Annotated in this window: 38 protein-coding genes, 2 tRNA genes and 3 rRNA genes (2 of these 43 running past the window's edge); 13 read left to right on the top strand and 30 right to left on the bottom strand. The window is 64.3% G+C overall.

Annotated elements, in window-relative coordinates; all coding sequences use genetic code 11:
- The 8 genes from recB to ACZ9C1_RS21925 all read right to left on the bottom strand — a co-directional run.
- On the bottom strand, window positions 1-3,353 hold the 5' portion of the coding sequence (recB, locus tag ACZ9C1_RS21960) for an exodeoxyribonuclease V subunit beta (protein ID WP_476254377.1). It extends 319 nt beyond the left edge of the window; the window shows 3,353 of its 3,672 coding nt (coding positions 1-3,353); its start codon is at window positions 3,351-3,353; the stop codon falls past the left edge of the window.
- Window positions 3,350-6,832 (bottom strand): exodeoxyribonuclease V subunit gamma, encoded by a 3,483-nt coding sequence (gene recC / locus ACZ9C1_RS21955; protein WP_476254376.1) that lies wholly within the window; start codon window positions 6,830-6,832, stop codon window positions 3,350-3,352. The genes recB and recC overlap by 4 nt, the downstream gene beginning before the upstream one ends.
- A 153-nt stretch (window positions 6,833-6,985) precedes the next feature.
- Window positions 6,986-7,101: ribosomal RNA gene (gene rrf / locus ACZ9C1_RS21950) — 5S ribosomal RNA — on the bottom strand.
- Window positions 7,102-7,238: 137 nt separating this feature from the next.
- A 23S ribosomal RNA gene (locus ACZ9C1_RS21945) occupies window positions 7,239-10,131 on the bottom strand.
- Between the two features lie 244 nt (window positions 10,132-10,375).
- A tRNA-Ala gene (locus tag ACZ9C1_RS21940) sits at window positions 10,376-10,451 on the bottom strand.
- Between the two features lie 33 nt (window positions 10,452-10,484).
- Window positions 10,485-10,561: transfer RNA gene (locus tag ACZ9C1_RS21935), tRNA-Ile, on the bottom strand.
- Window positions 10,562-10,640: 79 nt separating this feature from the next.
- Window positions 10,641-12,177: ribosomal RNA gene (locus ACZ9C1_RS21930) — 16S ribosomal RNA — on the bottom strand.
- Together the 16S, 23S and 5S rRNA genes with 2 tRNA genes alongside form the textbook arrangement of a ribosomal RNA operon.
- A 488-nt stretch (window positions 12,178-12,665) precedes the next feature.
- Entirely contained in the window at window positions 12,666-14,246 is a 1,581-nt protein-coding gene (locus ACZ9C1_RS21925) for an MFS transporter (protein ID WP_457378573.1), read from the bottom strand.
- A gap of 151 nt (window positions 14,247-14,397) precedes the next feature.
- Here ACZ9C1_RS21925 and ACZ9C1_RS21920 point away from each other — a divergent pair, with 151 nt between their 5' ends.
- Together ACZ9C1_RS21920 and cysC are read left to right on the top strand one after the other, a co-directional pair.
- Window positions 14,398-15,270, top strand: a complete 873-nt coding sequence (locus tag ACZ9C1_RS21920; protein WP_139668375.1) for a LysR family transcriptional regulator — start codon at window positions 14,398-14,400, stop codon at window positions 15,268-15,270.
- A gap of 87 nt (window positions 15,271-15,357) precedes the next feature.
- Window positions 15,358-15,933, top strand: coding sequence for an adenylyl-sulfate kinase (cysC, locus tag ACZ9C1_RS21915; protein WP_476254375.1), 576 nt, complete (start codon window positions 15,358-15,360; stop codon window positions 15,931-15,933).
- A 32-nt stretch (window positions 15,934-15,965) separates the two neighbouring features.
- Here cysC and ACZ9C1_RS21910 read toward each other — a convergent pair whose 3' ends face one another.
- From ACZ9C1_RS21910 to ACZ9C1_RS21855, 12 genes are all read right to left on the bottom strand, one after another.
- Complete coding sequence (locus ACZ9C1_RS21910) at window positions 15,966-17,462, bottom strand: TolC family protein (protein WP_046857233.1); 1,497 nt, start codon at window positions 17,460-17,462, stop codon at window positions 15,966-15,968.
- A 63-nt stretch (window positions 17,463-17,525) separates the two neighbouring features.
- Window positions 17,526-24,920 (bottom strand): Ig-like domain-containing protein, encoded by a 7,395-nt coding sequence (locus ACZ9C1_RS21905; protein ID WP_476254374.1) that lies wholly within the window; start codon window positions 24,918-24,920, stop codon window positions 17,526-17,528.
- A gap of 138 nt (window positions 24,921-25,058) precedes the next feature.
- Window positions 25,059-25,655 carry a phage tail protein gene (locus ACZ9C1_RS21900; protein WP_198754794.1) on the bottom strand — a complete coding sequence of 199 codons (597 nt, stop codon included), beginning with the start codon at window positions 25,653-25,655 and terminating at the stop codon, window positions 25,059-25,061.
- A gap of 75 nt (window positions 25,656-25,730) precedes the next feature.
- The gene (locus ACZ9C1_RS21895; RefSeq protein WP_102684141.1) at window positions 25,731-26,291 is read right to left on the bottom strand and encodes a GNAT family N-acetyltransferase; all 561 of its coding nucleotides are present in this window, start codon (window positions 26,289-26,291) and stop codon (window positions 25,731-25,733) included.
- A 175-nt stretch (window positions 26,292-26,466) separates the two neighbouring features.
- Entirely contained in the window at window positions 26,467-27,450 is a 984-nt protein-coding gene (locus ACZ9C1_RS21890) for a sulfotransferase family protein (RefSeq protein ID WP_476254373.1), read from the bottom strand.
- Entirely contained in the window at window positions 27,438-28,238 is an 801-nt protein-coding gene (locus ACZ9C1_RS21885; protein WP_476254372.1) for an aspartyl/asparaginyl beta-hydroxylase domain-containing protein, read from the bottom strand. Before ACZ9C1_RS21885 ends, ACZ9C1_RS21890 begins: the two co-directional genes overlap by 13 nt.
- A gap of 73 nt (window positions 28,239-28,311) precedes the next feature.
- On the bottom strand, window positions 28,312-30,408 hold the full coding sequence (locus ACZ9C1_RS21880) for a peptidase M50 (protein WP_476254371.1): 2,097 nt from the start codon (window positions 30,406-30,408) through the stop codon (window positions 28,312-28,314).
- On the bottom strand, window positions 30,405-31,724 hold the full coding sequence (locus tag ACZ9C1_RS21875) for an efflux RND transporter periplasmic adaptor subunit (protein WP_476254370.1): 1,320 nt from the start codon (window positions 31,722-31,724) through the stop codon (window positions 30,405-30,407). Before ACZ9C1_RS21875 ends, ACZ9C1_RS21880 begins: the two co-directional genes overlap by 4 nt.
- Window positions 31,721-32,497: an efflux RND transporter periplasmic adaptor subunit gene (locus ACZ9C1_RS21870; RefSeq protein WP_476254369.1), complete on the bottom strand. Its 777-nt coding sequence runs from the start codon at window positions 32,495-32,497 to the stop codon at window positions 31,721-31,723. Before ACZ9C1_RS21870 ends, ACZ9C1_RS21875 begins: the two co-directional genes overlap by 4 nt.
- A 173-nt stretch (window positions 32,498-32,670) precedes the next feature.
- Window positions 32,671-34,065: a GABA permease gene (gabP, locus tag ACZ9C1_RS21865; RefSeq protein WP_476254368.1), complete on the bottom strand. Its 1,395-nt coding sequence runs from the start codon at window positions 34,063-34,065 to the stop codon at window positions 32,671-32,673.
- Window positions 34,066-34,418: 353 nt separating this feature from the next.
- The gene (locus tag ACZ9C1_RS21860; protein WP_476254367.1) at window positions 34,419-35,435 is read right to left on the bottom strand and encodes a magnesium transporter CorA family protein; all 1,017 of its coding nucleotides are present in this window, start codon (window positions 35,433-35,435) and stop codon (window positions 34,419-34,421) included.
- A 12-nt stretch (window positions 35,436-35,447) separates the two neighbouring features.
- Entirely contained in the window at window positions 35,448-36,950 is a 1,503-nt protein-coding gene (locus ACZ9C1_RS21855; RefSeq protein WP_476254366.1) for a RimK family protein, read from the bottom strand.
- Window positions 36,951-37,126: 176 nt separating this feature from the next.
- On the opposite strand from ACZ9C1_RS21855, the gene ACZ9C1_RS21850 reads away from it, so the two are divergent.
- The 3 genes from ACZ9C1_RS21850 to ACZ9C1_RS21840 all read left to right on the top strand — a co-directional run bounded on the left by ACZ9C1_RS21850 (window position 37,127) and on the right by ACZ9C1_RS21840 (window position 40,348).
- Window positions 37,127-38,233 carry a peptidase C39 family protein gene (locus ACZ9C1_RS21850; RefSeq protein WP_476254365.1) on the top strand — a complete coding sequence of 369 codons (1,107 nt, stop codon included), beginning with the start codon at window positions 37,127-37,129 and terminating at the stop codon, window positions 38,231-38,233.
- 174 nt (window positions 38,234-38,407) lie between these two features.
- The gene (locus tag ACZ9C1_RS21845; RefSeq protein WP_277502695.1) at window positions 38,408-39,322 is read left to right on the top strand and encodes an RHS repeat-associated core domain-containing protein; all 915 of its coding nucleotides are present in this window, start codon (window positions 38,408-38,410) and stop codon (window positions 39,320-39,322) included.
- Window positions 39,323-39,454: 132 nt separating this feature from the next.
- Complete coding sequence (locus tag ACZ9C1_RS21840; RefSeq protein ID WP_277502693.1) at window positions 39,455-40,348, top strand: GNAT family N-acetyltransferase; 894 nt, start codon at window positions 39,455-39,457, stop codon at window positions 40,346-40,348.
- A 52-nt stretch (window positions 40,349-40,400) separates the two neighbouring features.
- Here ACZ9C1_RS21840 and ACZ9C1_RS21835 read toward each other — a convergent pair whose 3' ends face one another.
- The 4 genes from ACZ9C1_RS21835 to ACZ9C1_RS21820 all read right to left on the bottom strand — a co-directional run bounded on the left by ACZ9C1_RS21835 (window position 40,401) and on the right by ACZ9C1_RS21820 (window position 43,631).
- Window positions 40,401-41,411 (bottom strand): zinc-dependent alcohol dehydrogenase family protein, encoded by a 1,011-nt coding sequence (locus tag ACZ9C1_RS21835; RefSeq protein WP_476254364.1) that lies wholly within the window; start codon window positions 41,409-41,411, stop codon window positions 40,401-40,403.
- Window positions 41,412-41,513: 102 nt separating this feature from the next.
- A complete protein-coding gene (locus tag ACZ9C1_RS21830) occupies window positions 41,514-42,104 on the bottom strand; it encodes an HAD family hydrolase (RefSeq protein WP_476254363.1) in 591 nt (196 codons plus the stop codon).
- Entirely contained in the window at window positions 42,101-42,970 is an 870-nt protein-coding gene (gene tesB / locus ACZ9C1_RS21825) for an acyl-CoA thioesterase II (protein ID WP_046857248.1), read from the bottom strand. The genes ACZ9C1_RS21830 and tesB overlap by 4 nt, the downstream gene beginning before the upstream one ends.
- A 91-nt stretch (window positions 42,971-43,061) precedes the next feature.
- Window positions 43,062-43,631 carry a GNAT family N-acetyltransferase gene (locus tag ACZ9C1_RS21820; protein WP_139668342.1) on the bottom strand — a complete coding sequence of 190 codons (570 nt, stop codon included), beginning with the start codon at window positions 43,629-43,631 and terminating at the stop codon, window positions 43,062-43,064.
- Window positions 43,632-43,791: 160 nt separating this feature from the next.
- On the opposite strand from ACZ9C1_RS21820, the gene pmrG reads away from it, so the two are divergent.
- The 3 genes from pmrG (at window position 43,792) to ACZ9C1_RS21805 (ending at window position 46,901) form a co-directional block, all read left to right on the top strand.
- Complete coding sequence (gene pmrG / locus ACZ9C1_RS21815) at window positions 43,792-44,484, top strand: lipopolysaccharide core heptose(II)-phosphate phosphatase PmrG (RefSeq protein ID WP_476254362.1); 693 nt, start codon at window positions 43,792-43,794, stop codon at window positions 44,482-44,484.
- A 111-nt stretch (window positions 44,485-44,595) separates the two neighbouring features.
- The gene (locus ACZ9C1_RS21810) at window positions 44,596-45,510 is read left to right on the top strand and encodes a histone deacetylase family protein (RefSeq protein ID WP_277505537.1); all 915 of its coding nucleotides are present in this window, start codon (window positions 44,596-44,598) and stop codon (window positions 45,508-45,510) included.
- Between the two features lie 149 nt (window positions 45,511-45,659).
- Window positions 45,660-46,901, top strand: a complete 1,242-nt coding sequence (locus ACZ9C1_RS21805) for a TIGR03862 family flavoprotein (RefSeq protein ID WP_277502684.1) — start codon at window positions 45,660-45,662, stop codon at window positions 46,899-46,901.
- A 34-nt stretch (window positions 46,902-46,935) separates the two neighbouring features.
- Here the strand turns inward: ACZ9C1_RS21805 and ACZ9C1_RS21800 are convergent, their stop codons facing one another.
- Together ACZ9C1_RS21800 and yedA are read right to left on the bottom strand one after the other, a co-directional pair.
- Window positions 46,936-48,267 carry an RNA helicase RhlE1 gene (locus ACZ9C1_RS21800; protein WP_102684159.1) on the bottom strand — a complete coding sequence of 444 codons (1,332 nt, stop codon included), beginning with the start codon at window positions 48,265-48,267 and terminating at the stop codon, window positions 46,936-46,938.
- 55 nt (window positions 48,268-48,322) lie between these two features.
- Window positions 48,323-49,243, bottom strand: a complete 921-nt coding sequence (yedA, locus tag ACZ9C1_RS21795; RefSeq protein ID WP_102684160.1) for a drug/metabolite exporter YedA — start codon at window positions 49,241-49,243, stop codon at window positions 48,323-48,325.
- A 152-nt stretch (window positions 49,244-49,395) separates the two neighbouring features.
- Between yedA and ACZ9C1_RS21790 the strand changes: the two genes are divergently transcribed.
- Window positions 49,396-49,854, top strand: a complete 459-nt coding sequence (locus ACZ9C1_RS21790; RefSeq protein ID WP_023631363.1) for an Lrp/AsnC family transcriptional regulator — start codon at window positions 49,396-49,398, stop codon at window positions 49,852-49,854.
- 8 nt (window positions 49,855-49,862) lie between these two features.
- Here the strand turns inward: ACZ9C1_RS21790 and ACZ9C1_RS21785 are convergent, their stop codons facing one another.
- Together ACZ9C1_RS21785 and ACZ9C1_RS21780 are read right to left on the bottom strand one after the other, a co-directional pair.
- Window positions 49,863-50,342: an NYN domain-containing protein gene (locus ACZ9C1_RS21785; RefSeq protein ID WP_023631362.1), complete on the bottom strand. Its 480-nt coding sequence runs from the start codon at window positions 50,340-50,342 to the stop codon at window positions 49,863-49,865.
- Window positions 50,343-50,450: 108 nt separating this feature from the next.
- Window positions 50,451-51,185 (bottom strand): DUF2076 domain-containing protein, encoded by a 735-nt coding sequence (locus tag ACZ9C1_RS21780; protein ID WP_110703162.1) that lies wholly within the window; start codon window positions 51,183-51,185, stop codon window positions 50,451-50,453.
- Window positions 51,186-51,342: 157 nt separating this feature from the next.
- Here ACZ9C1_RS21780 and ACZ9C1_RS21775 point away from each other — a divergent pair, with 157 nt between their 5' ends.
- Window positions 51,343-52,005, top strand: a complete 663-nt coding sequence (locus ACZ9C1_RS21775; protein WP_476254361.1) for a YciC family protein — start codon at window positions 51,343-51,345, stop codon at window positions 52,003-52,005.
- 10 nt (window positions 52,006-52,015) lie between these two features.
- On the opposite strand, the gene hrpB is transcribed toward ACZ9C1_RS21775, so the two are convergent.
- A complete protein-coding gene (gene hrpB / locus ACZ9C1_RS21770) occupies window positions 52,016-54,544 on the bottom strand; it encodes an ATP-dependent helicase HrpB (RefSeq protein ID WP_476254360.1) in 2,529 nt (842 codons plus the stop codon).
- A gap of 119 nt (window positions 54,545-54,663) precedes the next feature.
- Here hrpB and ACZ9C1_RS21765 point away from each other — a divergent pair, with 119 nt between their 5' ends.
- Window positions 54,664-55,083 (top strand): polyribonucleotide nucleotidyltransferase, encoded by a 420-nt coding sequence (locus ACZ9C1_RS21765; protein WP_102684164.1) that lies wholly within the window; start codon window positions 54,664-54,666, stop codon window positions 55,081-55,083.
- A gap of 25 nt (window positions 55,084-55,108) precedes the next feature.
- Window positions 55,109-55,978 (top strand): cation diffusion facilitator family transporter, encoded by an 870-nt coding sequence (locus ACZ9C1_RS21760; RefSeq protein ID WP_102684165.1) that lies wholly within the window; start codon window positions 55,109-55,111, stop codon window positions 55,976-55,978.
- 21 nt (window positions 55,979-55,999) lie between these two features.
- On the opposite strand, the gene ACZ9C1_RS21755 is transcribed toward ACZ9C1_RS21760, so the two are convergent.
- On the bottom strand, window positions 56,000-56,833 hold the full coding sequence (locus ACZ9C1_RS21755; RefSeq protein WP_277502671.1) for a DUF6515 family protein: 834 nt from the start codon (window positions 56,831-56,833) through the stop codon (window positions 56,000-56,002).
- Between the two features lie 444 nt (window positions 56,834-57,277).
- Here ACZ9C1_RS21755 and ACZ9C1_RS21750 point away from each other — a divergent pair, with 444 nt between their 5' ends.
- Window positions 57,278-57,671, top strand: partial view of an Lrp/AsnC family transcriptional regulator gene (locus ACZ9C1_RS21750; RefSeq protein ID WP_011535815.1) — the 5' portion only. Its footprint extends 83 nt past the window's final position; 394 of the gene's 477 nt are visible here — the first part of the coding sequence; its start codon is at window positions 57,278-57,280; its stop codon lies beyond the right edge, outside the window.

Genomic DNA, 57,671 nt, shown 5'->3' with positions numbered 1-57,671 from the left:
TTGTAGTCGGCCACGTAGTAGCGCCCATCGAGCTCGAACGCCAGGTCGATGAAGCCCTTGAACATGCCATTGAGCAAGGTCGGCTGCGCGGCCGGGCGCGCCGCGCCGCCATGGGTATGGCGCGCCACCTGGTAGTCGAGGCGCAGGGCGTCGACCTGGTGGCTGGCGAACCAGAACTCCATTTCGATCTGGTAATGGTTCAGTTGCGCCAGGGTAAGGGTGGCCCCCTGCAGCGGCATGGGTTGCAGCAGCAATTGCTGCAGCCACTGCGTCAGCGTGGGGATCCAGCCGGTCCAGTCGCGTCGATTGCAGCGCCGCCCCACGGTGCGTTCGATCACCTCGGCCTGGCTGCTGATCTCGGCGAAGCCTTCGCGGCCCGCCCATTCGAGCAGGCCATGGAGGAAGGTCCCCGGGCTCGGCCCACGGGGGAAGCGGTGGATATCGCCCGCCTCGGCCGGGACCTCGCGCAGCAGCTGGCTGTCCAGCACCTCGTCGTCCAGCAGTTGCTGGGCCTGGGAGCTGTCGGCGATCAGCGTCGGGTCGCCCACCCGCAGGGCACTGTAGGAGGCAATCCACCAGTGTTCCGCGGCGGCACGCCGTGGCTTGCGCGGCGGCAGGAGTTCGCGCTGGCTGTCCGGCGTGCGATAGCTCTGTGTCTGTACTTCGGGCAGCGCCTCCCGGCTGATGGCCGGGTTGCTCGCTGCCAGTGCCTGGAGCCACTCGCCCAGCTGGCTGGAGGCGGGCAACGGCAGCCCGCCGCCGAGCAGGTAACCCAGGGCCGAACGGTGCAGTTGCGAGCTGCGCTGGGTGCCGCGCTTGAGGTCGGCGACGCCCAGCCAGCAGGCGTATTGGGCACGGGTCAGGGCGACGTAGAGCAGGCGCAGGTCCTCGGCCAGGCGCTCGTCGTCGGCGCGCTCGATCTGCTCGGCATTCGGCGTCAGGGTCAGGTGCGCCACGCCCTGGTCATCGTGCCAGCCCAGGGGCAGGCGCTGGCCATCCACCGGTTTGCTGGTGCAGATGAACGGCAGGTACACCAGCGGGTATTCCAGGCCCTTGGATTTGTGGATGGTCACCACCTTGACCAGTTGTTCGTCGCTTTCCAGGCGCAGGATCTGCTCCTCGCCCGCCTGCCCTGCGTTGGCCAGGTGCTCGGTGAGGTGGCGAATCAGCGCTTGCTCGCCATCCAGTTCGCCCGCCGCCTGCTGCAACAGCTCGGCCAGGTGCAGCAGGTTGGTCAGCACGCGTTCGCCGTCACTGCGGCCCATCAACGCGCGGGGCAGCTGGAAGTCATGCAGCAGGCGGCGCAGCATCGGCAGCACGCCCTGGCGTTGCCAGGTGTCGCGGTAGCGGCGAAAACGCATCACCCAGCCCTCCCAGACCCGTTCGTCCTGGTTCAGGCGCTCCAGTTCGACCAGCGGCAGGTCGAGGGTCAGGCTGGCCAGGGCGGCCTTGAGCAGGCGCTCCGAGTCCGGCTCGGCGCAGGCCTTGAGCCAGGCCAGCAGGTCGTGGGCCTCCTGGGCGGCGAACACCGAGTCCTTGTCCGACAGGTACACACTGCGCACATCGCGGGCGGCCAGCTCGGCGCGGATCAGCTGGGCCTCGCGGCCGTCGCGCACCAGGATGGCGATATCGGAAGGCAAACAGGGCCGCAGCTTGCCAGCAGCATCAGCGAAACCACTGACGCCTTGCTGCCCGCCATTGAGCAGTTCGACGATATGGCTCGCGCAACTGGCCGCCAGCTGCTGGCGATACAAAGTACTGGATACCGGCTCATCACTTTCAAGTTGCCAGCAACAAAGGGCTGCGCTCGGCTGACCGGCCACCAGCAATTGCTCGCCACGGCCCTTGGCGCGTACTTCGACGAAAGGCAGCGGGTTATCGCCATGGGCCCGGAACAGGAATGCCCCACGGCCCTCGGCACGCTCCTCGGCCTGGAGGAATACCCGGTTCACCGCCGCGACCATGGCCTGGCTGGAGCGGTAGTTGGTGTCCAGGCTGTGCAGGCGCCCGGCGGTGGCGCGGCGCGCGGCCAGGTAGGTGAAGATGTCGGCGCCGCGGAAGGCATAGATCGCCTGCTTGGGGTCGCCGATCATGAACAGGCCGGTGTCCGGGTTGTTCTCGCTGATACGGTAGATGCGCTCGAAGATGCCGTACTGGATGGGGTCGGTGTCCTGGAACTCGTCGATCAACGCGACCGGGAACTGCTCGCGGATCAACGCGGCCAGGCGCTCGCCCGCATCGCTGCCCAGGGCCTGCTCAAGGCGCAAAAGCATGTCGTCGAAGCCCATTTCGGCGCGTCGACGCTTCTCCACCTCGAAGCGCGCCGAAACCCAGGCAGCGGCATGCTCCAGCAGGCGCGCATCGGGGCTGGCCAGCCCCTGCAAATGTTCACGCAGGGCCGCCATGGCGTGCAACGCCGGGTGCTGCGGTGGCTCGCCGGCCTTCCACGCCTCGGCCATGCCCGCCGGGGTCAGCCGGGTGAAGCCGGTGCCAAGGTCCAGCTCCATGGCCTGCTCATCACCGGCCCAGGCGCGCAGTTTGTCGAACCAGGGCTCGAAGTAGCGTGCTTGCAACTTGCGCCCGTCCGCCTGCTTGGCCGCCACGGCATCGCGGCAGATCTGCTGCAGCTCATCGGCCCAGGCGGCCCAAGGTGCCTTGAGCTGGGCCAACTGCTCGGTGCGCTGGCGCAGGGTCGCCTCGATCAAGGCTTGCGGCTCCTGCTCGTCCACCTGGCCACGGACGCGGCCGAACAATGGCCTGATCCTTGGCAACAAGGCATCGGGGCTGCCCCAGTTGCCGCGCACCCAGGCCAGCGACTCGCCACGCATGCCGTAGCAGAAGCGCCGCCAGTAGTCACGCATGACCTGGCCCAGCAACTCGCTGTGATCGGTTTCCAGGCTCTGGGTGAACAGGCTGCCACTGTCAAACGCATGCTCGCGCAACATGCGCTGGCACCAGCCGTGGATGGTCGACACCGCCGCTTCGTCCATCCATTGCACGGCGATTTCCAGACGGTTGGCACAGCGTGGCCAGTGCGCCGGTGGATAATCCTCGCGCAGCAGGTGCAGCAAAGGGTCGGCGTCCTCGAGCTCGCCGCGGAAAAAGCGCGCCGCTTCAGCCAGGCGCGCACGGATACGCTCACGCAGTTCCTTGGTTGCCGCATCGGTGAAGGTCACCACCAGGATCTGCGGCGGCAGCAGCTCGCGGGCAAAGCCCTGCTCGCCGCCATGCCCGAGGATCAGGCGCAGGTACAAGGCCGAGATGGTGAAGGTCTTGCCGGTGCCGGCGCTGGCCTCGATCAGTTGGCTGCCGTGCAAAGGAAAGCTCAGCGCCAGGGGGCGGGCTTGGGTCATTGGGCGCTCTCCGGGTTGCCCAGGGTTTGCCAGGGCGCCGCGAACAAGGGGCGATACAGGGTTTCGCACCAACCCTCGAAGGTTTCCTCGAGGGCCAGTGCGGCGAAGTCACGGTATTGACGGGCCAGGGCCAGGCTCTCGCTACGCTCGCCGAAGCTGTTCTGGCCGTCACCTTCGTAGGCCCGGGCTGCGGCAGCCAGGGCCTTGTCCGGGTCCTCCTGGGCCAGCCAGGCGAAGGCGGTCTTGGCCGCGACGGGCAAGGGCGCGTTCATTCCCGCCTGGCGTGCCACCAGCAACTCGCCCAGGCGCTGCATCGCATCGGCCTGCGGCAGTGGTGCCAACAGCAAGGTCAGGTCGCTGGCCACCAACGCGCTGTGCAGCGGATAGCCCGAGGCGCAGGCGGCAAGGTGCATGACCCAGGCCGGGATCAGGCGATGCCATTTCAGGCTGTTGCGCCCGGCACTGAGGGTATTGGGCACGGTGGCGATGCTCAGCAGGCTTTGGTCTTCGCCTTGGTACACACGGCCGAGCCAGCCTTCCAGGCGCTGCGCGCCCTGTTCGAAGTGAATCGGCAGAGCACCCTCGACCAGCGTCGGCCAGCGCTGCAGCAACTGTCGATGGCGTTGCAGCAAGTCCGGCAGCGGCTGGATCAGTTCCGCCTGCAAGGCCTCACCGAACCCGGCCAACGGTAGCAGCCCGCAGGCCTGCAGCCTCCGGGCCTGGGCTTGCAGGGCTCGCTCGGCGTTGTCGGGGTCGGCCAGCGCGGCGCCGAGCAGCCTTTCACTCAAGCCATAGCGTTGCAGGGCATCCAGGATGAAGGGTTCTTCGTCCGGAGTCGGCGCCTCCAACGTTTCGAAGAACACTTTCAGGCGCTGGCTGAAAAAATGCCGTACCGGGTGGCGCAGGAAGTCCTGAAGCTGCACCAGGTTCAGCGGTTCATCGCTGACGTAGGGCGACAGCCCGATAGCGGCGGTCGCTGCGCCGTCCTCGGCCTGATGCAAGGCCAGCCACTCATGGGCAAAACTGAACAGCGGGCTGCCTTTCTGGAAATAGCGCTGGCTGAACGGCTGCAGCGGATGCTCCTGGGTCAACGCATGCAGCAACTGCTGTCCAGCGTCATCGCGCAACCCGGCCTTGGCACCGGCGAGCTGCCAGCCGGCGGCCAGGTGATCGCGCAGTTGCCCGATCAGCACCGAGGCCGGACGCTCGCTGTTGTCGCGGATACTGCGCCCGACCCAGCTGACATAGAGCTGGTCACGTGCCGACAGCAAGGCTTCGAGCAACAGGTAACGGTCATCCTCTCGCCGGGAGCGATCGCCCGGACGATAGTCGCTGGCCATCAGGTCGAAGTCCAGGGGCGGCTGGGCGCGTGGATAGTCACCATCGTTCATGCCCAGCAGGCAGACCACACGGAACGGGATGGCGCGCATGGGCATCAGGGTGCAGAAGTTCACGGAACCGGCAAGGAAGCGTTGCGACAACTTGCCCTGGTCCAACCCCGACAGCCAGGCCTCGCGCACCACCGTGAGCGGCAGCAGGTCTTGCAGGCCCACCGCCTCGCAAGTCTCCAGCCAGGTGTCGCGCAGATCCTGCAGTTGCACCAGGAGCAGCTCGTCGTGTTCGTTCTCGGCCAGGAAGAAGATCTGCAGCAGGGCGTGCAGCCGTGCGCCCCAGTCTGGCGCCGAGGCCGGCTGGGTCAGGGCCTGGCAAGCGACCTCCAGGGCATCGAGCAAGGCCACCAGCGGCCCGATCAATGCGGCATCGAGGCCGCCAATCTCGTCATAAGGCTCGATGCCGTCACAGCCTTCGCCCACCCCGACCGCGTACCCCAGCAACATCCGGCGCAGGCCGAACCGCCAGCTGTTCTGCTCCAGCCCTTCCGGCAGCCCCAGGCTGGCGCGCTGTTCGGCACTCAGCCCCCAGCGGATACCCGCCCCTTCGATCCAGCGATGCAGCGTCGGCAGGTCGCCTTCCTGGATGGCGAAACGGGCGCGCACGGCCGGTACGTCCAGCAGGTCGAGCACTTCACTGACGGCAAAGCGGCTGTCGGGCAGCTTGAGCAGGTGCTCTAGCGCAATCAGCAATGGGTCGCGACCACGCTGGCCCTGGTCGGTCAGGGTGAAGGGGATGTAGCGCGGGTCGCTGCGATCGAGCTGGCCGAACACGGCACGGATATGCGGTGCGTAGGTGTCGATGGCCGGCAGCATGACGATGACGTCGCGCGGGCGCAGGGTCGGGTCGGCGCTGAAGCGGGCGAGTAACTGGTCGTGGAGGATCTCGACTTCGCGCTGCGGGCTATGGGCCAGGTGGAAGCGCACGGAGCGGTCCTTGGCCGGATCGACTGCTGGCCATTGCATACGCGTCTCGGCCAAAGGCCGCAGCTCGAGGATATCGTCCTGCAGCTGGTTGAGCAGGGTCTCGGGTTGTGCATCACTGAACAGGTCGATACGGCCTTCGCTGAAGACATTCTGGTAGCTGCCTGGGTCGTCGTAGCTGTCGAGCAGGTTGATGTAGTCGCGCCCCTGCTTGCCCCAGGCCGCCAACAGCGGATGGGCATGCTGATGCAGCAGTTCGTCGTCCAGCTGCAAAGGCATGCCCTGCTTGCGTTGCTGGCGTTTGTACTGGTGCCGCAGCAGGTCCTTGTCGGCGACGATATCGCCCCAGTGGTGACGACAGGGGTTGTGCACGCACAGCAGCACCTGGCTGAAACGGGCAAGACCTGCCAGGGCTTCCAGGATCTGTGCCGGCAGCGACGAAATGCCGAACACGATCAATCGCGCCGGCAGCCCTGGGGGCGCCTGCTCCAGGCTGTTGATACGTTCGATGAAGCGCTGGTGCACACCGGCTCGGCTCTGGGCCATGCCCTCCTCGCCCACGTCCTCGAGCAGGAGCCGCCACAACTCGGCCTGCCAGCGATTGCCAGCAGCCAAGGGCTTGCGCTCGCCACGGGCGGTATTGAGTACATGGGCACCATCTGCCCAGTCCTTCAACCAGTCGGCGCGGTAGACCTGGTACTGGTCGAACAGGTCGGCAAGGCGCTCAGCTAGCTGGTAACGCTTGCGCAGGTCGCTATCGTCGGTGAGGAAGCGGCGCAGAGGTTCGAAGTGCGGACGCTCGATCACTTCCGGGAGCAGACGCATCAGGCGCCAGGTCAGGGGGGCCTTGTCGAGCAGCGAAACCTCGGGGATTTCATCACGGCCCAACACACGGCGATACAGCTGCCACATGAAGCTGCCCGGGAGCTGCACATCGATGGCAGCGGCGATCCCGCAACCGCCCTGATCGTCGTCTTGCGGGTCCTCGGCCAGAGCCAGTTTCAGCCATTGGGCGATACCGTTGCTCTGTACCAGCGCAATCTCGTTCTCCAGTGGCGCCAGGGGGTAGCGGCGCATCACGCTCACCACCAGATTACGCAGTTCGTCCAAGCGATTGCCCTGGACGATCATGAAACCTGGGTGGAGTGAGGTGGTCTGCGGCATAGGAGCTCTCGGAATGCGGTTGATGCTGACGGGAAACCTTATCACGGAGACAGCAGACAAGGTCTCGCGATGCTGCCCGGCAGGCCATGGGTTTTTCAGGCACAAAGACAAAACCCCTACCTGCTCGCGCAGATAGGGGTTTTGCGAAATGAATCTTGACGATGACCTACTCTCACATGGGGAAACCCCACACTACCATCGGCGATGCATCGTTTCACTGCTGAGTTCGGGATGGGATCAGGTGGTTCCAATGCTCTATGGTCGTCAAGAAATTCGGTTGCCAGTACGTCCTTGCAGACATGCCAGCCAATTCGGATATGCGATATTTGTGGTTCGTCGCGAACTTTCGGTTCGTTTCGTCTTCACCACCACAATTTGGCCTCAGCGCAAATTGCTTGGGTGTTATATGGTCAAGCCTCACGGGCAATTAGTATTGGTTAGCTCAACGCCTCACAGCGCTTACACACCCAACCTATCAACGTCGTAGTCTTCGACGGCCCTTCAGGGAGCTCAAGGCTCCAGTGAGATCTCATCTTGAGGCAAGTTTCCCGCTTAGATGCTTTCAGCGGTTATCTCTTCCGAACATAGCTACCCGGCAATGCCACTGGCGTGACAACCGGAACACCAGAGGTTCGTCCACTCCGGTCCTCTCGTACTAGGAGCAGCCCCTCTCAAATCTCAAACGTCCACGGCAGATAGGGACCGAACTGTCTCACGACGTTCTAAACCCAGCTCGCGTACCACTTTAAATGGCGAACAGCCATACCCTTGGGACCGGCTTCAGCCCCAGGATGTGATGAGCCGACATCGAGGTGCCAAACACCGCCGTCGATATGAACTCTTGGGCGGTATCAGCCTGTTATCCCCGGAGTACCTTTTATCCGTTGAGCGATGGCCCTTCCATACAGAACCACCGGATCACTAAGACCTACTTTCGTACCTGCTCGACGTGTGTGTCTCGCAGTCAAGCGCGCTTTTGCCTTTATACTCTACGACCGATTTCCGACCGGTCTGAGCGCACCTTCGTACTCCTCCGTTACTCTTTGGGAGGAGACCGCCCCAGTCAAACTACCCACCATACACTGTCCTCGATCCGGATAACGGACCTGAGTTAGAACCTCAAGGTTGCCAGGGTGGTATTTCAAGGATGGCTCCATGAGAACTGGCGTCCCCACTTCAAAGCCTCCCACCTATCCTACACAAGCAAGCTCAAAGTCCAGTGCAAAGCTATAGTAAAGGTTCACGGGGTCTTTCCGTCTAGCCGCGGATACACTGCATCTTCACAGCGATTTCAATTTCACTGAGTCTCGGGTGGAGACAGCGCCGCCATCGTTACGCCATTCGTGCAGGTCGGAACTTACCCGACAAGGAATTTCGCTACCTTAGGACCGTTATAGTTACGGCCGCCGTTTACCGGGGCTTCGATCAAGAGCTTCGCTTGCGCTAACCCCATCAATTAACCTTCCGGCACCGGGCAGGCGTCACACCCTATACGTCCACTTTCGTGTTTGCAGAGTGCTGTGTTTTTAATAAACAGTCGCAGCGGCCTGGTATCTTCGACCGGCGTGGGCTTACGCAGCAAGTGCTTCACCCTCACCGGCGCACCTTCTCCCGAAGTTACGGTGCCATTTTGCCTAGTTCCTTCACCCGAGTTCTCTCAAGCGCCTTGGTATTCTCTACCTAACCACCTGTGTCGGTTTGGGGTACGGTTCCCAGTTATCTGAAGCTTAGGAGCTTTTCTTGGAAGCATGGCATCAACCACTTCGCGCTCTAATGAGCACTCGTCATCAGCTCTCGGCCTTGAGATCCCGGATTTGCCTAAGATCTCAGCCTACCACCTTAAACTTGGACAACCAACGCCAAGCTGGCCTAGCCTTCTCCGTCCCTCCATCGCAATAACTGGAAGTACAGGAATATTAACCTGTTTTCCATCGACTACGCTTTTCAGCCTCGCCTTAGGGACCGACTAACCCTGCGTCGATTAACGTTGCGCAGGAAACCTTGGTCTTTCGGCGTGCGAGTTTTTCACTCGCATTGTCGTTACTCATGTCAGCATTCGCACTTCTGATACCTCCAGCAAGCTTCTCAACTCACCTTCACAGGCTTACAGAACGCTCCTCTACCGCATCACCAAAAGGTGATACCCGTAGCTTCGGTGCATGGTTTGAGCCCCGTTACATCTTCCGCGCAGGCCGACTCGACTAGTGAGCTATTACGCTTTCTTTAAAGGGTGGCTGCTTCTAAGCCAACCTCCTAGCTGTCTAAGCCTTCCCACATCGTTTCCCACTTAACCATGACTTTGGGACCTTAGCTGACGGTCTGGGTTGTTTCCCTTTTCACGACGGACGTTAGCACCCGCCGTGTGTCTCCCATGCTCGGCACTTGTAGGTATTCGGAGTTTGCATCGGTTTGGTAAGTCGGGATGACCCCCTAGCCGAAACAGTGCTCTACCCCCTACAGTGATACATGAGGCGCTACCTAAATAGCTTTCGAGGAGAACCAGCTATCTCCGAGCTTGATTAGCCTTTCACTCCGATCCACAGGTCATCCGCTAACTTTTCAACGGTAGTCGGTTCGGTCCTCCAGTCAGTGTTACCTAACCTTCAACCTGCCCATGGATAGATCGCCCGGTTTCGGGTCTATACCCAGCGACTAAAGCGCCCTATTAAGACTCGCTTTCGCTACGCCTCCCCTATTCGGTTAAGCTCGCCACTGAATATAAGTCGCTGACCCATTATACAAAAGGTACGCAGTCACCTAACAAGTAGGCTCCCACTGCTTGTACGCATACGGTTTCAGGTTCTATTTCACTCCCCTCTCCGGGGTTCTTTTCGCCTTTCCCTCACGGTACTGGTTCACTATCGGTCAGTCAGTAGTATTTAGCCTTGGAGGATGGTCCCCCCATGTTCAGACAAAGTTTCTCGTGCTCCGTCCTACTCGATTTCACTGGCAAGAGATTTTCGTGTACGGGGCTATCACCCACTATGGCCGCACTTTCCAGAGCGTTCCACTAATCTCAAACCAGCTTAAGGGCTGGTCCCCGTTCGCTCGCCACTACTAAGGGAATCTCGGTTGATTTCTTTTCCTCAGGGTACTTAGATGTTTCAGTTCCCCTGGTTCGCCTCTTGCACCTATGTATTCAGTACAAGATAACCAGCTTGTGCTGGCTGGGTTCCCCCATTCAGAGATCTCTGGATCACAGTCTGTTTGCCGACTCCCCAAAGCTTATCGCAGGCTACCACGTCTTTCATCGCCTCTGACTGCCAAGGCATCCACCGTATGCGCTTCTTCACTTGACCATATAACCCCAAGCAATCTGGTTATACTGTGAAGACGACATTCGCCGAAAATTCGCACGTCGCTCTTTCGAGCAGAACTCACAAATTTTACCTTAGCCTGAATAACCAGCAGTGAAACTGGCATTCAGTCTATTTCTATCACATATCCGAATTTTTAAAGAACGATCTGACAAAAGTCAGAAATCAACATTCATTCACGAATGTTCATTTCTAAGTTCTGAACAGTGCTGCGAAACCTGAAGAGTGGTGGAGCCAAGCGGGATCGAACCGCTGACCTCCTGCGTGCAAGGCAGGCGCTCTCCCAGCTGAGCTATGGCCCCATTTGACCAGCTGAACCAGGTAGTACCAATAAATGGTAGGTCTGGGCAGATTTGAACTGCCGACCTCACCCTTATCAGGGGTGCGCTCTAACCAACTGAGCTACAGACCTATATAACAGGTCGCATCGTCTTTACATCATGAATCAAGCAATTCGTGTGGGAGCTCATCAGCAGGCTGATGTCTTCGATTAAGGAGGTGATCCAGCCGCAGGTTCCCCTACGGCTACCTTGTTACGACTTCACCCCAGTCATGAATCACACCGTGGTAACCGTCCTCCCGAAGGTTAGACTAGCTACTTCTGGTGCAACCCACTCCCATGGTGTGACGGGCGGTGTGTACAAGGCCCGGGAACGTATTCACCGCAACATTCTGATTTGCGATTACTAGCGATTCCGACTTCACGCAGTCGAGTTGCAGACTGCGATCCGGACTACGATCGGTTTTGTGAGATTAGCTCCACCTCGCGGCTTGGCAACCCTCTGTACCGACCATTGTAGCACGTGTGTAGCCCAGGCCGTAAGGGCCATGATGACTTGACGTCATCCCCACCTTCCTCCGGTTTGTCACCGGCAGTCTCCTTAGAGTGCCCACCATAACGTGCTGGTAACTAAGGACAAGGGTTGCGCTCGTTACGGGACTTAACCCAACATCTCACGACACGAGCTGACGACAGCCATGCAGCACCTGTGTCAGAGTTCCCGAAGGCACCAATCCATCTCTGGAAAGTTCTCTGCATGTCAAGGCCTGGTAAGGTTCTTCGCGTTGCTTCGAATTAAACCACATGCTCCACCGCTTGTGCGGGCCCCCGTCAATTCATTTGAGTTTTAACCTTGCGGCCGTACTCCCCAGGCGGTCAACTTAATGCGTTAGCTGCGCCACTAAAATCTCAAGGATTCCAACGGCTAGTTGACATCGTTTACGGCGTGGACTACCAGGGTATCTAATCCTGTTTGCTCCCCACGCTTTCGCACCTCAGTGTCAGTATCAGTCCAGGTGGTCGCCTTCGCCACTGGTGTTCCTTCCTATATCTACGCATTTCACCGCTACACAGGAAATTCCACCACCCTCTACCATACTCTAGCTCGCCAGTTTTGGATGCAGTTCCCAGGTTGAGCCCGGGGCTTTCACATCCAACTTAACGAACCACCTACGCGCGCTTTACGCCCAGTAATTCCGATTAACGCTTGCACCCTCTGTATTACCGCGGCTGCTGGCACAGAGTTAGCCGGTGCTTATTCTGTCGGTAACGTCAAAACAGCAAGGTATTAGCTTACTGCCCTTCCTCCCAACTTAAAGTGCTTTACAATCCGAAGACCTTCTTCACACACGCGGCATGGCTGGATCAGGCTTTCGCCCATTGTCCAATATTCCCCACTGCTGCCTCCCGTAGGAGTCTGGACCGTGTCTCAGTTCCAGTGTGACTGATCATCCTCTCAGACCAGTTACGGATCGTCGCCTAGGTGAGCCATTACCTCACCTACTAGCTAATCCGACCTAGGCTCATCTGATAGCGCAAGGCCCGAAGGTCCCCTGCTTTCTCCCGTAGGACGTATGCGGTATTAGCGTTCCTTTCGAAACGTTGTCCCCCACTACCAGGCAGATTCCTAGGCATTACTCACCCGTCCGCCGCTGAATCAAGGAGCAAGCTCCCGTCATCCGCTCGACTTGCATGTGTTAGGCCTGCCGCCAGCGTTCAATCTGAGCCATGATCAAACTCTTCAGTTCAATACTGCTTGGGTTTTTAAGAAACCCTAAACTTGGCTCAGCAATCTCAAATGACTATGTGATTTCTCGCATGGCCACTTGTGATGCTGATAATCTTGGCGACTATCAGTCCATACTCACAAGCACCCACACGAATTGCTTGATTCAATTTGTTAAAGAGCGTTTGGCTAAGCGCTTTTCATCTCAACCGAGGCGCGCATTCTACGCCTTCCTCATTTCGTGTCAAGCGTTTATTTTGAAGTATTTTGCGAGAAACCCGTTCAACTTCAAACACTTGACTCGCTGCGATCTCTCGTAGCGGGAGGCGAATCATACAGCGTTACAACCTGCTGTCAACTGCCTTTTTACCGCTGCCGATCTGACGACCGAAGCACTTCCGGAACCTTTCCAAACAATCAACTCTTTGATATTCAAGGAGTTTTTCGTTCCGATGTCGCTGGAAGTGGGGCGCATTATAAGGGGATCTGAAACCCCGTCAACCGTTAATTTCATGTATTTGCAATATCTGGTGCTTGGCCTGACGCACGGGTCTGCATTGCCTGATGATGAGCGTCCCCGACCGGCAAGGGTTTATTCAGCAATACCCCCACCACCACCGCAAAGACCAGCGCCGCAGTACCGGCACTGCACAGCACCGCCTCGAAGCCACCGATAAACGCCTGGCGCGCCAGGGGTGCCGCCACCTCTCGGAATCTTGGGTCAAGCAACGCCAGCGCGGCATGCAGATCCCCCGCCGCCACCCGTGTGGCCATCTCCCCCGCCGCACCCAACGCCTCAGGCGCCCGTATCGCCAGGGCATCGCGCAGCAGTTGCCCACTGCGCGCCGCAAGGATGCCGCCAAGAATGCCTATGGCAAGGACGATGGCTCCAAAGCGCGTGGTCGTGCTCAGCCCCGAAGCCATACCTGTGCGCTCACGCGGCACGCAAGCCATGATGTTTTTCTGCGTATCGCCGTTGAGCAATCCAGCTCCCGAGCCCAGCACGACACTGGCCAGGGCGAACGCGGTATAGCCACCCTGCCCGACGGCCCAGGCACAGGCCAGGTTGCCCAGTCCGACCAGCACCAACCCCACAGCGAACACCTGGGCCGGCGACAGGCGCACCGCCAGACGCATGCCCAGCCGAGGCGTCAGCAGCATGGCCACGGCAAATGGCAACATGCCCGCCCCCGCAGCCAAGGCCGACAGTTGCAAACCGTTCTGCAGGTAAAGCGGCAGCAAGGTCATCATCACCTGCGCACAGGCGGCATAGGCGAACATCCCCAGCAAGGCGCCGATGAAGCGCCCGCTGCGCATCAAACCCAGGTCGACCATCGGACGCACCTGGCTACGCTCGACCATCACGAACAGGCCAAGCAGGAACACTGCGATCAGCAGACGTCCCAACGTGGGAGCACTGTCCCAACCGACCCGATTGGCATCGATCAAGGCCCAGATCAGGTAGCCCAGGCCACCGGCGAAAGTCAGACTACCCAGTGGATCGAACCGCGCCGCCGAACCGTCGCGGGACTCCTCGATACTGCGCACGACCATCAGCGCCAGCACCATCACCAGCGGCAGATTGATATAGAAGATCCAGCGCCAGCCCAAGGTACTGGCGATCAGCCCACCGAGCAGCGGCGCGAAGGTGATGGTCGCGCCCATGCACGCGCCCCAGAAAGCCCAGGCCCGCATGCGCTCCTGCGGCGCATGGAAACGGTGGCCGATGGCGGCCAGCGCGGCAGTCAGCAACAACGCGGCACCGATGCCCTTGGCTGCTCGGGCCAGATCGAGGAACAACAGACTCGGCGCGGCGCCGCACGCCAGCGAGGCCGCGCCGAACAGCGCCAGGCCGAGCAGCAGCATGCGCCGCCTGCCGAAGCGGTCGGCCAGGCTGCCAGCGGGTAGCAGACAGGCGGCGAACGCCAGCAAGTACGCACTGACCACCCATTCGATGTCGCTGAACGAGCCGGACAGGTCGCGGGCAATGCTGGGCAGGCTGACCGCGACGATGTTGGTGTCGAGGATGATCACGGCGCACACCGCCGAGGCGGTGAACAGGGTGAAGCGTGGTGAGGCGGCTGCAGGCATGGCAAGGCTCCGTTATAGAGAGCAGGCAGGTCGTCGCCGCTTTACCGCCACGACGCCAGCCTTGTAGTGTTGCCTCAACCATAACGCCGCAGGGCGCCCGGCTTGTTAGCCAGCACGTCCCGCGTCATTAGCGCCTGGCTAACGAGGCCCCATGGAGATACGTCACTTCCGCTACTTCCTTGCCGTCGCTCGGCACGGCCACTTCACCCGCGCCGCCGAGCAACTGGGCATCGCCCCGCCGACCCTGAGCCGGCAGATCCAGGACATGGAGCGTGAGCTGGGCGTGCGGCTGTTCGAACGCAGCCAGCGCGAGGTGAGCCTCACCGCCGCAGGCCAGGCGTTGCTCACCGAGGCTGAACAGGCCGTACAGCAGTTCGACGCAGCGCAATTGGGTGCACAGCGCGCAGGCCGCGGCGACAGTGGTTGGATAGAGCTGGGCTACGTCGCATCGGCAGCCTACTCGGGCACCCTGCAGCAACAAGTGAGCCGATTTGTCGAAGACTACCCCGGGGTGCGCCTGAACATTCGCGAGGTGCCCATGCTCGAGCTCCCCGCCTTGGTCCACGATGGCCAGCTCGACCTCGCCTACCTGCGCTCGCCCATGGAGCTGCCGCAGACCCTGACGGCTATCGCCCTGCATCAGGAGGGCTTCGTCCTGGCGCTGCCGGCCAGCTCGCGCCTCAATGAGCTGAAGACAATCCCCGCCGCGCGGCTAGCCGACGAAACGTTCATCTTGCCTGAGCAGATCTCCGGCACCCTGGCAATCGCCGGCCAGGGCGGCTTCACACCGCGCCTGGGGCCGCAGCCGGGCAGCCTGGTGGCAGTGCTCACCCTGGTTTCACTAGGCCAGGGCGTGGCCGTGGTACCCGCGTCGGTGGTCCAGCGCATCAGCCTCCCGCAGGTCAACTACCGGCCCATCGCCGACAGCCAGGCGAGCTCATGGCTGAGCCTGGTGCACCGCCGCTTCGAGAAGTCACCTGCGGTGCTGCGCTATATAGAAGGCGTACGCAGAGGAATCGACTGAACACCCACCGTGGCCGTTTCCAGGCCACTGACATCCCGCCACGCGGCGCAGTACACTCGGGCACTCCCCCTTTCGGAGACGTCCAAGGTGCATCACGCAGGAAGCGATGAACATCCACCGGCACGTGCCCGAGCAGGCGCGGTCATCTGGCTTACCGGACTCTCCGGCGCGGGAAAGTCGACACTGGCCCTGGCCCTGGCCCGAGAGCTCCATGAGCTTGGGCATGGCTGCTACGTGCTCGACGGTGATGTACTGCGCACAGGGCTGAATGCCGACCTGGGTTTCTCACCCCAGGATCGCCACGAAAACATCCGCCGCACGGGTGAGGTGGCGGCGCTGTTCGCCGATGCCGGGCTGATCTGCATTGCCGCGTTGATCTCGCCCTATCACGCGGGGCGCGCCGCCGCGCGCCAGGCCTGCAAGGCGGGCTTCCACGAAGTGTACGTCAAGGCCGACCTGGCCACCTGCGAGGCCCGCGACCCCAAGGGCCTGTATCGCCGCGCCCGGGCGGGGGAGCTGCCTGCCTTCACCGGGATCAATGCGCCGTACGAGGTGCCGGAGCGCCCGGAGCTGGTGGTGGAGACGGCACAAGTGCCGCTACCGATGGCAACGGCGCAACTGCTAGCGTACGTACAGCAGCGCGTACTGCACCAAACGCAGTAGGCGCGGGCTGACCCCGCGCCTGCTGGTTGCACTCAACTGCCCGGGGCGATATCGCCACGCTGCCAGCGTGCCTCGTTATTACCCAGGGCCTGGGCAATGTCGGCGAGTTCGCCGGACGGCAGGGTCTGTGGCAACGGGTCGAGCCCGGCGCTGGCGAACACCTGGCCATAGCTATTGCGCAGCTCGGCATAGGCCAGGTCGCGGCGCAGGTCGGCCTGCAGCGCATTCAGTTCCCCCTGGATCAGCTCCAGCTCGCCAATACCCTGCGCCTGGTGGCGATTGCGCAGTTGCTCGACGATCTGCTGGTCAAGGGCGACCAGTTGCTGACTGGTGGCGAACTGGCGGCGAGCTTCGTTGTAGTTGGCATTGGCCACGTAGAGCTGGGCCAGGATGGCCATCGACATCGCCTGGCGACGCGCCTCGACCACCTGTTCGCCAGCCTTGGCGACGTCGATGGACGCCGGCCCCGACAGCACGTTGAACAGGTTCCAGGTGACCTTGACGCCATAATCGGCCCAGTGCTGGTTGGTCAGGAAGCTGTTGCTGTCGTAGTGCCCACCCGCCGAGAACTCCAGCCCCGGCAGCATGCGCAGCATCGACTTGCGCACCTCGGCGGCGCTGATGCGGGCCTGGTAGTCCTGCTCGCGCAATTCGGGGCGCGTGGCCAGGGCCTGCTGCTCCAGCGCTTCGAGGCCTACCTTGAGCTCCGGCACGCTGTAGTCGTCGGTAGCGGCGAGGGTCAGCTCGCTCCCCGGCGGCAGGTTGATCAGCGCGCCCAGTTCAGTCTTGGCCAGCGACAGCGCGCGACGCTGTTCCTCCAGCTGGCGGGTGGCCTCGATCAACGAGCGCTGGTAGTTGAGCGCCTGGATCGGGTCGCCGATGCGCTGGTCACCCATGCGCTGGCTGTTGTCCCGGGCCTGCTCGACCCGCACCATCAGCGCGTCGATCTGCTTGAGCAGGCGCTCGGCGGCGACCGCCCGCCAGTAGGCCGAGCGCACGTCCTGGATGATGGTCTGCACCACCTTGCGCCGGCGTTCCTGGACGATCAGGCGCTGATCGCCCTGTTGCTTGGCGCTGACATAGCTGACACCGAAGTCGAGCACGTTCCACACCATGGTCAGGTCGGCCACGTCGCGGTCGCGGTCCTGGGAGGTCGATGGCTCCAGGGATTGGGTATTGGTCAGCACGCTTTGGCTGCTTGATGCGCTGACGTTGCTGCGCCCGGCGTAACCGGCCGACAGGGCCATGCGCGGCAGCATGTCGAAGGTGGCCAGGTCGACCTGGCGTTGGGCCAGGGCTTCTTCCATGATCTTGAGGCGTGCCTCCAGGTTGTACTTGACCGCACGGGCCATGGCCTGGTGCAAGGTCAGCGGCCCTTGCAAGGCCTCCTGGCCCTTGAACATGCTGGCAAGGTCCGCCCGCGCCCGCTGCTCGCTGACGCTGCGGTCGATGGGTTGGGTCTTGACCGCGCACCCTGTTACCGCCAGTGCCAGTACGCTTACCGCAAAAATCCTCGATGCTCTGCTCATCCCTGTCCGCCCCCTTGGTACGGCACTGCTTTTCTTCTAATTGAATTGCTCGCGTGCGCCGGCTCAGGCCTGCGGCACGGGTACCTCGACCGGCCCCAACGCCTGCGCCAGTTGCCTGGCCTGGTGTTGCTCCCCCTCCCGGAAGGCCTGCAACTGCTGCCCAAGGGTCGGCGCCCCGGTCAGGCCCTTGCCCGCCCCCGCCTCTGCCCCCTGGCGGAATGGCTTGCCACCGCTCAGTTCATACTGGCCACCGTCATCCGGCAGCGTCTTGTCGAAGATGTTGGCCAGGCTGCTGGCCCCGAAGACATTGGCGTCACCACCACCAAAGCCGAGGAAACCGGCCCCCGAACCATTGCCGATACCGCTGTCGGCGTGCTGGCCGGCGAATACCTGGGCCAGGTAGCTGGGCGCCAGCGCACCGTTCTGGATGAACAGATTGCCCAAGGTCGGCAGCCCGCCGCCCGTTGTCGGCACCTCGAACAGCGGCTGTGGCAGCAGCGGCGACTGGAACGGCGCCGTTACCGGCAACGGTGCGATCACCACCGGCGTGCCTGGGCTGGCCTGGCCCGGGCGCGCCGGTGGGTAGGCGCGGAATTCCGGATCACCGTCGGTCGACTGCAATGTCACGCTTTGGCCGGCGAAGCCACCGGCCAGGTCGTTGCCTGCGCCATCGCGAATGCCCGTGCCACTGGCCTTGAGCCCAAGGGCCAGGCCACCACTGCCTGCCACCCCTGCGACATTGACCTGCCAGGTATGGCCGTCGAGGCGTACCAGCGACTGCAGCGTGCCACTGGCGTTGCCACTGGCCAGCAGTTCGAAGTCGCCCAGGTCGACACCGCTGACGTCCTCGCTGAAGGTCACGGTGAAGGACTGGCTGCCCGGCGTCGGCGACGAATTCGCCACGATCGAGACCACGCTGGGTGGTATGCCGTCGACAATGACCCCGTGGCTGTCGCCAACATTGTTCAGCCCCGGTGTCAGTTGATTGCCGGCCGCATCGTGCAGGCTCGCGCCATTGGCCGACAGGCCAAGCACCTGGATGCCATCGGCATCGTTGTCGCCGGCCTGGATCTGGTACTGGAACACCAGCGTCGGCGTGCCTGAGCCGGCCACGAAATCGGCGTAAACCGTGCGCCCGTCGACATCCAGGGCAAGCCGCGGCACGCCGTCGACCATCACCGCCTCGCTGGTGTTGACCACGAAGGTGAGCACATCGCCCGTGTTATAGGGGACGCCGACCGGCACGCCGACACTGCCCACCGTGGGGGCGTCGCGGTCGATGTTGTACGTGGCGCCGGTCAGGCCACCGACCAAGGCGTTGCCGGCCACATCGGTGATACCCGTGGCGCTGCCATTGAGGTTCAGGCCCAGGGTGCCGGTGCCGTGCACACCACTGACGGTGATGACATAGACTCCACCGCCCAGCGCTTGCAGGCCGCTGAGCGTACCGCTGGCCGAGCCGGTGCCAACCAGGCTGAAATCGCTGAGATCGACGCCATTGACCTGCTCGTTGAAGGTCACAGTGAAGCGCACGCTCTGGGCGTTGCTCGGCGACGGGTCGAGGGTGACGATGCCGACCGCGCTCGGCGCCTGGGTGTCGACCAGCACCTGGTGGGTGTCAGCCACGCCATTGAGGGTCAGGTCCATGGCATTGCCCGCGGCGTCGACAAGGGTCGCACCATTGGCGGCAAGGCCGGTCACGGTGATGCCGTCAGCGTCGTTGTCACCGGCCTGGACGATGTACTGGAACACCAGGGTCGAGGTGCCGGCGCCCGCCACCAGTTCGGCAAACACCGTGTGCCCGCCGATGTCCAGCGCCAGGCGCGGCGCCCCCGTGACCTGGACCGCTTCACTGGCGTTGACCACGAACACCAGCGAGTCGCCGGCGTTGTAGGACACCCCCGCCGGGCCACCGACGCTGGTCACGCTGGGAACGCGGGTGTCGATGGCGTAGTTGTTGGAATCGGTACTGCCCACGCCGGCGTTGCCCGAAGATGCCGCGACCACGCCGCTGTTGTCCAGGGTGATCAGGTTGCTGGTGTCCTCGACCCCGTTGCCAGGTGTCAGGGTCGCGGTCCAGGTGATGCCGCCATCGCTGCTGCTCAACCCGCTCAAGGTGCCATTGGCCACTGTCAGGTCGGCCAGGGTGAAGCCGCTCACCGCCTCGCTGAAAGTGATGGTCACCAGGCTCGACTCGCCCGCGCGCAGGGCCGTATCGGCAACCACGACGGTGGCGGTGGGGACGACGGTGTTGACCGTGTAGTTGGCCGATGAAGTGGTGCCGGTTCCGCTGTTGCCGGCCAGGTCGGTGTAGCCCGTGTTGTTCAGTACGATCAGGTTAGTGGCGTCCTGCACGCCGTTGCTCGGCGTGAAGATGGCGGTCCAGGTGATACCGCCGTCGACGCTGGACAGCGTGCCCAGGGTGCCATTGGGCAAGTTCAGGTCAGCGTTGGTGAAGCCCGCTACCGCCTCGCTAAACGTGATGGTCACCAACGAGGTTTCACCGACGCGCAGATCGCTGTCGGCCATGACGATGGTGGCGGTTGGCCGCTGGCTGTCGACGGCGTAGTTGTTCGAGTCGGTGGTGCCGGAACCGGCGTTGCCGGCGGTGTCCGTCACCCCGCTGTTATCCAGGGTGATCACGTTGGAGGTGTCGGTGATGCCGGCGCTCGGCGTCAGGGTCGCGGTCCAGGTGATACCGCCATCGCTGCTACTCAGCCCGCTCAGGGTGCCGTTGGCCACGGTCAGGTCCGCATTGGTGAATCCGCTCACCGCCTCGCTGAAGGTGATGGTCACCAGCGACGTCTCGCCGATGGCCAGGTTGCTGTCGGCCACCACGATGGTCGCCGTCGGGCGCTGGGTGTCGATGGCATAGTTGTTCGAGTCGGTGCTGCCGGTACCGGCATTGCCGCTGCTCTGGCCGACCACGCCGCTGTTGTCGAGGGTGATCAGGTTGGTGCTGTCGGTGATGTTGCCGGTCGGGGTGAAGGTGGCCGTCCAGGTAATGCCGCCGTCGGCGCTGGAGACCGCGCTCAGGGTGCCGTTGGCCACGGTCAGGTCCGCGTTGGTGAATCCGCTCACCGCCTCGCTGAACGTGATGGTTACCAGTGAGGTTTCACCGATGCGCAGCGCCGCATCGCTTACCACCACGGTGGCCGTGGGTTGCATGGTGCTGACGCCGTAGTTGTTGGAGTTGGTGGTACCGCTGCCGGCGTTGCCAGCCAGGTCGGCCACCCCGCTGTTGCTCAGGGCAATCACGTTGGTGGCGTCCTGCACGTTTACCGAAGGGGTGAACGTCGCCGTCCAGGTGATGCCGCCATCACTGCTGGAAAGCCCACTCAAGTTGCCGTTCGCCACCGTCAGATCGGCGAGGGTGAAGCCGGTTACAGCCTCGCTGAAGGTAATGGTCACCGTGGTGGTCTCGCCGACGGTGAGATTGTTGTCGGCGACCACTATGGTGGCCGTCGGGCGCTGGGTGTCGACGGCGTAGTTGTTCGAGTCGGTCGTGCCGCTACCGGCGTTGCCGGCCAGATCGGCCACCCCGCTGTTGTCCAGGGTGATGAGGTTGGTGGTGTCGGTGATGTTGCTTGACGGGGTGAAGGTGGCCGTCCAGGTGATCCCGCCGTCGCTGCTGGACACCGCGCTCAAGTTGCCGTTGGCCACCGTCACGTCGGCATTGCTGAAACCGCTCACGGCCTCGCTGAAGGTGAACGTCACCAGCGACGTCTGGCCGATGACCAGGGTGGGGTTGGCCACCACGATGGTCGCGGTCGGGCGCACGCTGTCGATGGCGTAGTTGTTCGAGTTGGTGGTGCCGCTGCCGGCGTTGCCAGCGCCATCGCTCACCCCGGTGTTGTCCAGGGTGATGACATTGGTCGCGTCGGTGATGGTGCTGTTCGGGGTGAACGTCGCGGTCCAGGTGATCCCGCCGTCGCTGCTGGAGACGGCGCTCAGGGTGCCGTTGGCCACCGTCAGGTCGGCATTGGTGAAGCCGGTCACGGCCTCGCTGAAGGTGAACGTCACCAGCGACGTCTGGCCGATGGCCAGGGTGGGGCTGGCCACCACGATGGTCGCCGTCGGGCGCTGGGTGTCGATGGCGTAGTTGTTCGAGTTGGTGGTGCCGCTGCCGGCGTTGCCAGCGGCATCGCTCACCCCGGTGTTGTCCAGATTGATGAGGTTGGTCGCGTCGGTGATGGCGTTGGTCGGGGTGAACGTCGCGGTCCAGGTGATCCCGCCATCGCTGCTGGACACCGTGCTCAAGGTGCCGTTGGCCACCGTCAGGTCGGCATTGGTGAAGCCGGTCACGGCCTCGCTGAACGTGATGGTCACCTGGGACGTCTCACCGATGCTCAGGTTGCTGTCGGCCACCACGATGGTCGCCGTCGGGCGCTGAGTGTCGATGCTGTAGTTGGCCGAATTGGTGGTGCCTACGCCAGCGTTGCCGGCCAGGTCGGTGACACCGGCGTTGTTCAGGGTGATGACGTTGCTGGCGTTGGTGATGCTGTTGGTCGGGGTGAAGGTGGCGGTCCAGGTCTTGCCGCCATCGCTGCTGGACACCGCGCTCAGGGTGCCGTTGGCCACCGTCAGGTCGGCATTGGAGAAACCGCTCACCACCTCGCTGAAGGTGATGGTCACCGTCGCGGTCTCGCCCACTTTCAGGGCCGTGTCGCTGAGGGTGATGGTGGCGGTGGGCGGAACCGTCTCGTGAATGGCCACCGTGACCGAAGCCGCGCTGGAGGTGGCGCCATCGCCATCGTTGACGGTGACCGACAGGGTGCGGGTGGCCTGGCCGATGCTGTTGGCGGCATTGCTGTTGTCGTAGGTGAGGTTGCGCACCACCGCCTGGACTGCTGCGGCCGTGGCATTGCCGTTGAACGTCAGCACCAGGTTGGCGCCGCCCGTGCCGCCGGTATAGGTGCCGATGGCCACTCCGCCGTAGCTCACCGTGCTGCCGCTGACGCCGATCTGCCCGGCGCCATTGCCCTGGTGGCGGATGCCCAGCACATCTTCGCTGGCGACGCCGTTGGCGCTGACCGCCACGGTCAGGTTACCCCCGGCAAAGTCGGCCGAGTCGCTGTCGGTGACCGTGGCGTTGCTGCCGCTGTCGAGCAGCACGGCGCCACTGCCTTGGGTGAAGGTCTGGCTGTCACCGTTGAGGTTGCCGATCACCGGCGCGGCATTGAGTGGCTGGACCACCACCGAAGCGGTGCGGGTAGTACTGCCCATGTCGTCATTGATACTGACGGTCACGCTACGGGTGCCGCTGGTGTAGGCCCCTGCGGCGTTGCCATAGGTCACTGTGGCAAGTACCGCACGATACTGGGCCAGGGTGGCCACACCGCTGAGCGACAGCACCGCGCTGCCCGAGCCGCTGATGGTGATGCCGTAACTGGCCGCCGTGGCGATCTGCCCGGCGCTGAGCGATAGGGTCTCGCTGCCGCCATCGAGCACGCCGCCCAAGGTCAGCGTGGCGCCACTGACCTGGGTATCGCCGTCGGATTGGCTGATGTTGATGTTCGGCACGATCACCACCGGGGAGCCGGCGAAATTGACGGTGCTGTCGTTACCACCGGTGCTGGTGTCCAGGTCGACCAGCGGCGGCGCCGAGTACAGCACCTCGTAGGCACCGATGTCGACACCGCCGCCACGGGGCCGGTCGAAGCCGCGCAGGTCGGTGGCCGGCGCGCCCGCCTGGGTGCCCTGGTCGATGGCGTTGCTGGCAGTGCTGGCCAGGCGGTAATCGCCGCCGGCGGCATTGACGAAGTTGACCGGGGTGCCGATCAGGTTGGTGGTGCTGGTGTAGCCACCGCCACTGCCGCTGTTGGTGGCGGCATCAAGAGCAGCGCCGTTGACCGTGTTGCCACTGATGATGCTGTTGAGCACCGTCACCGTGCCGGCGCCGCCAGTGGCCCACCCCAGGCCGGCGGAGTTGATGGTGCCACTGCTGGTGTTGAGGTAGGTGTTGTTGGCGATGGTGCTGTTGACGATGCTGACCGAGCCACCGGTATTGCTCAGCACGATGACCGAGGCGCCAGCGACCGTGGCAGTGGCGGCGTAGGTCCCACTGTTGTTGTAGATCGCCACGTTTTCCAGGACGTGGTTGTTGGCGCCACCCAGGCGTACCAGCGACGACATGCCGGTGGCGCCGATGATGCTCGCATTGTTGTCATGGATCGTGGTGTTGCGTACCACCACCGTGGAGCCTAGGGTGGTCGCCGAGTTGATCACGGTGCCGGCGTTGTCCTGGAAGTTGGAATCCTCGACGGTGATCGAACCGCCATTGGCGCGGATGGCCCCACCGGTGATGTTGCCGGAGAAATGCCGCATGTCCAGGTTGCGCACCGTCAGCACACCGCCACCGTTGCTTTGCAGGCCCGAGGCCTCGCCAGCATCGCGGATGTTGTTGCTGTTGACGTCGCCACTGAGGATGATGTCGCCCTTGCCGTCGCCGTCGACATCACCGTTGATGGTAATGTTGCTGGTCACCGCCAGCGCCGTGGCCGACGACCAGCGAATGGTCCCGCCTTTCAGGTTCTGGTGGAACACGATGATGTCGTTGCCGCTGCCCGCGGCGGAGCCATCTACCGAAGTGTCGGTGTTCGCGGCCTGGATGGCTTCGGCCAGGGATACCTGGCCATCGTTGGCGATGAGCGACGCATTGCTGCTGGTGACGGTGATGGTCGCCAGCGAGGTATTGAATGCCGACAGGTCGCCGCGCTGCACGCCCACGCCAGTGGCCACCGCGCCGGAAACGGTCTCCAGTTCCCAGTCCTCGCCAGCGCGGTTGCCAGTCGAGTCGGCCGAGGCGCCCACGTCGGCACCGCTGAGCCGCGCCACCTCGTTGACGAACATCTGGCCATCGCTGCCGGCGCCGGTGTTGCAAGCAAAGAAGCGGATATCGCCGCCTGGGGCCAGGCTGGCGCCGATGCGCGCCAGGTCGGTTCCATGGCTGGCCAGTTGGTTGGCCCAGATGGCATTGCCGGCCAGGTACACATAGCCGCTGTCGCCGTGGCTGATGATATCGACCGAAGTCACGTCGCTACGGCCATTGAGATAGTCGGCGATCTGCTTGAAGCCATCCTTGCCGTTGTCCAGCACCACCACCTCGACCCCGGCAGGCAGGCCGGCGATGAGTTTCTGGTAATCACTTACCGCAGAGTCGACGAATACCACTTCATGATTGCCCGGAGCCTGGGAGATCGGCGCGGTGGCTGGTGCCGCCTGATGGGCCGGTTCGTGGGCGGTGTTATCGCGGGTACTGGCCGCATCACTGGCGGCGCTGGTGTCCTTGCCTCCGGTGGCGGCTGCGGCGGCTTCGACCGCCTGAGCCCCCTGATCGGCGACCACGCCCACCGAGGCGTCGAACATCATGCGCGGTTCCAGGGCCTGGATGAGACTGGGCCGGCTCGCGGAAACGTTGGGTGTGTGGGTGTCTTTACCGCGTTTCCAGAATGCCATGATGCCCTCGCTCAGCCCTGCGGCTGCTTATGCTTGCCGTCCCTGCAGATGAGGGCGGCCTGTCCTTGTCTGGTAATCCTGAACGGACGACGGGGCGCCGATGCGCGCCCCGCTGCCCTGCCTGCCGAAATCCTGGCCTCAGTTACGGGATGGGAAGATCCCTTCGGTCGCGATGATGAAGTTGATGCCCAGGTAAGGGCTCTGGTTCGAGAACGGCTGGTTGCCTGGCGCGGTCGCGCCCGTCGTGGCTGGGATGGTGAGGTTGAACGGCTTGAGCGTGGTATTGCTGGCGGTGGAGGCGTAGATGTCGATCGACACACCCGATCCGGACGAGTCCTTCGGCTTGGCCAGCACGCCGGTGGTCGAAGGGGCCGGCAGGTCGGCGTCACCTTCTGCGGCAGGGATGGCGACCGATACGGTCTGGGCAGGGATGTTCACGGCCTGCGACGCCATGTTCGAGGCAAGCAGCGTGGTGGTCGGAGTACCACCTTTCTCGCCCGGAAGGAACTGCGATAGCCCCGGCCCTTGTCCCTGGCCAGCATGCACAGGGCTGCGCCCGCGTAGGTCAGGTAGCGCGAAGGTGGTCTGGCCATTGCCACCGTAGGTCGTGCCCAGGATCGCGAACAACGCCGCGTTGTTGTTGATGCTGAGCATCTGCCCATCGCAGAAGGCCCAACCCCGTGGCGCAAAGTTTCCCGCGAACAATGTGATCTGACCGATGAATGGCTCACTCATTTACTGCACTCCTTTGACAACGCGGCAAGGACGGGCCTCAAGGCCCGCAGGTAATCACGTTCGTGACAGGCACGCTCAGAGCTGCCGATCGGCGTGGAAAATCGTCTGGAGCTCCGGCCCCCTTGGATATCGGGGCTCACCGGTCGCATCAATCGCGGCAATGGACGCTGGCCGGCTCATTTTCAGCGACAAGCCGTTCTCGCCGACCACCCGGAACCCACAGCGCTGATAGAGCCGCAAGGCCGGGTTGTGGGCGGTCACATGCAGGCCGGCGCTGAGCCCCCGTTCATCGGCACGTGCCAGCCACTGGCCGAGCAGCCGGCTGCCGATGCCACGGCCGCGCCAGGCGGGCAGCAGGGCCATGTCGATGAATTGCACGTGGCTGTCGGTCCACTGCAGGCAGGCACGGCCGATGCGCTCGCCCGCCGTTTCGATGACAAAGAAGCCGGCGTCGGCGAACTGGGCCTGGTAGTAGTCGTGCTGGGCCTGGAACTGCTGGTCGAGGAAGGCATCGATAGCGGCCTGCGGCCACGGCAGCAGGGCCATTTCGGCGGCACGCGTGGTGCCATAGAGCTCGCGCAGGAACGCCCGGTCGGCGTCCACCATGGGACGGAGGTTCACCTCGGGGATGGACATCGGGTCTGGCTTCCCTGCGTAAGGTTACCCCATGGTGAGGGGCGCACATCCAAGTGAATTGTCCTACACGATCACCCGCAGCGTAGCCGAACAACAAGGCATATAGCCACTACTCTAGCGTGGTCTTTGCAACTATTTTCTCAAACACCCGTTCGAGGTATTTTGACGCCGGTTTCTAGGCATTTCGCAACCGTATGGATTCCAAAGCGTTGTAAGGCTGCAGGGCCCAACGGGCGATCGCCGCGCGCACCTCGTCGCTGGCTTCGTCACGCTTGCGCTGGCCATCGGCGCTGAAGTTCAGGACGGGCTGCTTGGCGTCGAAGGCCGCGACCGCCTGCAAATCCGCTACTTCGCCTGGCAGGATGCCGAACAATGGCCCCAGGCGCCCCCAGACAGCATCGGGCAACTCGCTGTAGTTCACCGCTATGGCACCTTCGCGTTCGCACAACGCTAGGCCAGCCGCAAGGATTTCGCCAATCATCCGGCAGGTGTATTGCACCGCGCCCATGCCCTGGGCCTCGGCCAGCACACTGTCGAGCCCAGAGGCACCAAGCAGGCCCGGTACCCGGTGCATGCCCGGCTGGCGCAATTGGGAAACCACGATCTCCAGCGGGTCACGGTAGAGGAATACCCGTGGCACCTGGGGATACAGCGCCGTCAGCAGTGGCGCGTCGAAGATGCTCCAGGCGTCGAGCTTGATCAACAGGTGGCACTCGTCGCCCCGACGACGCTGACCGTAGGCCGAGCACAGCGCCCGCAATGCATCGGCCTGCCAGGCGACGGCGGACGGGTCCTGGCGCGCGGCACGCAACAGGTTGTCCAACGGCGGCGGCTCGGACAGCACGATGTTGCGGGCCTGACTGGCGAGCAATTGGGCGATCAGCGTCGAGCCACAGCGCGAGGCATGGAACACCAGCACCGAGGGCGCCAGGCCCGGGCTGTGCAGTTGCCAGTCGAGCAAAGCCTGGACATCGGTGTCGCGGCGCATGGCCTGGTTGAAGGGCAAGCGCAGTGCCTGGTCGACGTCGTCGCGGAAAAACGGCCGGGCCAGGCGCCTCTCGCCGAACCAGCACCAGTCCACCCGCCATCCGGCGTCGCCTTGCCAGAGGCGGATGGGCAGCCAGCCGTGAAAATCCATCGGGGTATTCACACTCGCCATTGATCGCTCCATGCCTGCTTGCCCCGACGCATGGCGCCCAGGACCTCTGCCTCGGAAAACGCCAGCCCTAGCTCGGCACCAAGGCGCACCGCCTCGGCCACGAAGGCCCGGGGATCCTCCAGCACCTGTAGTTGCGCGGCCAATGCCGGCGCCTCACTCACCTGCTGGCGAAACCGTTCGAATGCCTGCCCAGCTCTGCCGGGCTGCAATGCCGGCGTCTGCGCCAGGCCTTCGTCGATCAGCGCCAGCAGCCAAGGGTCGGCCGCGCAGTCGAGTATCAGGTGGATGCGCTCGCCGGGCCCGGGGTTGTTGACCCGGTGGGGGCGCGACAAGTCGATGAACCAGCACTCGCCCGGGCGCATCGGCACTTGCAGGCCATCCACAAGAAACTCCACGCCCGGAGGGCTCTGCAGCGGTATGTGCAAGCGCAGGCAGCCGCCTGGGCGCCCGAGGTCGGGGTCACGGTGCTCGTGTATCCGCGCCCCCGCGCCCAGGCGAAGCAGGCGGGCGGCGCGCAGCGATGCCTGGAAGGGTGCGAGTGCTTGCTGCCAGGCCGGCTCGCCCTGCCACCAGGCCAGGCTATTCGGCGCGCCTGTGCCTGGGGCCAGCGGCAACGGCGCATCCTCGGCGGCGACCAGTGCCACACCGCTCCAGTCACCTTCGTGGTAGCCCCGGTTGAAGTGCGCCTGCCAGGCGTGAGTGTCCAGCCGGGTCAGGGCCTGCAGCAACGCGGGCAGGTTCGTGGGCAAGGTAAGGCGGGAACACAGTGGCAAAGCAGTCTCGGTCATGCGGGCTCCTTGCGTTGGCATTATCTTGAACGGTGTTCCTGGCGAAGACGGGTCCCTGGAGGGGAAAGGCCGCCTAAAACCCACTCTCACGAACCCCCAACGCCGCCAAACGTCGCCAGGCGGCCCCCAGCAACGACTCGCGCGCGCCCTCCAGTACCACCACCCCACGCAACGGCTGGGCCACATCGGGCACTTCGCCCAACGGGCTCAGGCGCACGCCATACTGGGCCTGCACCGGCTCCGCACGCTGCTGGCCATCACGCCGCACGGCTACCGGGCCATGGCGGTCGGAGGCCAGCGCTTCGAGCTCCAGCACGGCAACGCCGGTGGCATCCACCTGCTCCACGCGCACCGGCAATGCCGGGCGCGCCGGGTCATCGGCGATGAAGCGCCCTTCGCTGCCGGCCGCCACCCGCCACAGATCGGCTTCGGCCAGGTAACCGCGCAAACGCAGCCCCGGCTCGACTACCCGGCCCAAGGTTAGTGCCGGGCTTACCCATTGCCCCGCTGCCAGGCCGGCCGGCAGGTCACGCAGCACACCGTCGCGGGGCGCGCGCAGGTGCAGGCGCTCGCGCTGGGCGGCCAGGCCACGGTACTCGGCCACGGCTTCGGCCAGTTGCTGCTCTAGCACCACAGCGTCCGCCGCCGTCTCGCTGCGCCCGGCCTGGCGGCGCAACAGCAGCTGCAGGATGTCGATCTCGCGGCGCACGATGGACTGGCGCGACGTCAGGTCGGGCGATTCCAGCTCCACCAGCAGCTCGCCCTGGCGAACCGCCTGCCCTTCGCCCACCGGCAAGCTTTTCACCCGTGCCGCCACCGGCGCATGCAGGGCGCTGACGCGGGACGCCTCGAGCATCGCCGGCACGTCCACCGCGCCACGCCAGGGCAGTACCAGCACGGCCAGCAGCAAACCCAGCCCGGCCGCCACCCGCAGCGTCTTGCCCGGCGCCGCCTGGCCACGGTGCAGCCACCATTGCCGCAACTCCTTGTACACCGGCAAACCGATGAACCAGGCCAGCTCCACCAGCATCAGGAAGATGCCCAGCACCTTGAAGAACAGGTGATACACCGCCAGGGCGATACCGAAGAACAGCACCGCGCGCCACAGCCAGGCGCCATAGCCCCACACCAGCAAACGGCGGCGCATGGTCGGCGACCAGGCTTCCGGGGCTGGCTCGCCATAGCCGAACAGCGCCTCGCGCAATCGCCAGCGACACAGGGCAAAGGCGCGGTTCTGCAGGTTCTCGACCCGCCACAAGTCACTGATCAGGAAGTAGCCATCAAAACGCATGAAGGGGTTGAGATTGACCAGTAAGGTGGTGATCCAGGTGGCGCTGGCCAGCATGAACGCTGCCGTGCGTGCCGGGCCGTCAGGCAGCAGCGACCAGGCCAGCAGCGCCAGCACCGCCAGCAGCAGCTCGGCGAACACCCCACCGGCATCGATCAGCAACCGCGCACGGCGGTCGCTGACGCGCCAGGCATCGCTGACATCGGTGTAGAACATCGGCAACAGCACCATGAACGCCAGGCCCATGCTCTGCACCCGGCACCCGGCGCGCTTGGCCATGAAGGCGTGGCCGAACTCATGGCAGAGCTTGGCGAACCCCAGCGCCGCGCCAAAGGCGAGGATGCCGCCGAGGCTGAACAGGTGCGGGAACGTGGCAATGAAGCGCGACCAGTCGCGGATCACCAGGAACATGCCCAACGCCAGCACCAACGGCAGGGCGTAGCGCAAGATCCAGCCTCCATGGCGTTCGAGCATCGGCCATGCGCGGTTGAGGAAGGCATCCGGGCGCCACAGCGGAATCCTGAAGAACAGGTACTGGTGCAGCACACGGGTCCACAGGCTCTGCCGGGTGGCGGCGGCCTTGGTCGCATAGCTTTCGCGCTGGCGGGCATCTTCGGCGCCGATCAGGTCGTGCTGGCCGAGAAACAGCAACAGTTCTTCCAATGCCTGCTCGTCGACTGCCAGGCCAGGCTCGGCATTGGCGGCAGCCAGCACACGCTGCGGGTCGCCCAGGCGCCAGTGCTGCAACAGCCGCACGGCGCCACCGCCCAGCTTGAAGTAACGCCCGCGCAGCGGGTCGGCCAGGGTCCACTGCGGCGCGCCGTCATGCCCGGCCGCCGCTGGCGACAGCTGCAGGTCGACGCGCAACGCCGGCAGGGTCACAGCCCCAGCCCCTGACGCAACGCAGCCAGCGGGCGACGCAGCAGGTAATAGACCAGCGGTGCGCGCTCCCCATACACCTTGGCGGTACCACGCAAGCCGATGCGCGGCGGTGCCTCGTCGAAACCGGCGTCCAGCCGGTAGGCCAGTTGCCCGGCTGCGGTGGCCTGGGCCTCGTAGGCCGCGCGCTCCAAGCGGGCGCCATGGCGATGCAGCGGGTCGCTGTCGAGGAATAACGCCACTTCGGCCCCGGGTTGCAAGGCGATGGCATCGCCCACCGGCAGCTCCAGGCGCAGTTCGGCCTGCTGCGGATCGGCCAGTTGCATCAGGCGCTCGCCGGTCTGCACGGGCTTGCCGGTCCAGCGCTCGGCGTCGGCGAACACCGCGATTCCCGCACGCTCGGCGCGAATTTCGCTGCGGCCGAGGAGCTGGCGGGCGTAGTCGAGTTCGGCGCGTTTCTGTTCCACGCGGGCGGCCAGCAGGTCGAGGCGGGCATTGGATTCGGCATCGCTGAAGGCGCGCTGGGTGCTGGCCTTGAGCTCAGCCTCGGCGACCCCGAGGGCGCGCTCGGCGACATCGACCTGGGCCTTGAGGGTGGTGGCGTCGAAGCGCACCAGCAGGTCACCGACGGCGACCGTCTGGTTGGGCTTGACCAGGAACTCGGCGATCACCCCGTCCAGCGGCGCGGCAACCACCCGCCCTGCCCGCGGCACGACTTCGGCCGGAGCCAGCACCGATTGGCGCACCGGCACCAGCAGCACCAGCAACGACAACCCCAAGGCCACCAGCAGACGCCGCCGTGGCCAACGCAATCGCCAGGGTTTGGCCGGGCCCAAAGCCAGCCAGGCATGGGCGTAAGTCTCCCCCAACTGATTGAGCAGGGCTTGCTCGGCGGGGTTGAACGCCTGGTCGCGGGCCAGCCACAGCCCGCCGAACGCTTCGCCCTGGCGATCGAGCAAGGGCAACCAAAATGCGTGAGCGGCCGACAACAACTGCCAGTCTGCCTGGGCCTGGGTATCCAGCGTCGCCGGATCCACGGCCCCCGTCCGGGCCACCACACCGGCGGCCTGGAGCGTGTGAGCGGCGCGTTCGACAAACGCCACGAACGGCGCATGGGCCTCGACCACACTGATGCCGGTCAGTGCCCGAACCTTGCCCGCGATCAGCAGGGCGGCATGGCGAAAACCGAACAGTGTCTGGCCATCGTTGACCATGTTGTAGGCCAGTTGCTCGGGACCAGCCGCCTGGCGGGCCTGACGCTGCAGGCCGAGAAACAGCGCGAAGGCATGCTCGGCCACCCCCGTGGCGGCGGCCGTCATGGTTGTGCGGCGAAGTGGGCGGTGCCGCTCATGCCGGCCAGCAGCCCCTGGCTGTCACGGGGCAGTTCGCCGATCAGCAGCAACGTCTGGCTGCCCTCGTCGATCCGTGCGCCGACGCGCTTGACCTGTGCCTGCAGCGGCTTGCCGGTTTCATCGGGAACGAACTCGAACGGCTGGCCTTGCTTGAGCTGCCCCAGCCAACGCGAGGGCACCAGCAGGTGGATCTCCAGCGAGCGGTTGTCCACCACCTCAAGCAGCGGTGACCCACTGGCGACGCTTTCATGGGGCTGGGCCCGGCGCTGAACCACCCGGCCATCGAACGGCGCGCTGACCACGCAGCGCCGGACCTGTACCTGGTACACCTGGGCCTCGGCCTGGGCCTGGGCCTGCTTGGCCTCGGCCAACGACACCTCGAACTGGCCGACCGACTTCAGCGCGGCCAGTTGGCGGTTGTGGTTGAGTTCCTCGCGGGCAGCGCGCACGGCGGCCTGGGCGGCGTTGAGCTGGGCCTGGTAGGCGCTGCAATCGAAGCGCGCCAGGGTGCTGCCCTGCTTGAAGTCCTGGCCATCGGCATAGGGCATCTCGACGATGCGCCCGGCCAGCTCACTGGACAGCACGGCCTGGTCACGGGCACGCAGCACACCACGGGGATTCTGCCCGGCGCTGGACCCAGCGGGGGTATCGAGCAAGGGGTCGGCGGGTGGGTCGCCGGCCTGCGCCAGCGGCAGGTGCAACAGACCCAGGGTCAAAGCCAGACGGAAACCGCGAAGCATGTTGCGCACTCCCTTGCGAGCTGATGGCCGGAGTGTAAGACAAAAAATGATGGCACGGATATATCACGCCAATGAAGATTCGGGGCTTTGCCAAAACCCGCAAATCCTCCGGGAAACGTCATGGCAACGCGTAGGCGCGGGCTTGCCACGTTGCGGGCAAGCCCGGTTTCACCTCAACCCGCAGAGCCTGCTGCTGCGGCGCCCCGCGCATGCCCCCGGGTGGTGATGATGCCGAGGAACGAGATCACGATCGCCAGGCTCAAGGTGGCGGTGACCTCGGCGCGGTGTTCCTCAGTGAACATCATCACGGCCAGTGCGCCGCCGATGAACAGGATCACCGCCCAGGTCAGCCAGGGGAACAGCCACATGCGGAACTTGAGCTGGGCGCTCTCGCGCTCCAGCCGTGCACGCATGCGCAACTGCGAAATGGCGATCACCAGGTACACCAGCAAGGCAATGGCGCCGGAGCTGGCCAGCAGGAACTCGAACACGCCCTTGGGCGCGAAGTAGTTGAGGATGGCGATGGCCGCGCCGATCAGGGTGCTGCCGAACACCGCCGCACGCGGCACGCCAACCCGTGAAGTGTTCTTCAGCAGCGCCGGCGCGTCGCCGCGCTTGGCCAGCGAGTACATCATCCGCGAGGCGATGTAGATCGACGAGTTCATGCAACTCGTCACCGCGATCAGCACCACGAAGTCGACCATCAGCGCGGCATTGGGGATGTTCATGATCTCCAGCGCGCGCTGGTAGGAGCCCACCACAGCCAACTGCGGGTCATTCCAGGGCACCACCGAGATGATCACGAAGATCGACAGGATATAGAACGTACTGATGCGCCAGATCACCGAACGGGTGGCCTTGGCGATGTTGCGCGCCGGATCGCTGGACTCGGAGGCAGCGATGGTCACCGCCTCGGTGCCGATGAAACTGAACATCACGGTGATGAAGGCACCGACCACCGCCGACCAGCCCTTGGGGGCGAAGCCGCCATGCTCGTCGACCAGCGTGCTCAACCCGCTGACCTCGCGCTCCGGCAACCAGCCTGCCAGTGCGGCAAAACCCAGGCCGATGAAGCCGAGAATCGCGGTGACCTTGAGAATGGCGAACCAGAACTCGAACTCGCCGTACTTGGCCACGCTGAACAGGTTGGTGCAGGCCAGCAACAGCACCGAGGCCAGGGCGAAGATCCAGCTGTCTACCTGGGGGAACCAGGCGTTGAGCACATGCCCCGCGGCCAGCGCCTCGATGGGGATCACCAGCACCCAGAACCACCAGTACAGCCAGCCGATGGTGTAACCGGCCCAACGGCCGATGGCCTGGTCGGCATAGGTGGAGAACGAGCCAGTGTCGGGGTGAGCCACGGCCATTTCGCCGAGCATGCGCATGACCAGCACCACCAGGGTGCCGGCCACAAAATAGGAAAGAATGGTGGCGGGCCCGGCAGCCGCGATAGCATGCCCGGAGCCGACGAAAAGTCCCGCGCCGATGATGCCGGCGATGGACAGCATCGTTACGTGACGTGGCTTGAAACCTTGAGCAAGGTTGCCATCAGTTCCCACGGTGTTCATTGGTCTTGTTCTCTTTTTACTGACACAAGGAAGGGACGGGCAGGCGTAGGCGAAACGGTCTCCTCGGCTAAGGGCGGAGTACGTTGCGCACGCTCTGTTACGGCCTTCTCATGCGCCCGGGGCAACGCACCATGGGGATGCGGGCTTCACTTTAAGCTGGGCGCGGCGCGAGCAAAATGCTCGAAAACGTCAGACAACTGTTCGATCACGACACCGCGTGCCCGTGCACGTCAGTCAAGCCCCCGGACATGCCTGTTTGCGTCAGTCGCGGTCACGCAGGTAGTCCCAGTAGAAGTTCACCACCGCGAACACCACGATCACCGTGACGATCATCAGGCCGATCTGCAGGTTGCTCATGGCGTTCTCCAATTGGCGATACCAGGGAAAGAAGGGGTCGGCCGTGCAACGGGGCGCTCGGTTTGCGCAAGGGGCACCACGGGCCGACGCCCCCTGGCCAGGCGCTTGAGCGCCAGCACCATGAGCACGCCCAGCAGCATCATCGTCAGCACCAGCACGGCATAGGCCAGCCACCAGGGCACGCCTGCCGTCATCATGCTGAACTCGGACATCCCGCCAATGCTGGCGATCAGGTTCAGCGGCAGGAACACCACGTTGATCAGGGTGAGCTTGCGCAGGGTCTCGTTCATCGCGTTGTTGGCCAGGTTGCCGCGGGCGTCCATCAGGCCGGCGAACACCGTCGAGTAGATTTCGGCCTGCTTGTGGCACTGGTTGTTCTCGATGACCAGGTCGTCGATCAGCGCCAGCACCTCAGGGTTGAAATGGCGCTTATCGCCATGGGCGCGCAAGCGCGAGAGCACCGCGCCATTGCTGTGGATGGCGTTGATGTAGTGGATCAGGCTCTCGCTGAGGTTGAACATCTGCATCAGGTGATGGTTCTCCAGCGACTGCTCGAAGCGCTGCTGCAGTTCGCGGGCGACCATCTTGATCACCTTCAGGTGCCCCAGGTAGTGATGCAGGTTGTCCAGCAGGATGGCCAGCAGCACATCCATCGGCTCGTGCAGCGCATGGCGCTGCCCCAGGCCGTCGAGCAGAGAGGCGTCCGGGGCGATCAGCACCAGGTGGCCATCGACCATCAGCATGCCGAACGAGGACACCTGGAAGGCGAAGCTGTCGCCCCCGGTGTAGCTCTCCGGGCGTTTCCAGATCAGGAACAGGCCATCGCGGTGCAGTTCGATGCGTGACACCTCGTCCGGGTCGAGTGCCGAAGCCAGGGCATGGGCATCCAGGTGGAACCAAGCCTGCAACAGCTCTCGCTCAGCACTGTCCGGCTCTACGAACAGCAGCACCTCGCAATCGAGTCCTTCGCGCTTGCGCAACTGGCCATGGGCCAGGCTATAGCTTTCGATCATGCCAGCACCTCGTTACCAGGCTTGGCCCCGGCGCTTCTGCTCCAGGCGGCGGATGAATTCCTCCAGCACCAGGGTGTAGAGGTCGTCATGCAGGTAGGCATCCTCGATGCCTGCGTCGAGGTTGGGGTTGTCGTTGACCTCTATTACCACCACCCGCTCGCCGACCTGTTTGAGGTCGACGCCGTACAGGCCATCGCCGATCAGGTTGGCGGCCTTGACCGCCAGCTCCACCACCGCCCGCGGCGCCTCGTGCACGGCCAGGGTGCGGCACTCGCCGTTGACCTCGTCGCGCTGGGCCTGATGGTTGAAGATCTGCCAGTGGCCCTTGGACATGAAGTACTGGCAGGCAAAAATCGGTTTGCGGTTGAGCACACCGATACGCCAGTCGTACTCGGTGTAGAGGTATTCCTGGGCAAGCAGCAGTACCGAATGCTCGAACAGGTCGGCGGTGGCGGCCTGGAGTTCGCCGGGGTCCTTGACCTTGATCACGCCCCGGGAGAAACAGCCGTCGGGGATCTTCAGCACCAGCGGAAAGCCCAACCGCTCGCCGATGCCTTCCAGGGCCTGAGGGTTGTCGCGGTAGAGGATCTCGCTGGCCGGCATGGCCAGGCGATGGCTGCGCAGCAGGTCGGTCAGGTACACCTTGTTGGTGCAGCGCAGGATCGATGCCGGGTCGTCCATTACCACCAGCCCTTCGCTCTCGGCCTTCTTGGCGAAACGGTAGGTGTGGTTGTCGACGCTGGTGGTCTCGCGGATCAGCAGGGCATCGTATTCGGCCAGACGGGCGTAGTCTTTTTTGCCAATCAGCTCGACATCGACCCCCAACTGGCGCCCGGCGCGGATGAAGTGTTCCAGTGCCTTGGGGTTGGAAGGCGGCAGCGCTTCGTCAGGGTCGTGGAGGATCGCCAGGTCGTATCGCGCCACGCGGCGCGAGCGTGGCTGGCGCCAGATCCTGCGGCTGAAGCCATCGAGGGCGTTGGCGAACGGGTCCTGCTGGTCTTCACGCAACTTGTGCAGCGCACCGGCCTTGACCCCGGCGATATGCCAGGTGCTGGTCTTGCGGAACTCCACCAGCAGGATCGGGCACGGGAAACTTTCGAACAGCTGGCGGGCGATGTCCTGCAGCGGTTCCAGATCGGTACGGCCGAAATACAGGGTCAGGGTGAACCCTTCGGTTTCTCCATAGGGGTGATTGGCCAAGGCACTCTCGAGGCTGCGCGCCATGTCGTCGAGGGCCAATCCGTATAACGACTTACGGGTCAACTCACTGATACTTCTGACCGAGGGAATGACTTTATGCCCTCGCGCCTCGGCCAACAACGAACAATAATAACCGTGACCTAGATACTTGTAATTACGACATAGGTTTATTACCTGGACACGCTTGCCGTTATCGGCCTCGCGTGACTCCTCCAGGTACTCCTGGGCCGTCAAGACGTCCTCGCTGGGCAGGTACGAAGCCCAGTCCTCACGCCGTTCAACGATGATCACCAGCTGACTTGACTTATTATCCATCGTCAGTGGATAAATAACACCAGCTGTACTTGAGTGTGAACTTTCCCCGGGCCAGCCAGGTAAAGGTTCCTGAAACGAAGACATGATTGAAGCCCTGTGTTGGGTAGACACGGTTTCTATTAAGCACGAAGTTTTTCGAATGTCCCGTTTCATTACGCAACTTTTACGGCGGCCCTATGCACATCGAATTTCGCCTGGCAACTGTTGACGACCTGCCGGCCCTGCTGGCGCTGGAGAACCAGTGCTTCGCCATCGACCGACTGACCCCGCGCAGCTTTCGCTGGATGCTTTCCCACGCCAACGCCAGCCTGCTGGTGGCGCAACGCGACGGACAACTGATGGGTTATGCGCTGTTACTCTTCCACCGTGGCACCTCGCTGGCCCGGCTGTATTCCATCGCCATTGCCGAACAGGCGCGTGACCATGGCCTTGGCGCCCGCTTGCTGGAACAGGCCGAACATTGCGCCCTGGAGCACGAACGCGCCTACCTGCGTCTTGAGGTACGCACCGACAATCCCAAGGCCATTGCCCTGTACGAACGCCATGGCTACCGCCGCTTCGCCCAGGTCGACGACTACTACGAGGACCACACCAGCGCCCTGCGCTACGAAAAGCGCATCCTCCAGCACCCGGCGGGCGAGACGCGACCGGTTCCCTACTATGCCCAGACCACCGATTTCACCTGCGGCCCGGCCTGCCTGCTGATGGCCATGGCCGCGCTGCGATCGCAGCGCCCGCCAAGCCGCCGCGAGGAACTGCGCCTGTGGCGCGAGGCAACCACCGTGTTCATGACCTCCGGCCACGGCGGCTGCAGCCCCCACGGGCTGGCGCTGGCCGCATGGCGTCGGGGCTTTCGCGTGCGCCTGCTGCTCAATACCGAAGGGCCGCTGTTTCTCGATGGCGTGCGCCAGCCCGGCAAGAAGGAGGTCATGCGCCTGGTTCATGAGGACTTCTGCGCCGAATTGCAGGACAGCGACGTGGAGGTCGCCCGGCAGGCCCCCGACCTGCCCCGGGTACTGGCCGAAGGCGGCCTGGCGCTGGTGCTGATCAGCAACTACCGGCTGACCGGTAGCAAGGCGCCGCATTGGGTGCTGGTCACCGCCTGCGACGACGACTTCGTCTACCTGCACGACCCCGACACCGACCACGCTCGTCACCGGCAGGCCCTGGACTGCCAGCACCTGCCGGTCAGCCACCAGGAGTTCCAGCGCATGAGCCTGTTCGGTGGGCGCAAGTTGCGGGCGGCGGTGGTGCTGTTTGAACGGGAGGTAAGTGGGGCGTAAAGCCATCCGAGCTTCGATGGCCGTCACCTCGGCCAGACGTCATGGGGAGGTGGCCCGGGCAACTGTCATTTTTACCAGTTTCACGGACTTTTACTCACTGATAGTTTGGTTGCCATCAGCTTGAGCACCGCAGGTCGCTTTCATCCAGGCTCCCCCACTACCAGGGTACTTGCCATGACAAACACCTTGCTGGCCACAGACCGCCTGCAAAGCCCGCTCTTGATGCGGCAAGCGGAAAAGCCCACCGGCATAAGCTATGGTCCCTACGGTCATCGCACCCTGCGAGCCGATACGCCTGCATCGGGTTTTACTGGTCAGCCCTGTGAACAGCATCTGAGTTGGTACCTACTGGGAAATGGTCACAGGGCATATAACCCTATGATCATGCGGTTTCACTCTCCCGACGGGTTGAGCCCGTTTAGCCTGGGAGGGTTGAACGCCTATGCGTATTGTCATGGAGATCCAATCAATTTCCATGATCGAAGCGGGCGCATAAAAGGCAACATGAATCAGCGCGCAATAGGGCCTATCGTGTCATCAGTAGCAACCCAGATGCCGAGTTTGGCTCCGGCAGCAATAGCAGACCAGCTGCCGAACTGGGTTATACCAACAATCACCAACGGTGCAAATATATTGGGGGCTTCTCAACCTGTGGTAACAATCGGAGCTCATGCTGTCGCTGACAAGATCAAAGGTACTAACAACGTTAACCTTAAAGACCCCAAGACAATCGTAACTGCTGTCAGCTCAACGCTTGCAGGTGGTAGCGCCATCGCTGAAGCTTTTGGATATCCAACGAGTATTATTACCGCCCTATTTAACGGCGTATTGATAGCCATAGGGGCCCATGATACCGTTGACACTATCAGCGCCTCCAAACGAGCAACTGAAGCTCAGGATACTGTTGATGGCATTGGAGTGGGTGATGCAGGTCATGAGCTTCTCCGGATTAACGCCGGGCAACAGAGTTTCAATACACCGCTTGCCAAGTCGAAAAACAAGGTAATACATCTGCAAAACGAAAACGCAGAACTTAGAAAGCGAATCAACCGTTTAGAAAGAGGGAACCGAAACTCCAACCAACTCTAATACAACAAGTCTGCCGACGCATTTCCTGCCTTGCAAACGTGAATACGTGGAATACTCCAGCACAATTAATTACAACGCTCGTTCAGAACGATAGCTAATATCGTGTACTTCACCCAAATTTCAGAGAAAGCCATGGACGTTTCCCTGAGCGAGCACACCCATAAGCTGGTTGAACATTACTGCGACGACCCGCATCTGCGCGCCGAACTGAACGCCCTCACCCGCCAGACTTATGGCTTCGACTTCGAAGCCTGGTACCAGGCCGGTTTCTGGCAAGCCGACAACCAGCCGTGCTCACTGGTTCGCGACGGAAAGATGCTGGCCAACGCCTCGGCCAACCTGCTCGACTTCACCCTCGGTGGCCAACATCTGCACTGCGTTCAGATCGGCACGGTGATGACTGCGCCCGAAGCACGAGGCCGTGGCTACAGCCGTTATCTGATGGAAGTGCTGGTGGAGCGCTGGGCAGGCCAATGCGACCTGCTGTACCTGTTCGCCAACAGCACCGTACTTGATCTCTACCCCAAGTTCGGTTTTCGCCGAGTGGTCGAACGCGAGTACTACCAGCCCTGGGCTGCGCAACCACGGGCCACGACCTTCCACCCGGTGAATCTGGATGATGGCGAACAACGTCAACGCTTCATCGATGCGCTGGAAAAGAGTTGTCCACAGGCACGACTGAGCCTGCTGCCGAATGTGCCGCTGACGATGTTCTATTGCGATGGGCCATACCGGGAGGCGGTGTTCCATTCCTCAGTGCACGAGGCCTATGTGGTGATCGAACATGATGGCGAACGGATGGTGCTGGTGGATGTGTTCTGCGAACGCGAACTGGTGCTCGCCGATGTGGTGGCTGAACTGGTCACGGCTACGACCCGGGAGGTAGTGCTGGGGTTTGCGCCGCTACATAGCGATGGCTTCGCGACGCGAGTTGTGGATAACGATGATGCGCTGTTCGTCTGGGGCGCGGCCCCCACCAGTGTCGATGGACAGGCGCTGATGTTTCCATTGCTGTCCCATACCTGAACTGGGTCCCACGCCAAACAGCGCACCGTCTCTTCACAGGGCCCTCAGACCTTCACCAGGTCAGGCAGATCTTGCCGAAATGCCGGTTGCTCTCCTGATACCTGAACGCCTCAACCATCTGCTCCAGTTCGAAATGCTTGTCCACCACCGGCCGCAGGCCGTTGGCGTCGATGGCGCGGACCATCGCCTGCTGCTGGGCGCGGCTGCCCACCAGCACGCCCTGCAGGCGGATCTGCCGCACCAGCGCCTGCACCAACGGCAACTGCCCGGCCACGCCAGTGAGAATGCCGATCAACGACACGTGGCCACCGATGCGCGCAGCGATCATCGACTGCTCCAGGGTGGCCGGGCCGCCGACTTCGATCACATGGTCCACGCCGCGCCCGCCGGTGAGTTCACGAACCTTTTCGCCCCAGGCAGGCGTGGCCTTGTAGTTGATCAGGTGATCCGCGCCCAGTGCCTTGAGGCGCTCGAGCTTGGCATCGCTGGACGAGGTGGCAATCACCGTGGCGCCGGCCAGCTTGGCGAACTGCAGGGCGAAGATCGACACACCACCGGTGCCCTGCACCAGCACGCTGTCACCGGGCTTGAGGTGGTCGTCGCTCATCAACGCGCGCCAGGCGGTGAGGCCGGCGGTGGTCAGCGTCGCTGACTCGGCATGGCTGTAGCCTTTGGGCGCATGGGTGAAGGAGGTAGCCCGGGCGGTCACCTGTTCGCGGGCGTAGCCGTCGATGCCATCCCCCGGCACGCTGGCGAAGCCCTCGACCTGGGCCTGGCCGCCGAGCCAGTCGGGGAAGAACGTGCTGACCACGGCATCGCCAACCTGGAACTCACTGACCCCAGCCCCCACCGCGAGCACTTCACCGGCGCCGTCGGCCATCGGGATGCGCCGCTCGCTCGGCCCCCACATGCCACTGACCACGGCGAAGTCGTGGTAGTTGAGGGAGCTGGCGTGCAGGCGCACGGTGATCTCGCCGGCTGCGGGCGCGGCGGTTTCGCAGGTGCCGACCTGGACCTTGTCGTAGCCGCCGCCGGGCAGGACGTAGAGGGCCTTGGTGTTCATGGGATGGGTCTCCATCGTGGGAAAAGGTGCAGTGCAGCTTAGACAGGTCTGGATGATCGCGGGGCAAGCACGTGGGAGCGGGCTTGCCCCGCGACAGGGCCGTCAGCCGAGCAACGCCCTCAACGCCCGGCAATCGGCCGCGTGCCAGTCGGCCAGCTGCGGCCAGGGATTGTCCGGCAAGTTGACCAGCACGGTGCGGGTGCCTGCGGCCCGGCCGCAGTCGAGGTCGAAGCGGTAGTCACCGACCATCACCATTGCACCGGTGCTCACACCCCAGGCCCGGGCGATCTGCAACAACCCATCCGGGCTGGGCTTGGGCGCCGCCTCGTCGCGACCGAGGATATGTTCGACCGGGAAGCAGTCAGCCAGGCCGATGGCCTCGAGGGTCACGTGGGCAAGCTCGCGGGCATTGCGCGTGAGAATGGCCAGCCGGCAGTCGCGGCGAGCCAGTTCGCGCACCAGCTCCACGGCGCCGTCGGCGGCCTTGGAGGCGATTGCCAGGTCACGCTCATGCTCCAGCAGCCAGGCATGCTTGGCCGCCGCCTCCGCTGCCGGCAAGGCTGCCAGGTGGGTGAGGATGTCGTGCTCGGACGGGATATCGAGCGCTTCGCGGATGGCCGCGAAGTCATGCACGGCGACCGTGAGGGTGCCGTCCATGTCGAACACCCAGTGGCGGATGTCGTCCAGGCTCATGCCCAGTCCTTGCGATGGCGAATCAGACCTTCCTGGGTCGACGAGGCCACCAGTTGCCCGGCGCGGTTGAAGATGCTGCCCCGGCAGAAGCCACGGGCGTTGCCGGCCCAGGGGCTATCGGTGGCGTATAGCAGCCAGTCGTCGGCGCGCAGGTCACGATGGAACCACAGCGAGTGGTCGAGGCTGGCGATCTGCATGTCCTTCTGCCACACCGACTTGCCATGGGGTAGCAAGGCCGTGGTCAGCAGGCCGAAGTCCGAGGCGTACGCCAGCAGGTACTTGTGCAGCGCCGGAATGTCCGGGAGGTTGCCGTCGGCACGGAACCAGGCGTACTTGACCGGATCGCCGGGCTTGGGATTGAACGGGTCGCGCTCGGTGACCGGGCGGATCTCGATGGGCTTGGCGCACAGCACCTTCTCGCGGATGCGCTCGGGCAGCTTGTCAGCCATGGCGCTGGCCAGCTCGACCTCGCTGGGCAGGTTCTCCGGGCCGACCACGTCGGGCATCGACGCCTGGTGCTCGAAGCCTTCCTCGTCGTACTGGAACGAGGCGCTGCAGGTGAAGATTGGCTGGCCCTTCTGGATCGCCGTGACCCGCCGGGTGCTGAAACTGCCGCCGTCACGCACGCGGTCCACCGAGTAAACCACCGGCATGCTGGCGTCACCCGGGCGCAGGAAGTAGCCATGCAGCGAATGCACATGGCGCGCGTCCTCGACCGTCTGGCTGGCCGCCGACAACGACTGACCGAGCACCTGGCCACCGTACAGCTGGCGGAAGCCCAGGTCCTGGCTGCGTCCGCGGAACAGGTTCTCCTCGATGGACTCGAGGCTCAGCAAGTCGACCAGATCGTCGAGTACGTGGCTCATGGGGTTCTCCTGGCAAGGCAATACGGCGCGTTTATGCCGGCGAATGATACAGGGTTTTGCCGTTGGTCCCGTCGTACGAATGGCGAGCTATTCAGCCGCGCAGGTTCTGTTGCCAGCGGGCGCGGTCGATGCGGTACAGCACATGAGGGCGCAGCGGATCGTTCGGCGGCAGGCGCGGGTGCTCGAAGCTGCCCTCGAGGTCCTGAACCATGCCGATGGCCTGCATCACTTTCTGCGACGGCAAGTTGCCCTCGGTGGTGAACGACACCACCTCGTCCAGATGCAACTGGGCGAAGGCACAGCGCAGGCAAGCCCAGGCCGCCTCGCTGGCGAAACCCAGCCCCCAGTGCCGGCGGGCCAGGCGCCAGCCGATCTCCACCGCCGGGGCGAAGGGCGCGTCGAAGTTGACGTTGAGCAGCCCGGTCATGCCGATGAAAGCACCGCTGTCCTTGCGCTCCAATGCCCACAGGCCGAAGCCGTACTCGTTGAAATGACCGCGCACCCGGCCGATCAGCGCGGCCGCCTCGACCCGGGTCATCGGTGCGGGGAAGTAACGCATCACCTGTGGGTCGGCGCACAAGGCGGCGAACTCGCGCAGGTCGTCGTCCTGCCATTGGCGCAGCACCAGGCGCGGGCTTTCCAGTTCGAGGATGGGGGTCATCGGCGCGGCTCCAGAATCTCGGTCTGGCAGTTTACAGCGTAGGCCGCGTCCATCGTCCAGCCGATGCATTTTTCATATCGGCTTCACCGCTCCCCGACAGGCGCCTTCGCACAATGCCGGCACCCACCGCGGCCTTGGTCGACGCCGCACTGCCATCGGAGTGACGCATGCCCCCAGCAACGCCCTGCACAACCCGGCCCTGCTGGCCCGCCCCGAACGCCGCCGCTCACGTACCGCGCTCGGCGCCGCCATCGGCCTGCTCCTGGTACTGGCTGGGGCCAGCACCTGGCTAGCGACGAGGACGCACATCGTGAACCTTGGCAACGAGCAACAACTGAGTGACAGCGGCCTGCTGCAGGACTGGAAGGAAGGCGCGGTGATCGTGATGATCCGCCATGCCGAGCGCTGTGACAGCGCCCCTGGCCCCTGCCTGGACGATGCGACCGGCATAACCGTGGCCGGCAACCAGGCGGCGCAGCGGGTCGGCCACGGCTTGCGGCAGCTGGGGCTGACCGGAGCCGATGTGCTCAGCAGCCCGAAGCTGCGTACCCGCCAGACCGCGCATTTCATCCTTGGCCAGGCCGTGTCCAGCGAAGACTGGCTGGAGCGCTGCGACCGTCCTTTCCCCGCCGAGGCCATGGCCCGCAAGCGGCCCGGGCATAACCTGGTACTGGTGACCCACAATGGTTGCATCGATCACTTCGCCCGCCAGCAGCATGTGCCGGGCGGCGAGCGTGAGAGCGGCTACGCCAGTGCGCTGTTCGTGTCGGTGGATGGCAATGGCAAGGCACGGATTCTTGGGCGGATGAACGAGCCGGACTGGCAAAGGGTGCTGGCATCGGCAGGCCAATGAGCGCCACAAGATAACCTCAGCTCCGTGGGAGCGGGCTTGCCCCGCGATTGCGTTGGCGCCGGCGCCACCAATACTGGCAAGATCGGTGTTCGCCCCCAACGCGCCGACACCATGCCCCTGCCGCTGATCTACCACGACGACTACAGCCCCGAATTCCCGCCGGACCATCGCTTCCCGATGGACAAGTTCCGCCTGCTGCGCGATCACCTGGTAGACAGCGGCCTGACCACCGACACCGCCCTGCTGCGCCCTGAAATCTGCCCCACCGACATCCTCGCCCTGGCCCATGACCGTGCCTATATCGAGCGCTACATGAACGGCGAACTGTCCCGCGAGGACCAACGCCGCCTGGGCCTGCCCTGGAGCGAAGCCTTGGCCAGGCGCACCGTGCGCGCCGTGGGCGGTTCGCTGTTGGCCGCCGAGCAAGCGCTGCAGCATGGCATCGCCTGCCACCTGGCCGGCGGCACCCATCATGCCCACTACGACCACCCGGCCGGCTTCTGCATCTTCAACGACCTGGCGGTGATCAGCCGCTACCTGCTGGAGGCCGGACGCGTACACCGGGTGCTGATATTCGACTGCGACGTGCATCAGGGCGACGGCACCGCGCGCATTCTCCACGACACGCCGGAGGCGATCACCGTATCGCTGCACTGCGAGCAGAACTTCCCGGCGCGCAAGGCCCAGAGCGACTGGGACATCCCCCTGCCGCGCGGCATGCACGACAGCGCCTACCTCAAAGTGGTCGAGGATGCGCTGAACTACCTGCTGCCGTTGTACCAGCCAGACCTTGTGCTGTACGACGCTGGCGTCGATGTGCACAAGGACGACGCCCTGGGCTACCTGCAACTGACCGACGCAGGCCTCGCTGCCCGCGACGAGCATGTGCTGCGCCAGTGCCTGGGCCGCGACATCCCGGTGGTAGGGGTGATCGGTGGCGGCTACAGCAAGGACCGCCAGGCCCTGGCCCGGCGCCACGGCATCCTCCACCACAGCGCGGCGCGGGTGCTCGGTTGTGCACAATGACTGTGGAACCGCCTGTGGATAACCTGCGGGAAAGCCGCTCCAGCCCTTTAACTGCCTGAGCTGCAAAGAGTTGGTTGTTTTTTGAGCAGTGCCGCGAGCCGTCCCGCTGGGGTAGAATGCGCGCTCTTTTCCACAGCCTGCCGCCCGCCATGAACGATCCTCGCCCCGCCTCCTGCCCCCTTGTCGCCGTGATCGGTGGCGGCCCTGCTGGCCTGATGGCCGCCGAAGCCCTGGCCAGGCGCGGGATGGCGGTTGAAGTGTTCGACGCCATGCCTTCGGTGGGCCGCAAGTTCCTGCTGGCCGGTGTCGGTGGCATGAACATCACCCATTCCGAGCCCTACCCGGCCTTCGTAGGCCGCTACGGTAAACGCCACGGCGAGATCGACACGCTGCTGCGCGACTTCGACGCCGATGCCCTGCGCCAGTGGATTCACGGCCTGGGTATCGAAACCTTCGTCGGCACCTCGGGCCGCGTATTTCCCCGCGACATGAAGGCCGCGCCGCTGCTGCGGGCCTGGCTCAAGCGCCTGCGCGAGGCCGGGGTGGTTATCCACACCCGCCACCGTTGGCTGGGCTGGACCGACGCTGGTGCCTTGCGGATCAGTTATCCACAGGGCGAACGACAAGTGCAGACAGACGCCGTGGTACTGGCGCTGGGTGGCGGTAGTTGGGCGCGCCTGGGTTCGGACGGCGCCTGGGTGTCGCTGCTGGCTGAACGGGGTGTGGATATCTCAGCGCTGCAACCGAGCAACTGCGGCTTCGAAGTCGAAGGCTGGAGCACGCTGCTCAAGGACAAGTTCGCCGGTGCCCCGCTGAAGAACATTGCCTTGAGCGTCCCTGGCGCCGCGCCGCGCAAGGGCGAGTTCATCCTCACCGCCCAGGGAGTGGAAGGCAGCCTGGTGTATGCCTGGTCGGCGGCGCTGCGCGAGGCGATCAACCGCGACGGTCGGGCGACCCTGCTGCTGGACCTGCTGCCGGACCGGCCTGTAGACAAGATTGCCCAGGCCCTGGCCAGGCCGCGTGGATCGCGCTCGATGGCCAAGCATCTGCACGGTCAGCTGGGCATCGACGGGGTGAAAGCGGCGTTGCTGCGCGAACTGACCGACCAGGCGACCTTTGCCGACCCCGCCTGCCTGGCAGCGGCGATCAAGGCGCTGCCGATCGTGCTGGTGCGGACCCGGCCGCTGGACGAGGCGATCAGCAGTGCCGGCGGGGTGCGGTTCGAAGGGTTGGACGACGGACTGATGGTGCGCAACCTGCCCGGGGTGTTCTGCGCGGGGGAGATGCTGGATTGGGAAGCCCCGACGGGTGGGTACCTGCTAACGGCGTGCTTCGCTAGTGGGTTGCGGGCGGGAAATGCGGCAGCTAATTGGCTCACGCGCCTGACCTGAAGAATGCCGGGGCTGCTAGGCAGCCCCGAGGATCTCAAGGCTTGGGCTTGCGCGGCTTGCCACCGAACGCCGGTACCTTGCGCACCGCCTTGACCGCCGGCGCAGCAGCCCCCGCTCCCTCGCTGTCCATCCAGCGCCCCAGGCCTCGCTTGGCGCTGTTCTCCTTCGGCTTCTTGGGCTTCTTCGGTTTCTTCAGCACCTGGCCACTGGCATCGGTCACCGGCACCCGGTGATCGGGGATGAAATCCGGCTCCTCGTGCCGTGGCAACACCTGGCGGATCAGGGTCTCGATCGCGGCCAGCAATTGCACCTCGTCGGCACACACCAGCGAAATCGCCTCGCCCTTGTTCCCTGCGCGGCCGGTACGGCCGATGCGGTGCACGTAGTCTTCGGCGACGATTGGCAGGTCGAGGTTGACCACCAGCGGCAAGTCGTCGATGTCCAGGCCGCGAGCGGCCACATCGGTGGCCACCAATACCTGGATCTCACGGGCCTTGAAGCTGTCCAGGGCGCGCTGGCGAGTGGCCTGCGGACGGTCGCCATGGATGCCGTCGGCGTTCACGCCCTCGGCCAACAGACGCTCGACCAGTTGATCGACACCGTTGCGAGTCTTGGCGAATACCAGCACCTGCTTCCAGCGCTGCTTGCGCATCAGGTGGATGAACAGGTCGGCCTTGCGCTTTTTATCCACAGGCACCAGCCACTGCTTGACCGTGCTCGCGGCGGCGTTGCGCGGGCTCACTTCGATGCTCAGCGGATCGTTCAGCGCCAGGCCCGCGAGCAGACGGATCTGCTCGGAGAAGGTGGCGGAGAACAGCAGCGTCTGGCGCTTGCGCGGCAATGCCGCGTACACCGACTGCAGTTCTTCGGCAAAACCCAGGTCGAGCATGCGGTCGGCTTCGTCGAGCACCAGGGTCTGCACCTGGTTGAACTTCACCGCGTTTTGGCGGAAGAGGTCGAGCAAGCGGCCTGGGGTCGCCACCAACAGGTCGACACCACGACGCAGGCGCATCATCTGCGGGTTGATGCTGACCCCGCCATACACCGCGTAGGTGCTCAGCGGCAGGTTCTCGGCGTACTCGCGCACGTTGTTGTGCACCTGCTCGGCCAGCTCGCGGGTCGGTACCAGCACCAGCGCACGGATCGAGTTGCTGGCGACCTTCTCCCCTTCCAGGGCCAGGCGCTGCAGCACCGGCAAGGCGAAGCCGGCGGTCTTGCCGGTGCCGGTCTGGGCGGCGGCCATCAGGTCGCGACCGGCGAGCACGGCGGGGATGGCCTTGGCCTGGACCGGGGTGGGCGTGGTGTAGTCCAGCGTCTGCAAAGTGCGCAGCAGCGGTTCGATCAGGCCGAGTTGGGCGAAATTCATGGCAATACCGTCAGGGGGTTCAGCGAAGGCGGCAAGTTTACCGCAACGCCCTGCCCTACTTGCACATTTCGCCTTTCAGCGGCACCGGCTGCTGCGGCGCCTTGCGCCATTGCGGCAGGCCGATCAGCACCACCGCGCCAATGATCACCGCCATGGCCACGCACTCCTCGGCGCCGATCTGCTCGCCGGCGAAAACGATCCCCAACAGCACCGCCACCGCCGGGTTGACGTAGGCGTAGCTGGTGGCCGCTGCCGGGCGCACGTGCTTGAGCAGGTACATGTAGGAACTGAACGCCAGGATCGAGCCGAAGAACACCAGATAGGCCAGCGCCCCCCAACCGGCGGCCGTGGGCATTTGGGTCAGCCGCTCGCCGCTCACGGCGCTGCCGATCAGCAAGGCGGCGCCGCCCACGAGCATTTCCGCGGCACTGGCCATGGCGCCCTGGGGCAGCGGCAGGCTCTTGCTCCACACCGAGCCGAAGGCCCAGGCCGCTGCGGCGAAAAGGATCAGCGCCGCGCCCATGGGGCTGGCCTGCAGGTTCGAGCCCAGGTTGAGCATGCCGATGCCGACGAGTCCAAGGGCGATCCCCGCCCATTCCAGGCGCGAGTTGCGATGGCCGAAGAACAGCCCGAACACCAGGGTGAACAGCGGCACCGTGGCTACCGCCAGCGCCGCCACGCCCGAGGCGACCCCGGCATGCTCGGCCAGGGTCACACCACCGTTGCCGCAACTGAGCAGGAGAAAGCCGATGGCGCCGGCCGCGCGCCACTGCGGCCAGGTCGGCGCTGGCGCGCCGCGCCAGCGCAGGAAGCCATACAGCAGGCTGCCGGCAATCACGAAACGCACGCCGGCCATCAGCATCGGCGGCCAGGACTCCACGCCGATACGAATGAACAGGTAGGTCGAGCCCCACACCAGGTACAAGGCAAGGAAGGCTCCGATGAGCAACAGCGGGAAGCGGCGGGCGGTGGACATGGCAGGGCTCGAAATCCGTTTACGGGTGGATTAGTTTAGAAAGGCCCTCGCGCAAACTTAAGTTACAAAACACGTTTAAAACACCGAAACACTTTGCAATGCACGGTTATGCAGACGCTTCACCGTCGATTGCAAGGTCACCTGGAATCGCCATGGACAAGTACGATCGCATGCTTCTCGCCGCGCTGCTGGAAAACGGCCGGGCCACCTACGCGCAGCTGGCGCGCCAGGTCAATCTCTCCGCCCCGGCGGTGGCCGAGCGGGTGGCCAAGCTGGAGGCCAGCGGTGTTATCAGCGGCTACACGGCCAAGGTCGACCTGGAAAAAATCGGCCTGCCGATCCAGTGCGTGATGGAACTGCGCCTGGCCAGCCATGGCAACCAGCAAGCCTACGAGGCCTTGGAGAAGATCCCTGAACTTACCGAGTGCCACCGGGTGACCGGTGACCCGTGCGTGATCATGCAAGCGGCCGTCACGTCCATGGGCGAGTTGGAGGCGCTGATCAACCGCGTGTCGCAGCTGGGCTTCACCAAGACCTCGATCATCCTGTCCAGCGCGGTGGCGCGAAGGGTGCCGCTGGGGCATCTGGGGGGTAATGGCAAAAAAACCTGAGCGTGGGTTCAGTGACGCAGCAGCAGCCTGCCCTCGATCGGCACGTAGCGGCTTGCGGCGCGGATTACCGACAACGCCGTCAACCCCGGCACGCCGTACACGACGGTTTCCACGCCATGGCGTTGCATCGCCCGCTCCAGCAGCAGGTCGAAATCACCGTCGCCGGAGGCCAGCACTACCTGGTCAACTCGTGCCGCCGCCTCGATCACATCGAGGGTGATGCCCACGTCCCAGTCACCCTTGGCCGAACCGTCGGCACGTTGGATGAACGGCTTTAGGCGCACCTCGAAACCGAGGTTGCGCAGGATCTGCTGGAACTGTTGCTGCTTGCTGTCGCCGCGGTCGATGGCATAGGCCACCGCTTCGACGATCTGGCCCTCGCGGCTAACGTCGGCCCACAGCGCGGCGTAGTTGAAATGGCAGCCATGGCCTTGGCGAACCGTGTAGTAGAGGTTCTGTACATCGGCGAACAGCGCGATTTTCTTCACCGGGAGCCTCTCTCTGGCAGTGGCAGGCAATCGCGGGGCGAGCCCGCTCCCACGCTTCGACAGGAGCGAGCTTGCCCCGCGATCAGACGCTGCAGTATGCCAGAGCCCTCAGACGTAGTCGTCGTCCGAGAAGAAGCCGCCATCATCGCCGCCGCTGTAGTCGGTATCGGCGAACCCGCCCTGGTCATTGCCCCAGCCACCGTTGTCGGCCACCTGGCGCTGACTGTCCTGATCGTTCCAGCCGCCAGCGTCGCTGGCCGGCGCCGGCTCTTCCTTGATCACCTCGACGATTTCTTCAGGCTGCGAGTTGTGGTTGAACAGGCTGCTGATACCTTGAGCCAGCAGCACACCACCAGCCACCCCCGCAGCAGTCTGCATTGCCCCGCCGAGGAAGCTGCTGGCACCGCTGCGCGCCGGAGCAGGCGCCGCACCGAAACCCTGTTGTGGTGGTGGCGGGGTATAAGCCTGCGGCGCCGGCTCACGCCAACCCCCTGTGGAAGTCGAAGCCGGAGCAACCGGCCGCTGCGGCTCCGGGTTGCGCGCTCCCGCGCCGAAGATGCTGGAAAGAAAACCGCCGCCGCTGCCACTGGGGCGGCTTGCCTCCAGTTGCGCCCGCGCTTGCTTGAGCTCGGCCTCGAGCTGCTTGTTCTGCTCGTCCAGGCGCTTGATCGCCGCTTCCTGCACCAGGATCGCCTGAGCCATGTAGTAAGGCGCCGCCGGCTGCTGGCGCAGGTGCTCCTCGATGCGTGCCTGGGCCTGGGCATCGCGCGGCTGGGCCGGGTCTTCGGCTTGCTTGAGACGGCCGAACAGGCCATCGATCAGGGTTTGTTCTTCAGTGTTCATCGGGGCAACCTCGTGCGCTGAACAGGGCATCGGACAGCGTCAAAGATGGGGGGCCGGGCGCGGCGATTCAATTGCGCTGGCCATGAAACTTTTTTCAGCAAGCGGGCGGTCTGGGCTAAAGTTACGCCCTGCTTTTTCCGTCATGCGATGTTGACCGATGAATCCGTTGAGCGTTCTGCGCGACTCCCTGTACTTCTTCCGCCGTCACCTGACGGGCATCCTCCAGCTGTGCCTGCCGTTGGTGGTACTCGAGGCCCTCAGCACCCAGCTGCTCTACAACCAGCTGGGCGAACAGGCCTCGCCGGCCTACGGCATGCTGGTCAGCCTGCTGTTCTATCCGCTGTACAGCGCCGCGCTGATCCTCTACCTCGACACCCGCAGCAATGGCCAGGCCATCGCCAAGCGCGACCTGTTCGCCCGCGCCCTGCAGCTGTGGCCGATGTTGGCCCTGCTGATCGTGATCAGCTCGCTGCTGATCATGGCGGGCCTGGCGCTGTTCATCTTCCCCGGCGTGTGGATCATGGTGAACCTGGTGTTCGCCGAGTACCTGCTGGTGCTGCGCGGCCTGCCGGTGATCGAGGCGATGCGCACCAGCGCGCGCATGACCACCGGGCACTTCCTGCGCATCATGGTGTGCATGCTCTCGGTACTGGCGCCGCTGTGGCTGATCGACGGCCTGCTGCTGCAGCTGTTCCCCGAGCCACAGGCCGGCGTGCAACTGGCGCTGGACAGCCTCAGCGGCTTCCTGCAGCTGTTCAGCACCGTGGTGCTGTACAGGTTGTTCATGCTACTGGAGAGTGAGGCGGGCGCAGCCACCTGATCGCGCGCGCTCAGGCTTTCCTCGGCTTGGCCCGCGCCGTAGCCTCGGCCACCAGCGGGTCTTCCGGCCAGTAGTGCTTGGGATAGCGCCCTTTCAGGTCCTTCTTCACCTCGGCGTAGGTGGTGCGCCAGAAGTTGGCCAGGTCCTGGGTCACTTGCACAGGCCGACGTGCTGGCGACAACAGGTGCAGCTTGACCTGCTGCCGCCCATTGGCGATGCGTGGAGTGTCGGCCAGGCCAAACAGCTCCTGCAGGCGCACGGCCAGGATCGGTGGTTGCTCGCTGTAGTCCAGGCGGATGCTTGAGCCCGAAGGCACGGCCAGGTGCGACGGTGCGAGCTCGTCCAGGCGCTGGGGCAGCGGCCAGGGCAGCAGGTTGCGCAGGATCGAGGCCAGATCCAGGTTGGAAAAATGGCTCAGCCGCGACACCTTGCCGAGGTAGGGTTGCAACCAGTCTTCCAGGCTGGCCAGCAAGGCATCGTCACCCAGGTCAGGCCATTCGCTGTGGTTGTCCTTTTCCAGGTCGAGCTGGCGCAGCAGCACGACACGGGCCTGCCACTGGCGCAGTTCCGGGGTCCAGGTCAGCAGGTTCAAGCCTTTGCGCCGTACCAGGCCGAGCAACGCCTTGGCCCGCGCCTCGTCGTCCAGCCCAGGCAACGGTTCACGGCTGAGCACCAGCTCGCCGACCTTGCGCTGGCGCTCGGCGCGCAACACCTGCTCGCGTTCGTCCCAGTCGAGCAGGTCGAGCTGCTCCACCTGCTCGGCCAACACTCCGTCGAACAGCGACGGGTCGAACTCGGCAGCCAGGTAGATGCGCTCCTCGCGTTGCCCCTGACGGCTGCCCAGGTCGGCGATCACCAGCCACGGGCTTTTCATCAGCACATCGGCTTCGGCGAACAATGCCGCGCGGCCATTGGCCAGGCGATACTCGGCGCCGCCGTCGCGACGTTGTTGCGCCACCCGGTCAGGGTAGGCCAGCGCCAGCACCGCGCCCAACCAGCGAGGATGATCGGGGTCGGCGACCGGGCTGCGCGGTTTGCCACGTAGCTGACCACGATACTGACGAGCCAGTTGCCGGGCGCGCTGCACGCCGCCCTGCCCACCCCGGGAGGCGCGGCTTTCACCGCTGAGCAAAGCCAACCGGCTATGCAGGTCGGCACCGCCGCCGCGCATGATGTCGCGCTCGCCCAACAACGCGGCGACATCGCACGCCAGGTCGGCCAACCCAAGATCCTGGCCGCGCAGCAGCAGGTGGGCGATACGCGGATGCGCAGGCAGCTCGGCCATGGCCTGACCATGGGCGCTCAGGTTGTCGCGACAACCCGGCTTGAAGGCGCCGAGCCGGGCCAGCAGGTCCTGAGCTTGCGCGAAGGCGGCCGCTGGCGGTTGGTCAAGCCAGCTAAGCTGCTCCGGCGGCACACCCCAGCGCGCCAACTGCAGGGCCAGCCCGGCCAGGTCGGCCTGGAGGATTTCGGCGCTGCCGTGGGCCGCCAGTTGGTCATGTTGCGCCTCGGACCACAGCCGATAGCACACGCCAGACTCGAGGCGCCCGGCACGCCCGGCGCGCTGGGTAGCGCTGGCGCGGGAGATGCGCTGGGTGTCCAGGCGGGTCATGCCGCTGCCGGGGTCGAAGCGCGGCACCCGCGCCAGCCCGGCGTCGATCACCACGCGCACACCGTCGATGGTCAGGCTGGTCTCCGCGATATTGGTGGCCAGCACCACCTTGCGCTGGCCCTTGGGCGCCGGCTCGATGGCGGCGCGCTGGGCATTCAGCTCAAGCTCACCGTGCAGCGGGCAGAGCAGGATCTCCGGACGCTCGCCCACAGCCTCCTGCAGAGCCTGGTGCACGCGGCGGATCTCGGCCTGTCCGGGGAGGAACACCAACAGGCTGCCGGATTCATCGGCCAGGGCCTGGAGCACGCAGTCGACCACGCGCGGCTCGACGAACTCGCCAGGCTGGAACGGCCGGCCCCAGCGGATATCCACCGGGTGCATGCGCCCCTGGCTGCTGATGATCGGTGCATCGTCGAGCAGGCGCGACAGGCGCTCGCCCTCCAAGGTTGCCGACATCAGCAGGACCTTCAGCGGCGGCTGGTCACGCAGCAACGCCCGGCCGTTGAGGCTCAGGGCCAGGGCCAGGTCGGCATCCAGGCTGCGCTCGTGGAACTCGTCGAAGATCACCAGGCCCACGCCTTCAAGCGCAGGATCGCTTTGCAGGCGGCGGGTGAGGATGCCTTCAGTGACCACTTCGATACGCGTGTTCGGGCCGACCTTGCTGTCCAGGCGGATGCGATAGCCCACGGTCTCGCCGACCTTCTCGCCCAGTTCACTGGCCAGGCGTTCGGCGGCGGCGCGGGCGGCCAGGCGCCGCGGCTCGAGCATGAGGATGGTCTGCCCGGCCAGCCAGTGCTCGTCGAGCAGCGCCAGCGGTACGCGGGTGGTCTTGCCGGCGCCGGGGGGCGCCTCGAGCACCGCTTCGTCACGTTCGGCCAGGGCTTGGCGCAGGTCGGACAATACGGCATCGATCGGTAATGAAATCATGGTGGTCCTCGAACAATCGTCCGAGTATAACGGCGAACCGAGGCTGCCCTATCATGGTCTTAACCTCAGGCGCCGGCGATTGCCGCGCCCTTGATCGTCGTTACCTTCCGGAGATTCACATGCGCATCCCTTCCCGCGTCATCGGTGGCGCCCTCATCGCCACCCTGCTGACCCAGCTGACGGCCTGCGGCACCCTGTTCTACCCTGACCGTCGCGGCCAGATCGAAGGCAAGATCGACCCTGTGGTCGCGGCCATGGACGCCATTGGTATTCTCTTCTACGTGCTCCCCGGCCTGATCGCCTTCGGCATCGACTTCGCCACTGGCGCCATCTACTACCCCGGCGGCAAGAGCGCGCAGATCGACCCGGCCAAGCTCAAGCCGGCGGTCAATGCCGACGGCCAGGTCGACAGGACCAAGCTGCAGGCTATCCTGGAGAGCGAACTGGGCCAGCGCCTGCCATTGAACGACCCACGGCTGATCCAGCACCGTGGCAGTGTCGAGCAACTGGCCAGCTACGGCCTGGTGCCTGCCGCCTGATCTGACCACGGACGATCCTCTGCGCATGACCGCCACCGCCGAACACCAACGCTTGCTGCGCCTGGCCACCCGCGCCTCGCTGAGCGTCGCCTGCATCCTGGTGCTGAGCAAGGCCGTGGCCTGGTGGCTGAGCGGCTCGGTCAGCCTGCTGGCCGGGCTGACCGACTCGGCGCTGGATGCCGCCGCCTCCTTTCTCAACCTGCTGGCCGTTCACTACGCCTTGCGCCCCGCCGACGACGACCACCGTTTCGGCCATGGCAAGGCCGAAGCCCTGGCCGGCATGGCCCAAGCACTGTTCATCGGGGTCAGCGCGGTGCTGATCGGGGTCCAGGCGGTTGATCGGCTGACGTCGCCGGAGCCTTTGGGCGACACTGCCGCCGGCATCGTGGTGATGCTGCTGTCGCTGGTACTGACCCTCGCATTGCTGGCATTTCAGCGCAAAGTCATCCGCGCGACCGGCTCCACGGCCGTGCGCGCCGACTCGCTGCACTACCGATCCGACCTGCTGCTCAACGCCAGCATCCTCCTGGCGCTGCTGCTGGCCCGCTTCGGTTGGCCACAGCTCGATGCTCTGTTCGGCCTGGGCATCGCCCTGTACATCCTGTGGAGCGCGCTGCAGATCGCCCGCGAGAGCACGGCGATCCTGATGGACAAGGAACTGCCTGCCGATGTCGGCGAGCGCATGCTCGAAGTGGTGCTGGCGATTCCCGGGGTGAAGGGGGTGCATGACCTGCGCACGCGGGTGTCCGGCAGCCAGTGGTTCGTGCAGCTACATCTCGAGTTGCCCGGCGAAATGCCGCTGCACGCCGCCCATGAGTTGTGCGTGCAGGCTTCGCAGGTCATTCGCCAGCGCTATCCGCGGGCCGATGTGATGGTTCACGCCGACCCGGTGTAGCCCGCGCTCGCAATTGCCTTGTCAATTGACGCTGTAGCCGCGCCCACTCAGGCACGCCCCCAATGCCCGCCTATAGTTGCCCGCCACATTGGCCGGAGGCGCATAGGTCGCCGTCGCCGGATCGAACCCCGACTGACTCACCGCCCAGCGGTGGCACTGGTATCGGTCCTGCTCCTGCTGCTCCGGCCCCTGGCCGTACATCGGGTAGGCGATCACATCATAGCCATTGCCCTGCTGCTGCGGTGCAGGCGCAACGCTGGGCGGGTTGACCACCACATACTCGCGGCTGTCGGCCTGGTACTGGTAGTACGTGTCGGCCACCAGGAAGAACAACGCACCGCTCAACCACACCTCGCGGGCATAGGGCGGCAGATAGCCGACCCGCACACCGTAAGGCGGCGTGACCACCACGTAGCCGCCGCCATGCGGCCGGTACCAATAACCGCCGGAGTAGAAGTAGTCCTGTCCACGATAAGGCACCTTCCAGTAGCGGTCCGGGAAGCGATCGACAGTGTGCCCGGGGTGATACTGCGGCCCTGGCCCCCAGCCATTGCCATGACCATCAGGCCGTCCCGACCAATTGCCGCCCGGGCGCTGACCCGGACCACCCGCCTCCCAGTGACGGTTGTCACCGTAACGCCGGGGAATGTCCTGGTAGTAGCCCTGGCGCGGCGGTTGCGTCTGGCGCACTTCGTCCCGTGAATTGAGCGGCGATCCGCGCCGTTCACCACCGCCCTGCTCCTGTTGGCCGCCATGACTGTCATGCCCGTCTCCGGGACCCTCGGCCAGGGCGCCCAGGCTGATGCCCAGGCCCAGCAAACCAACACCTGCCAACCGCCAGATGCGCGAACTCATGTTGTTCCTCTCGATGAAAACGCCCGCTTGTACCGTTCGCAGTCTACTCCGGGGACCACGACCGGCAGATGAAACAGCGCACAGCCTAGTGCGGTGTTTCACAAATGACGACTCTGATTCGCGGCACAATAAAAAAGGGAGGCCTTGCGGCCTCCCTTCGGGAATTGTCGTCCGTGCTCGGCGCTTGTGGCACCGGCTCACCTCGCGCCGTCTTCTGGACAGTGCGTAGCCCGGGGGCCTGGCGGATCCTGTTGGATGGCTGGCCGCGACCGCCCGCCTAGGGCGCGTCGCCGTGGACTGATGTCCGGGCAGTGATTCTGGTGATAAAGATAGGGCAGACGCTGGGGCAGAGGATTGCGAAGATTGCTCTGATAAATACCGCTTGCGCAATTTTTCACTCAGGATCGATAATTCGCCGCAATCCGAACAGAAAAGGTCCTTTCCATGAGCAAGCTCGACCGCTACGACCTGAGCATCCTCGCCGAATTGCAGCGCGATGCGCGCATCTCCAACCAGGAACTGGCCGAACGCATCGGCTTGTCGCCGTCCCCCTGCTCGCGCCGGGTCAAGCAGCTCGAGGACGACGGCTACATCTCGCGCCAGGTGGCCCTGCTGGATCGCAAGAAACTCGGCCTGAGCCTGACAGCCTATGTGCTGATCGGCATGGACCGGCACACCCCGGAACGCTTCGAAACCTTCGAGGCGGCGATCCGCAGCCTGCCCCAGGTCCTCGAATGCAGCCTGGTCACCGGGATGGACGCCGACTACCAGCTCAAGGTGGTGGTGCCGGACATGGACCATTACCAGAAACTGCTGCTGGGCAGCCTGACCCGTATCG

Source organism: Pseudomonas sp. TE21435, assembly GCF_056279265.1.
Note: the sequence above shows the minus strand (reverse complement) of the source record. Positions and strands in the feature narration are given on the sequence as shown.

Coding starts and splice junctions, on each gene's coding strand:
- recC (WP_476254376.1), bottom strand. CDS start 6,832: ATGCCGCAGACCACCTCACTCCACCCAGGTTTCATGATCGTCCAGGGC.
- ACZ9C1_RS21925 (WP_457378573.1), bottom strand. CDS start 14,246: ATGCCTGCAGCCGCCTCACCACGCTTCACCCTGTTCACCGCCTCGGCG.
- ACZ9C1_RS21920 (WP_139668375.1), top strand. CDS start 14,398: ATGGAGATACGTCACTTCCGCTACTTCCTTGCCGTCGCTCGGCACGGC.
- ACZ9C1_RS21910 (WP_046857233.1), bottom strand. CDS start 17,462: ATGAGCAGAGCATCGAGGATTTTTGCGGTAAGCGTACTGGCACTGGCG.
- ACZ9C1_RS21905 (WP_476254374.1), bottom strand. CDS start 24,920: ATGGCATTCTGGAAACGCGGTAAAGACACCCACACACCCAACGTTTCC.
- ACZ9C1_RS21900 (WP_198754794.1), bottom strand. CDS start 25,655: ATGAGTGAGCCATTCATCGGTCAGATCACATTGTTCGCGGGAAACTTT.
- ACZ9C1_RS21895 (WP_102684141.1), bottom strand. CDS start 26,291: ATGTCCATCCCCGAGGTGAACCTCCGTCCCATGGTGGACGCCGACCGG.
- ACZ9C1_RS21890 (WP_476254373.1), bottom strand. CDS start 27,450: ATGGCGAGTGTGAATACCCCGATGGATTTTCACGGCTGGCTGCCCATC.
- ACZ9C1_RS21885 (WP_476254372.1), bottom strand. CDS start 28,238: ATGACCGAGACTGCTTTGCCACTGTGTTCCCGCCTTACCTTGCCCACG.
- ACZ9C1_RS21875 (WP_476254370.1), bottom strand. CDS start 31,724: ATGACGGCCGCCGCCACGGGGGTGGCCGAGCATGCCTTCGCGCTGTTT.
- ACZ9C1_RS21870 (WP_476254369.1), bottom strand. CDS start 32,497: ATGCTTCGCGGTTTCCGTCTGGCTTTGACCCTGGGTCTGTTGCACCTG.
- gabP (WP_476254368.1), bottom strand. CDS start 34,065: ATGAACACCGTGGGAACTGATGGCAACCTTGCTCAAGGTTTCAAGCCA.
- ACZ9C1_RS21860 (WP_476254367.1), bottom strand. CDS start 35,435: ATGATCGAAAGCTATAGCCTGGCCCATGGCCAGTTGCGCAAGCGCGAA.
- ACZ9C1_RS21855 (WP_476254366.1), bottom strand. CDS start 36,950: ATGGATAATAAGTCAAGTCAGCTGGTGATCATCGTTGAACGGCGTGAG.
- ACZ9C1_RS21850 (WP_476254365.1), top strand. CDS start 37,127: ATGCACATCGAATTTCGCCTGGCAACTGTTGACGACCTGCCGGCCCTG.
- ACZ9C1_RS21845 (WP_277502695.1), top strand. CDS start 38,408: ATGACAAACACCTTGCTGGCCACAGACCGCCTGCAAAGCCCGCTCTTG.
- ACZ9C1_RS21840 (WP_277502693.1), top strand. CDS start 39,455: ATGGACGTTTCCCTGAGCGAGCACACCCATAAGCTGGTTGAACATTAC.
- ACZ9C1_RS21835 (WP_476254364.1), bottom strand. CDS start 41,411: ATGAACACCAAGGCCCTCTACGTCCTGCCCGGCGGCGGCTACGACAAG.
- ACZ9C1_RS21830 (WP_476254363.1), bottom strand. CDS start 42,104: ATGAGCCTGGACGACATCCGCCACTGGGTGTTCGACATGGACGGCACC.
- tesB (WP_046857248.1), bottom strand. CDS start 42,970: ATGAGCCACGTACTCGACGATCTGGTCGACTTGCTGAGCCTCGAGTCC.
- ACZ9C1_RS21820 (WP_139668342.1), bottom strand. CDS start 43,631: ATGACCCCCATCCTCGAACTGGAAAGCCCGCGCCTGGTGCTGCGCCAA.
- ACZ9C1_RS21810 (WP_277505537.1), top strand. CDS start 44,596: ATGCCCCTGCCGCTGATCTACCACGACGACTACAGCCCCGAATTCCCG.
- ACZ9C1_RS21805 (WP_277502684.1), top strand. CDS start 45,660: ATGAACGATCCTCGCCCCGCCTCCTGCCCCCTTGTCGCCGTGATCGGT.
- ACZ9C1_RS21800 (WP_102684159.1), bottom strand. CDS start 48,267: ATGAATTTCGCCCAACTCGGCCTGATCGAACCGCTGCTGCGCACTTTG.
- yedA (WP_102684160.1), bottom strand. CDS start 49,243: ATGTCCACCGCCCGCCGCTTCCCGCTGTTGCTCATCGGAGCCTTCCTT.
- ACZ9C1_RS21790 (WP_023631363.1), top strand. CDS start 49,396: ATGGACAAGTACGATCGCATGCTTCTCGCCGCGCTGCTGGAAAACGGC.
- ACZ9C1_RS21780 (WP_110703162.1), bottom strand. CDS start 51,185: ATGAACACTGAAGAACAAACCCTGATCGATGGCCTGTTCGGCCGTCTC.
- ACZ9C1_RS21775 (WP_476254361.1), top strand. CDS start 51,343: ATGAATCCGTTGAGCGTTCTGCGCGACTCCCTGTACTTCTTCCGCCGT.
- hrpB (WP_476254360.1), bottom strand. CDS start 54,544: ATGATTTCATTACCGATCGATGCCGTATTGTCCGACCTGCGCCAAGCC.
- ACZ9C1_RS21765 (WP_102684164.1), top strand. CDS start 54,664: ATGCGCATCCCTTCCCGCGTCATCGGTGGCGCCCTCATCGCCACCCTG.
- ACZ9C1_RS21760 (WP_102684165.1), top strand. CDS start 55,109: ATGACCGCCACCGCCGAACACCAACGCTTGCTGCGCCTGGCCACCCGC.
- ACZ9C1_RS21755 (WP_277502671.1), bottom strand. CDS start 56,833: ATGAGTTCGCGCATCTGGCGGTTGGCAGGTGTTGGTTTGCTGGGCCTG.